This is a genomic window from Nocardia heshunensis, assembly GCF_054782115.1.
In genome coordinates, this window is record NZ_BAAGTC010000008.1 from 285,902 (window position 1) to 341,564 (window position 55,663).

Consider the following 55,663-nt stretch of genomic DNA (forward strand, 5'->3'; position numbering starts at 1 on the left):
CTCGTCGAGCAGGTCGGCGTCCGTGCGAGCCTGGGCGAGAAAGGCTTTCGTACCCCGGGTGCGCAGGCAGCCGTCGAGGTACGCGGTGATGCCGACGCGGAGCCGATCGCGACCGGGCGGGCGGTCCCCGATGGCGGCGAGGATGACGGTGGCCAGTTCCTCGTGATAGCGCCGGTGCAGCGCGACGATATAGCTGCGCCGATCCGGAAAGTGGTGGTAGAAGGTGCCTTTCGCCATCCCCGCGGCCGCCACGACGGCGTTCACCGACAAGCCGCGCAGTCCGGTCCGCACGGCGACGTCGATGCCCGCGTCGAGGAGGGCGTTGCGACCGGGCTCCGCGGGTCGGGGCATGACCGAAATCCTCTCGTGCACTGTGTCTTCCCCCGCAGGGTACACACCGGCTAGCCTATGACCGACCGGTCGGTCACGCCTGGCGCGAAGGGGGTGCCAGGGGCCGACCGGTCCACAATCCGGGAGTACCTCATGCGATTGGCCATCCGCTGCTTCGCCCTCGCCGTCCTGTCCGCCGCCGCGATCGCGGGACCGGCCACGGCCGATCAGCCCGATCCGTCCTACAGCTACCTCGGCGGGCTGGCCGCCGAACTCGCCGCACCCGGACAGGCCCCGCCCGGCGCGAACGACTGGTCGTGCAAACCCACTGCGGCGCACCCGAATCCGGTGGTGTTGCTGCACGGACTCGGCAACCAGACGGTGGGCTGGAACACCCTGTCGCCGGTCCTGGCCAACGCCGGGTACTGCGTATTCAGCACCACCTACGGCACCGGGGCGCTCGGCGATGCCATGAGCGCGATCGCGCCCATCGCCGACAGCGCGCGGCAGATCTCCGATTTCATCGATCGGGTGCGCGCCGCGACCGGCTCCGACAAGGTCGATCTGGTCGGCCATTCGATGGGTGGGGCGGTGCCGTTCTACCTGTTGAACCATCTCGGCGGCATTGCGAAGATCGATCATTATGTGGCCCTGGCCGCCCCGTTCCACGGGTCGACGGTCAGCGGTGCCGCGAACCTGCAGTTGCTGCTCGAATCCACCGGGCTCGGCACCCAACTCGTCGACCAGTGCGGTCCCTGCGAACTCTCACCCGGTTCGCAGGTCGCCATCGATCTGAACGCGAATGCGGCCATCGCGCCGGACATTCGGTTCACCACGATCGTGACCCACTACGACGAGATCGCCACCCCGTGGACCACGGGCCTGCTCGACGGGCCGAATGTCGACAATGTGGTGGTCCAGGACCTCTGCCCGACCGATTACACCGAACACAATGAGCTGCCCGAGGATCCGGTTGCCGTGCGCGTGGTGCTCGATGCCCTCGACCCCGAACACGCCGAACCCGTCTCCTGCGCAGTGGTATTACCCTTCCTCGGACCCGTTCGATAGCCGGTGACTATGTACGTGCTCCAGGTCACAGATGGAGCCGACTGGCGACAGCCAGCACCCGCAGAAACTCTCCGGTAGGGTCGCGAGCGGGACGGAGGCTGTACCGCAGAAAGGGGGGTCGGCCCCGTGAAATGGATCCTGACCCCGGACGAGTTCGCGATGATCTGGACCCGCGAAACCGATCTGGCCCGCCGTCCCTACCCGCTGGACACCTCGCCCGCGGCACTCGGGAACACCGACGGCACACCACGATTCGCCAATCCCCCGTGGGGCGCTCCGCCGCCGCGCTTCCTGCGCCGCACCGATCCGGAGCTGGCCGCGGCGCTGGCGCTGTGCGCCCGCACCGACACCACCACCGTCACCCTCTACGGCGAGCACACCACCGGCCCGCGGGCGCGGCGCATTCTCGCCTTCGCGGCGGTGGCGCAGCAGCGGGCGGGCATCCTGGTCTCGCTGCCGGACACGGTGACCGTATCCCTGTGCCCGGCCGACCAATTGGGCCGGGAGCTGGTGGAGGTGATCGGCTCGGCGCCGCCGGGGCAGCTGGAACCGCTGCGCGAACCGCAGCAGGCGGTGCTGTATCCGGACGCCACCGGCACCGGGGAGGAGGCCGACCGCTTCCGCCGCAAACTGCGCGAACCGGTGGACGGGCGCGGATTCATCACGGTCACCGTGGAACCCGCGAATCCGCTGTCCCCACCGACCCGGCATCGGACCTGGCTGGACTTCTCCGGCGACGGCCGCTACTTGCTCACCACCGCCGCGGACCTGACCCTGACGCCGGTCACCGACGAGGAACTGGCCGCGCAACTGGTCCAGCTGGCCCGCGTCTGATCTCGCTGGCGCGAGGTCCGATTCGGCCGGGTTGCCTGCGGGAAACCGCGACGCGTGCTAACCATGACGGATGGCGAAGGCGACATCCTGGTCCAAACCGGTCACCAAGGCCCTACGGGCCGATGGCGTACAGGTGAACGATCTGAATACATCCGCGACTCCGGGCTTCAAGGGCGACAAGAAGGCCGGTGAGCAGCTGCTCGCCGAGCGTGGCGCGGTGCTGTCGGATCTGCAGGAAAAGCTCTATGCCAACGGCCGTTCCGGCGATACCCGCAGTGTGCTGCTGGTGCTGCAGGGCATGGACACCGCGGGCAAGGGCGGCATCGTGCGGCACGTGATCGGCTCGGTGGACCCGCAGGGCGTGGACCACGCGGCCTTCGGGGTGCCGACCGCCGAGGAGCGGAAACACCACTACCTGTGGCGGATTCGCAAGAAGCTGCCGCGCGGCGGTCAGGTCGGCGTCTTCGACCGCTCGCACTACGAGGACGTGCTGGTGGTGCGGGTGCACGACATGGTGCCGCCGGAGGTGTGGGGCAAGCGCTACGACGAGATCAACAAGTTCGAGCGCAAGCTGGTGGACGACGGCACGGTCGTGGTGAAGGTGGCCATGTTCGTCTCCCTCGACGAGCAGAAGAAGCGGCTGCAGCAGCGCCTGGATCGGCCCGACAAGTTCTGGAAGTTCAATCCGGCCGATATCGACGAGCGCGCGTTCTGGCCGCAGTACCAGGAGGCGTACCAGGCGGTCCTGGATCGCACGAACACCGATTACGCGCCCTGGTACGTGCTGCCCTGCGATGCCAAGTGGTACGCGCGCCTGGCCGTCACCGAATTGCTCATCGACGCACTGCAGAGTCTGAAGCTGGATTGGCCGCCCGCCGACTTCGATATCGCCGAGCAGAAAAAGCGGCTCGCCCAGGCGTGATTCACACCCCCAGGGGTGAATTTTCGCCGTCGTTCACGGAAAATCGCTCGTCGTTGCGGCACCGAGCGCGACTCGGCGTACCCCGGTGCAGGAATCTCTCAGGTTCTCGGGTGAAGATGGGCGCGCACGTGTCGTGACAACGGAAGGCGTGGTGAGCTCAGGGTGAGCAAGAAACCGACGGGTCAGAATCCGCTGGCGAAGGCGGCTGCCGCCGACCGCAATCGGAAGATCCTCATCCAGGTGGGCGTGGCCGTCGTGCTGCTGGGTCTGATCGCCGGCATCGGCATCACCCTGGCCGTGCGCAAGCACAACAACGACAAGACCGAGGGCGCCAACACCTTCCACTGGGATGCCGCGCAGACCGCCCTGGTGCCGCCGAACCTCACCCCGGACGGTGCCATCCGCATCGACAACACCGGAGTCCCCGCGCCCGCGGGGAAGCAGAAGGTGTCGGTCCGCATCGTCGCCGACATGCAGTGCCCGGCCTGCGACATGTTCGAGAACGCCAATGCCGACGCCCTGAAGAAGGCCGTGACCAGCGGACAGGCGGTGGTGGACTACAACATCATCAGCTTCCTGGACCGGGCCTCCAACGGTAATCAGTTCTCCACCCGCGCCGGCGCGGCCGCCTACGTGATGTACGAGGCCGACCCGACCAAGTTCCAGGGCTGGCTGGCCGAGATGTACCAGAAGCAGCCCAAGGAGAACGGCAACGGCATGAGCGACGATCAGCTCATCCAGATCGCCAAGGACGCCGGCTACACCGATCCCGCGGTGGCCCAGGCCATCAAGGACGGCAAGTACACCGGCTGGCTCAAGACCCAGACCGACAAGGTCTTCGCCACCGGCGTGAAGTCCACGCCCACGGTCTACGTGAACGGCACCCAGGTGCAGGACCCGCAGGCGCTCATGAGCCCCGGCGGCATGACCGCGGTGATCGAGAACGCGGCCAAGTGATGATCTCGGCGGGACCCCGGTCGGCGTGGCCGCTGCTGCTGGGTGCGTTGATCGGCTGGGGTGCGTCGGTGACGCTGCTGGTCGAGAAGTTCAAGTCGCTGACCGAGCCCAACTACAAGCCGATGTGCACCATCGACGCCACCATCTCGTGCACGACGGTCATGGAGGCGAAGTCCGCGTCGATGTTCGGATTCCCGAATCCGATCATCGGCGTGATCGGGTTCTCGGTGTTCGTCACCATCGGCGTCCTGTTGGTGGTCGGAATCTCGTTGCCGCGCTGGTTCTTCGGCGGCATGTGGCTGGGCCTGCTGGTCGGCATCGCGGCCATCGGCTGGCTGGTGTGGGACGCGACGTTCGAGATCCACGCGCTGTGTCCGTGGTGCATGGTGGTGTGGGCGGTGACCCCGGCCATGTTCGCCATCGTGACCGGCCTGCTGTTCGGGCGCTCGCGCGGACTGCTGCAGATCCTGGTGGAGTGGCGTTGGACGCTGGTCGCCATCTACTACGCGATCATCATCCTGACCGTGTACATCCAGTTCCAGTCGTACTGGAACAGCAAGTTCTAATTCGGCGGACCGACGGTGAGTGTCACGCTCACCGTCCGGTGCCCGCCCTCGGCATCGCTGACCTCGAGCCGCACCACATCGTCCGGTTTATGGGCGTTGAGTGCGGCTTTCAGCATTGGTGAGTTGGTGATGGGCCGATCGTCGAGGGCCGTGATGGTCTCGCCGTCGACGATTCCCGCGGTGTAGGCGGGCAGCCCGTAGATGGCCACGTCGACGTGGGCGCCGGTGGGCTGCGCGTCCGAGGTGAGGATGCCCAGCGTGGCGGTCGGCCCGATGTGCACGCTGTCGGTCGGCGTGCCGGAACGGATCTGGCGGACCACGTTCATGGCGGTGTCGATCGGCACGGCATAACCGTTGGGGCCCTTGCCCAATGCCTTCGACATATCGCCCGAGGCGGCGGTGATGACGCCGATCACCGCGCCGAAGCGGTCCACCAGCGCACCACCGGACTGCCCGGCCGCCACCGCGGCCGCGACCTCGATCATGCCGTGCAAGGACTTTCGCGACAGGTCGGCGGCATTGCGGGCCACGATGGCCGAATCCAGATTGGTGATCGGACCGCCCACCGCGGTCGGCGAGCCGGTGCCGCCCGCATTGCCGATGGCCAGCACGTCATCGCCCAGATGCAACAGGCCGGAGCTGCCGATACGGGCGACGGGCAGGCCGTCGGCGCCATTGAGATCCAGCAGCGCGATATCGGCGCCGGAGTCGTAACCGGCGACGGTGGCGGTGTAGCTCACGCCGGTGCCGACATCCGAAACCGTCACGGTGTCAGCGCCTTTGATGACGTGATGGCTGGTGAGCACCTCACCCCCGGCGCTCAGCACGATGCCGGATCCGGCCGCGCCCAGGCCGTAGGGGCGGATGCCCGCGGTGATGTTCACCAGCGCGGGTTCGGCCACCCGGGAGACCAGATCGACGTCCAGCGGCGACTGCGACGGGCCGATCAGGCTGGCGGTGGTGGCGTCGTCCTCGAAGGGCCAGTGCGGCAATTCGCCTCGGTAGCAGAGGAATCCGGTGAAGCCGACGATCGCGGCGAGGAACAGTGCGAACAGTCGGCCGCTCCGGTGTCGAAGGCGAGCATGGCCTCGGCGTCTACCGTCGTCCACGGACCCTCCCGACTGCCGATCGCCCGCCGGCTCGAGCTGTATCTATTCGGTGTACCAGTATTTCAGTGGCTCAGGGCGGCAACGAGCAACATGAAAACCACACCGGCCAGTGTGCACAGCAGCGGTCCCTTCGAGGGTTTGCCCGCATGTGCCTCGGGCAGGATATCGGCCGTGGCGAGGTAGAGCAGGAATCCCGCGAAATAACCGAGATACAGGCCGACCAGTTCGATCGGCACCTTGACCAGGGTACCGATCACCGCACCGACCACCGGGGCGATGGCATCCAGCAACAGCATCACCATGGCCCGCTTGCGGGCATTGCCGTAGAGCGTGGTCAGGGTGAAAGTGTTGAAGCCGTCGGCGAAGTCATGACAGACGACCGCGATGGCGACCGCCGCACCCACCGCGGCCCCGGCCTGAAAACCGAAACCGATGCTGAGACCGTCCAGCACGCTGTGGAAGACCAGCCCGCTCGCGGCCAGCAGACCCAGCGAGCTGAAATCGTGTCCGTGCTGGTGAGCGACGTACTCGTCCTCGTAGCCGGTATGGATGGCCATCGACTGCTCGAGGACGTGCACGGTGAAGAAGCCGACCACCGCGGCCAGCAGCGGCACCGGCACACCGAGCACGATCCGGTGATCGGCGTCCAGGGATTCCGGCATCAGATCGAAGGCCACCACGCCGAGCATGACGCCCGCGGCCAGCCCCAGCACCAGCCGCTTGCGATCGCCGATGCGGGCCGCCAGCAGCCCGCCGATCAGGGTCGCGCACATCGAGAACAGCGAGATCAGAATCGCCACCGTGCCAGCATGCCGAGCGTTTGCCACCGGATCGGCACGCCGCGCCGAGCATGCGATATCCGACCACGGTTGGAGATCGTGGGCATGCGGGAGTAGGCATGACTGCATGAGCACTGCTGCCGCATATGCCGTTTCCGCCCCGGACGGGGCCTTCGAGAAGATCGCCATCGAACGCCGTGAGGTCGGACCCCACGATGTGCTGATCGACGTCAAATACGCGGGCATCTGCCACTCCGACATCCACACCGCCCGCAACGAATGGCACGGGACCGCCTACCCGTGCGTGCCCGGCCACGAGATCGCGGGCATCGTCGCCGCCGTGGGCGCCGAGGTGACCAAGCACCAGGTCGGCGATCGGGTCGGCGTGGGCTGCATGGTGGATTCCTGCGGCACCTGCGAACCCTGCCTGGCCGGGGAACAGCAGTACTGCACCCAGAATCTGGTCTGGACCTACAACAGCCGGGTCCCGGTCGACCAGCAGACCGGCGGGTACACCCTGGGCGGTTACTCCACGCAGGTCGTGGTGACCGAGGGCTTCGTGCTGTCCATTCCCGAAGGCATCGCGCTCGACGAGGCCGCGCCGCTGCTGTGCGCGGGCATCACGCTGTTCTCGCCGCTGCGGCACTGGAACGCCGGGCCCGGCAAGAAGGTCGCCATCGTCGGCATGGGCGGGCTCGGGCATGTCGGGGTGAAGATCGCCGCGGCCATGGGCGCGGAGGTCACCGTGCTGAGCCACTCGCTGTCCAAGCAGGAGGACGGGCTGCGCTTCGGCGCGCACCACTACTACGCCACCGGTGACCGCGCCACCTTCAAACAGCTACGCAGCTCCTTCGACCTGATCATCAACACCGTGTCGGCCGATCTGCCGATCGACGACTACCTCAAGCTGCTCAAGCTCGACGGCAGCCTGGTCGTGCTGGGCCTGCCCGACAAGCCCTATGCCGTCAAGGCTTCCACGCTGGCGGGCTTCCGCCGCTCGCTGTCCGGCTCCATGATCGGCGGCATCCCGCAGACCCAGGAGATGCTGGACTTCTGTGCCGCGCACGGCATCGGCGCCGAGATCGAGGTGATCTCCGCCGATCGCATCGACGAGGCCTACGACCGCGTGGTCGCCTCGGACGTGCGCTACCGCTTCGTCATCGACACCGCCACCATGTAATTCGCCGCGGACGTGTGTTCGCGCCGTTGTGTCGGCGCGGACACACGTCCAGCGTCTGCGGGCGGGCAGAGTATTCGGCCGCTGATCCGCACCATGGTCTTACACGGGAAACAACCACTCGAACCCGTGAAAGACCAAGGAGCAGATCACATGTCGACCATTGCCAAGCGACTGGTGACCATCACCGCCGCCGCGTTGTTCGTCCTTCCGGTGGGCGCGGGCATCGCCGCCGCCGCACCGGTCGGGACGGGCATCGCCCACACCGACCACGATGACGACTACTGGTACCACTACTACTGCGACCGCGACAATTTCGGCTTCAACTGGGACTACTGCTGGAGCCACTACCACGATCGCTACGACCGGGAGCACAATCGCGACCACAACCGCGACCACTGGTGACCGTCGCGCGACGAGAGTTCTTGTCGCGGTAGCGGATCCGGCGGCAAAGCCGCCGCCGGACGCTCGATGCCGAGCCTTCCGCTACTGCCCCGCTCCCGCTACTGCCCGGCCTGCTCGTGCAAGGCCTTCTTGGCGGCTTCCTGGACCTTGTCCACCGCGGCCTCGAACTTCCCGTCGGTCTGCTGATCGATCAGATCGCCGGCCTTGTCGATCAACGGCTCCAGCTTGTCGGCGTGCTGTCCCGCCAGCTCCGCCGCCTTGCCCGCCGCATCCTTCAACTGGTCGAACATGCCCACGATCCACACTCCTGTCATCGAAAACGCTTCGCTGACAGGCTAACCGCGCCCGCCTACAGCACCGGCGCCGCTCAGTTCGCGGGCGGCGGGCTGAAGATGCCGAAGCGGTTGCCGGAGGTGTCGAGGATCTCGGAGAAGACCAGGCCGTTCTTGGCGGTCACCGGCTGCACGAACACCTTGCCGCCGGCCTTCTCGGCCGCGGCCAGGATCTCCGGAACATCCTGCACCAGAACATAGAAGATGGCGTGGTTGTCCGCCGCGTCGTCCAGATGGGCGATACCACCCGCGGGCATTTCCTGACCCGGGTAGGTGACGATGTCGTACTTTCCGTCCTCGTCCGGATCCGGCGCGAAATTCCAGCCGAACAGTTCCTGATAGAACGCCTTGACCTGCTCGGGCTCATTGCTGCCGACCTGGAACCAGGCGACGGTGTTGAAGGGCGGAGTGCTCATGGTGTCTCCCGAAGAGTGGTGGTGGATTGTCTTGCCCCACCACGATCTCGCCGCCCGACGACAACCCCCTGTCGGTGTTTCCGACCGATTTTCGGCTAGCCGAGCGAGATCATCCGGATCTCGTGCACCGGCTCGGCCGGACGGCACATGTCGATGGACCGCTCGGGCCCGGTCCACTCCGTCAACTCGATGGCCTTCATCCGATCCAGCCGGAAATTGCGCGGTTCGTCCCGTAGCCGACACCACGCCACCAGATACCAGCCGTTGGTGCCGTGCAGTAGTGCGACCGGCTCCACTTCGCGCGCGCTGAGCACGCCCGCCGCGTCCAGATATTCGATGCGCAGCACCCTCCGGGCCACCACGGCCTGCTCGACCTCGGGCGGGATCGGCATCGGTTCGATGGCCTCGGGCACTTCCATGATGCGCACCCGTAGCGCCAATTGCTGTGCCGCGTCGGCATTCTGGCGCGACATGGCGGCCAGGATCTTGCGCAGCGCACTGCGCCCGGCCGCCGCGAACGGGCCGTCCCCGGCCCGCGCCACGGCGACCCCCAGCGCCACCACCTCGGCCGCGGTGAAATTCAACGGCGGCAACGACATGCTCTTCTCGAGCGCGTACCCACCGCGCCGCCCCACATCGGCGTAGATGGGCACCCCCGACTGCTGGAGCGCGCTGATGTCCCGCTCCACCGTCCGCACGCTCACCCCGTGCCGTGCGGCCAATTCCCGTGCGGTCTTGAGTCGCGGCGACACCGCCCGCAACTCCTCGACGATCGCGTAGAGCCGATCCGTGCGGTTCACGCCCACACGGTAGCGCCACCCACCGACAAGATCAGTTCCCCGACTTCCAGGGCGGATCCTGCTGCGCCTGGTCACCCTTCTGGTTGTAGCTGTCGTACCACTGCTTCTCGGTCTCCGGATCATCCACCGGCTGATCGCTCTTGCCCGTCGGGTCCATGGTCGAGTCCCTTCTCGAAAACCTGTGGACCACACGCTAATCCGTCCTTCGTGACCGGATCATGACGAGCGGGCCCGAATCCGCGGGGAATATCCGGGCCATCCCGATCGATGGCACTGGTCATGAGCGACTACGAGATCTCGGGGCTGAGGGACCGCACCGTACTGATCACCGGCTCCACCGACGGCCTGGGCCGCTACCTGGCGACCCGGCTCGGCGCGGCCGGTGCCCGGGTGATCGTGCACGGCCGCGACCGCGAACGGGCCGCCGCGGTGGCCGCCGAGATCACCGCGGCGGGCGGCCCGCAACCGTGGGTGATCACCGCGGACCTGTCCCGGCTCGCCGAGGTGGATCGCCTGGCCGACGAGGTCGCCGCCCGCACCCCGCGCCTGGACGTCCTGGTCAACAATGCCGGAATCGGCTTCGGCCACCCCGGCGCGCCCCGCGAGCTGACCGCCGACGGTATCGAATTGCGCTGGGCCGTCAACTATCTCGCCGCCGACCGGCTCAGCCGCCGCCTGCTGCCGCTGCTCACCGCGGCCGCCCCGGCCCGCATCGTGAACGTGGCCTCGCTGGGACAGCTGGAGCTCGATTTCGACGACCTCGCGCTCGATCGCGGCTACGACGGTGTCACCGCGTATCGCCGCAGCAAACTCGCCATGATCATGTCCACCATCGACCTGGCGGCCGAGCTGTCGGGCACCGGCGTCACGGTGAACGCGCTGCACCCCGCGACCTTCATGGCCACCACCATGGTCACCGAATCCGGCGTGGCCCCGGTGAGCACGGTCGCCGAGGGCGGCGAGGCCACCCTGCGCCTGATCGCCGACCCCGCACTGTCGGGCACCTCCGGTGCGTTCTTCAACGGCCACAGCCTGTCCCGGCCACTCCCTCAAGCCCAGGACCCGCAAGCCCGCCGACGACTGCGCGAAGCGACCGACGCCACCCTCGCCGCCGCCCTGGGCTGAGCTGCGCCGAGACAGCGAACCCCGGTCCGATCATCGGATCGAACCGGGGTTCCGGGTGTAAGTGCTACTGCCTCAGGCGGTTTCACCCGCGGCGGCTTCGGCCCGGCGGCGGACGCGGCGGGCGGCCGCGACCAGGTTGCGCAGGGACGGGTCGAGCTGCCAGTGGTGGCGGGTCTTGAGGCCGCCGTCCGGGTTGGCCCACAGGCGTTCCGGGGTCACGGCTTCGGCCGCGGCGGTGAGGAGTTCGTCCAGCTCGTCGATGTCCGGGATACGGGCGGAACGGGATTCGTAGACGCCCGGGCCGACGCCGTGGGTGAGGCCGCGGCCCTCGGCGCAGTCTTCCTTCAGCGCTTCCAGCACCCACTCGATGGAGCGGGTGGCGACGATGGCGGTGACGTCGGCGTCGAGTTCCTCGATGGCCGCCACCACGTCACCGCGGCTGGAATAGCCGATGTGCGTGTGGATCTGGGTCTCCGGCTTGACGCCGGAGGTGGCCAGCTTGAACGCGCCGACGGCCCAGCGCAGGTATTCGGCCTGGCCCTTCTTGCGCAGCGGCAGCAGTTCGCGGATGGAGGGCTCGTCCACCTGGATGATGGCGATGCCCGCCTTCTCCAGGTCCACGACCTCGTCGCGAATGGCCAGCGCCACCTGGTCGGCGGTCTCGTAGAGCGGCTGGTCCTGGCGCACGAAGGAGCGGGCCAGCATGGTGACCGGCCCGGTGACCATGCCCTTGACCGGCTTGTCGGTGAGCGACTGCGCGTACGCGGTCCACGACACCGACATGGCCTCGGGGCGAGCCACATCGCCGTACACGATCGGCGGTCGCACACACCGGGATCCGTACACCTGCACCCAGCCGAAGTGGGTGGTGGCGAAGCCGTCCAGCTGTTCGGCGAAGAACTGGATCATGTCGTTGCGCTCGTGCTCGCCGTGCACCAGCACGTCGAGGCCGATGTCCTCCTGCAGCCGGATGCTGGATTCGATCTCGGCTTCGATGCGCTTGCGGTAGTCGTCGAACGACACCCGACCCTGGCCGAGGTCGTGGCGCGCCTGCCGGGCGCCCGCGGTCTGCGGGAAGGAGCCCAGCGTGGTGGCGGGCACCAGCGGCAGCCGCAACTTGGCCTGCTGCGCCAGCTTTCGCTTCTCGTAGGGTTCGCGCACCCGCATCTGCGGGGTGACGGCGTAGACGCGCTGCCGCACCGCGTGCTTCTGCTTGAAGTGCACCGAGGTGGGCCGCTTGCGCCACTTCTCCGAGGGACCCTCGGTGAGCGCCTTGGCCAGCGAAACCACTTCCAGGACCTTCTGTTTGGCGAAGGCGAGGCGGTCGGCCACGGGTCCCTCGACCTCGTATTCGACGAGCACGTCGTAGGGCACGTGCAGCAGCGTGGACCCGGTCGACACCACCATGTCGGGGCAGACCTGGGCCAGCTTGTGCAGGTATTCCAGCGTCACGTACCGGTCGGCGCGCCACACATTGGTGCCGCTGATGACGCCCGCGTAGAGGCGCTTGCGCCGGATGCCGGGGATCTTGGCCAGTTCCTCGGGCACCACGCGGTGGCTGGACAGGTCCAGGCCGATCGCCTCCACCGCGGTGCGACACAGGATTTCGATGGCCGGACCGAAGTCGCCGTACTGTCCGGTGACCAGCATGCGCGGGCGCAGCGGGGCCTTGGACAGCTGCTGGTAGGTCTTCTCGAACAGCTCCATGGTGGACGGCGAGCGGTCGCTGGTGAAACACGGCTCGTCGAACTGCACGCAGGTAGCGCCGCGCTTGGCGAGGATCTCGAGCAGTTCCTCGTACACCGGTAGCAGCTTGTCGAGCAGCACCAGTTTGTCGAATTCGGTTTCGCCGGGGACGTGTCCGGTCTTGGACAGCAGCAGCAGCGACAGCGGGCCGAGGATCACCGGTCGCAGTTCGATGCCGACGGCCTTGGCGCGGTCGAATTCGTCCAGCAGGGCCTCGGGGTGCAGCGAGAACTCGGTGTCGGTCGCGAGTTCGGGCTGGCGGTAGTGGTACGGCGTGTTCAGCAGCTTGACCAGCTCGAGCGGCGGCAGATCCGGCCGGCCGCGAGCCATCAGGAAGTAGAAGTCCAACGGGTCCAAGCCTTCTCGATAGGGCTCGAACCGCTTGGGGACCGCGCCGAACAGCAGCGCATTGTCGAGAATGTGGTCGTAGAAGGAGAAGGTGTTGCCGGGGACCTGCGTCAACCCGGTGGCGGCCAGCTCGCGGAACTGACTCTCCTGAATGTCGCGCCCGACCGCGACCAGCTCGTCACGCGAGAGCGTGCCGTGCCAGTAGGACTCCAAAGCACGCTTGAGTTGCCGGTGCTCCCCGATGCGCGGGTAACCCAGGATGCTGGATCCGAACCCGTCGGTGACGTTGACCATCTGAACGGACACTCCTTCCGAGCTGCCGGTCCCGAACGACCTGAATGCAGCTTATGCCCGGTTGTGGTGGACGCCGCCACATGCCCGGCGACGCGCACCCATTTGAAAAAGACGCTGTGCACTAAGGGTGAAAAAGCACGATGCGCCCACGCGACCACCCGCGTGAGCGCATCGAAACGCCATGAAAAGGCTCAGATCACGCGCGGTTGTACTGGTAGAAGCCCGCACCGGCCTTCTTGCCCAGCAGCCCGGCCTCGACCATGCGCGACAGCAGCGGCGGCGCGCTGTACAGCGGCTCCTTGAACTCGTCGTACATGGAGTCGGCGATGGACTTCACGGTGTCGAGGCCGACCAGGTCGGTCAGCGCCAGCGGGCCCATCGGGTGGGCACAGCCCAGCACCATGGCCTTGTCGACGTCTTCCTTGGTGGCGAAACCGGATTCGACCATCCGGATGGCCGAGAGCAGGTACGGCACCAGCAGCGCGTTGACCACGAAGCCGGAGCGGTCGGCGGAACGCACGACCTGCTTGCCGAGGACGTCGGCGGCGAACTGCTCGGCGCGCTTGGTGACGGTCTCGGTGGTCTTGAGCGTGGTGACCAGCTCGACCAGCGGCAGCACCGGCACCGGGTTGAAGAAGTGCATGCCCACGACCCGCTCGGGGAGATTCGTGGCCACGGCGATCTTCATGATCGGGATGGAGGAAGTGTTGGAGGCCAGCACCGCGTTCGGGTCGGTGACGACCTTGTCGAGTTCGGCGAAGATCGCGGTCTTCACGTCCTCGTTCTCCACGACGGCCTCGACCACCAGCTGGCGGTCGGCGAAATCGCCGAGGTCGCTGGTGAAGCGCAGCCGCCAGGCGGCCTGCTCCCGCTCCCGCTCGGTGATCTTGCCACTGGAGACGCCGCGGTCCAGCGACCGCAGAATGCGGCTGCGACCGGCGGCGGCGAGCTCACGGGTCTGCTCGAAGACAAGGACATCGACGTGCGCCCGCGCGCAAACCTCTGCGATGCCCGCGCCCATCTGTCCTGCACCGATGATGCCGACACGCTGAATCTTCTCGTTGCTCACGTCCCGCTCCTGCTGTTCTGGCCGTCGTGGCTATGGGTGAAGGCGTCGTATAACTGAACGACCCTGCGCCTTCTTAAGGTCTCGAAAAACGGTGGTACGAAAAACGTTATAAGGAAATGCCCTCCCCGCCGGGGCTGTCGACGGGAAGGGCGGGGTGGACTCGCCGAGAGGGGCTTGCCATCCCTCTCGGCGAATCCTGAGGTCCCGCGGCGGCGGAAGGTGTGATGCGACTGCCGCCTTGGGTTTTTGTCCTCGGAACCTGAAGTGGCTCAGATCAATCCGAGCCGCTTCCGGTGGCTCAGTGGAACTGGCCCTCTTCGGTCGAGCCCTTCAGCGCAGCGGTGCTGGTGTTGGGGTCAACGGTGGTGGCGATGGTGTCGAAGTAGCCGGCGCCGACCTCACGCTGGTGCTTGACGGCGGTGAAGCCACGCTCGGCGGCGGCCTTGAACTCGCGCTCCTGCAGGTCGACGAAGGCGGTCATGCCCTCGCGGGCGTAGCCGTACGCCAGGTCGAACATGCCGTAGTTCAGCGAGTGGAAGCCGGCCAGGGTGATGAACTGGAACTTGAAGCCCATGGCGCCCAGCTCACGCTGGAACTTCGCGATGGTCGCGTCGTCCAGGTGCGCCTTCCAGTTGAACGAAGGCGAGCAGTTGTAGGCCAGCAGCTGGTCCGGGAACTCGCTGCGGACGGACTCGGCGAACTTGCGCGCGACCTCGAGGTCCGGCACGCCGGTCTCCATCCAGATCAGGTCGGCGTAGGGGGCGTAGGCCTTGGCACGCGCGATGCAGGGCTCGATGCCGTTCTTGGTGCCGAAGAAGCCCTCGGCGGTGCGGGTGCCGTCCAGGAACGGGCGGTCGCGCTCATCCACATCGGAGGTGATGAGGGTCGCGGCCTCGGCGTCGGTGCGGGCGATGATGACCGACGGCACGCCGGCGACGTCGGAAGCCAGACGCGCGGAGGTCAGGGTGCGGATGTGCTGCTGGGTGGGGATCAGCACCTTGCCACCGAGGTGGCCGCACTTCTTCTCCGAAGCCAGCTGGTCTTCCCAGTGCACGCCCGCGGCGCCGGCCACGATCATGGCCTTCTGCAGCTCGTAGGCGTTCAGGGCGCCACCGAAACCGGCCTCGGCGTCGGCGACGATCGGGGCCAGCCAGTTGGCGACCGAGGTGTCACCCTCGACCTTGGCGATCTCGTCGGCGCGCAGCAGCGCGTTGTTGATGCGACGGACCACGGCCGGAACCGAGTTGGCCGGGTACAGCGACTGGTCCGGGTAGGTGTGGCCGGACAGGTTCGCGTCACCGGCGACCTGCCAACCGGACAGGTAGATGGCCTTCAGGCCGGCACGGACCTGCTGCACGGCCTGGTTGCCGGTGAGGGCGCCCAGGGAGTTGATGTAGTCCTCGTTGTTGACGAGATCCCAGAGGATCTCGGCGCCACGACGAGCGAGGGTCGCCTCCTCGACGACGGTGCCCTGCAGCTTGACGACCTGATCGGCCGTGTAGTTGCGGGTGACGCCCTTCCAGCGGGGGTTGGTGTCCCAATCCTGCTGGAGTTCCGCAGCGGTCTTCGGGGTGCCGACGTTCGACATCTCTGACTCCACTTCTTCGTTCGGTCTCGGTAGCCCCGCCGGGCGGACTGTCGCGACGTTTCCGTCTTCGCTGTCCGACCACTGCTGGAGCGGGTATTTGCAGACTTGCTAGGCCCGCGAGGTGTACTTCCACACGATGGCACAGGACAAAAGTCCCGTCTACCTGTTGTAAGTGTGAATCCACGCTAGCTTTCACGAGCATTTTGCTAATGCTGCAAAATTTGCTTGCGAATAGCAGCGGCGGAATCTACTTGCCAGTAGCGCTGACATGCGGTTTTGCATAACGCCCGTACTGTTTGCGTGACGGGGGCCACCGGTGCGTGACGCGCCGACGGCCGTCCAGATGTGAGCACCTTCACAGTTCATTCTGATCTTGGTCCTTGTGAGGCGGGCCACCGGGGTCCGAAATCCAAACCATTCGGTCGACTGAAAGTCGAAAAACTAGCGTCGCTAGACAATCTAGCCCAGCCCTGCTATCGTTGGTGCAGTTCCTAGCGCCGCTAGATTTCAGTCGAAAGAGGCAGACCAATGCTCATCCTGACCGGCCAGATCCTCGCCGCACTCGCCGTTCTCGCCAATGCCGTCGTCTACGGCACCGACTGGTCCGTCGCCCTCATCACCCGGTCGGTCTACCGCCACCTCGACGACGCGACCGTCACCATGAGCGCCGGATGGGGCCACTACTACGGGGACAAGCGGATGCCGATCTTCGGAGCGGGCGGCGTCATCACCGCGGTCGCGGCCCTGGGCCTCGCCATCGCCGCCGGATCGACCGGCGCGGCCGTCGCCGCCGGTATCGCGCTCGCCGCCCTGCTCACCTGGCTGGCCTGCTACGTGCTGATCGCCAAGCCGATCAATACCGCCCAGACCGCCGCCGCCCAGTCCGGCGTCATCCCCGACAACGCTCGGGCGCTGCAGAACAAGTGGGACAGCATCCTCAATGCGCGGGTCGCCCTGCAGACGATCGCACTGTCCGGTCTGCTCGCCGCCCTCGTCCTGTTCTGACCTCGCCGATGGGCACCCCTCCGGCCCATCGGCGCGGCCACCCGGCCGACGACTACCGGACCGCTTCCCGGGCACGGGAATTCAGCGGTCCGGTTTCGTCGCCGGAGTATTCGATCGCGCGCAATGCCAGCAGGCACATCGCATCGGAGAGATCCATGTCGAGTTCCTCGGCATGCAAGCGCGCGACCAAGAGATCCGATTCCGAGTTCTCGCAGACGGATTCGCACAGCAGCAGCTCCGCGAGCCGCACCCCGACCAGGGCTTGTTCCCTGGTCAAACGCCTCTTCGTGGGAAGATAGGACAGCATCCATCGGCCCCGGTCCGGCTCCGGCACATCGATCCGGAAGGCGACCTCCGACACGAGGTCACTGGTGATCAGCCACTCCGAGACCACCTGAATTGCCATGCGCGAACTCCCTTCTGCGCCGTCGACCGTCGCAGTCGGTCGACCCACTTAAAGAGTGCAGAAAAAAGAACGCGAACTCCCGAAGTCTCGACGGAGAACTTCCGCAATACCGCCATGGTGCTTGACCTGGTGAAAAGGTCGCTGATACCAAGGAATATGCAATAACCGGGGGCGGATTTCTCGGCGGTGTCGCCGTCATCTCGGCGGGCCGGGCGCGGGCGGGGGCCGATCGGAGGCAGGGTGAGTACTCGTCATCCTACGACCAAGGGTCCGCATCCGACGACCAAGGCGGAGCGCCGACGCCTGCGAGATCTGTTGGCGGACACCGGATTGACCGACGAGCAGTTGCTCCCGCTGCTGGTGTGCGAACTGCGGCAGCGCGGGCTGCGGCCGCGCACGGCGTGGCGGTACGCGGCGGGGCTGGCGCGGACCAATGGCCGCCGGGAGATCGCCGAGCTCACCCTCGAGGATGTGGCGACCGAGTTCAACGAGCGGCGCGCCACCCGCAGAACCGTTCAGGCCAACCAGATTTCGTATCTGGAGCGATGGCCGACGGTGCCCAGCGGTCCGCGGCTCACCCTCGAAGTGCTGGAAACCCTGGCCGATATCTACGGCACCACCTGGGATCAGCTGGTCGACACCGAGGATCTGGCGACGCTGGGTCCCGACGAGGTGACGCGTTTCCGCGATGCGGTCGCCCGGCGCAGCACCCTGCGCTCGGGGACCCCGGCCGCGGATCTGCCGCCGCGCGAACCGAATTTCATCGGGCGGAAGGCCGCAGTGAAGGAACTGGGCGGTCGCATCGTGGCGCATCGGCGCGCCCGCAGCGAGCCGTCGGTGCATGTGATCCACGGTCATCCGGGAGTCGGCAAGACCGCTTTGGCGCGTTTCGCGGAAGCGTTGTTCGCGCCACGCTATCCGGACGGCCGGATCTGGGTGGATCTGCACGGCTACACGCCAGGCCGGGAGCCGCGCGAGTCCGCCGACGTGCTCGAACAGCTGCTGCTCGAGATCGGGATGCCGCGCGAGTTGATCGCCGCGGAACGCGGCCGTCGCGCCGAGCAGTGGCGCACGGCCATGGATCGCAAACAGATGTATCTCACCTTCGACAACGCGCCCGACAGCGAGCATGTGCGAGATCTGTTGCCGCAGACGCCCGGAACGCTGGTGGTGATCACCAGTCGCACCCGGTTGACCGGGTTGGCCGGGGCCGACCCGCTGCATCTGGCGGCCATGACCGAGGTGGAGGCCGAGCAGCTGCTGGTGCGGCTGGCGGGGCTGCCGCCCGGCTACGACCGCGCGGCCGCGCAGCAGATCGTGCGGACCGCGGCGGGATTGCCGCTGGCCATCAAGCTGATCGCCGGTCATATCGCGTATCACGGGGAGGGCATGCTGGCCGAGTGCGCCGCCGACTTCACCGAGTTGACCGAGCGCAACAAGGAGCTGTCCGAACGCAACAAGGAGCCGGCGGCCGACGAGGGCTCATCCGCCCGGTCGGACGATTCGCCCGCCCGCTACATCCTCGACCGCTTCCGGGCCGAGAAGGAGTCGGTGCGAACGGCTTTCGAGATGTCCTATCGCCGCCTCGGCGACCCCGATCTGCAGCGGCTGGTCCGGCTGCTGGGCTGGCTGCCCGGCAACGAGGTCACCGCCGAGACGCTGGGCGCGATGGCCGCCATCTCACTCGACGAGGCGAAGACGCTGATCAATCGCCTCTCGGAGGCGGGCCTGCTGGATGCGATCGTCGGCAGCCATCAGCAGTCGCGCTATCGCATGCACGATCTGAATCGGCTGTGGGCGCAGGTACAGGCGGACCTGGAGAACCAGCCCGACGATCGGCGCGCGGCGGTCGACCGCATCATCGGCCACGGCCTCATGGTGGCCCGCCAGGCCGCCACCGTGCGCCCCTTCGACGCCGCGGGCAGCCCCTACCGCGCCACCAGTTCCCTCGACGCCGCCACCCACGCCCGCGACTGGCTCAACCGCGAGCGGGAACTCCTGCTCGGCTGCCTCCCCCTGGCCGGAATCCATTCCGACACCGCGGAATTGGCCCGCCTGCTGGCCTGCCACCTGTGCAGCCTGGGCCACTGGTCCGAGGCCGACCGCCTCTACGACCGCGCCCTGCGCATCGCCCACCGCCTCGACGACCGCGTCGGCCTGGCCTGGGCCCTGCTCGGCCGCGGCCGCATCCAGCGCCTCCGCGGCCACCACGACAAGGCCGCCGCCACCTTCGACGCCGCCTACCGCATCGCCCTCGAGCTCTCCGACCGCCGCATCCAGGTGGAACTCCTCTGCGAACGCGGCCAATCCGAATGGATGACCGGCGAATACCGCTGGGCCCGTACCCATTTCCAGGAGGCCCTGCAGATCTCCCGCGAAATCGGCTACCGGCAAACGGAATGCGACGCCCTGGAAGGTCTCAGCCGAGCCGAGCGGATGTCCAGCCGCTATCGCGAGGCGGTGCGGCACTCGCAGGAGGCACAGGCGATCGCCTCCGAACTGACCGATCTGGAGCGACTCGGCACCGCCCAGTGGGGTTATGCCGAGGTGGTCCGGCTCTGGGGTCGCTTCGACATGGCGCGCCCGCTCTACCTGATGGTGCAGCGGATCGCCCGCAGCATCGAGCACCGCAAGCTCGAGGGCGACGCGCTGCTCGGTCTCGGCCATGTCGAGCGCATGGCGGGCAATCCGGAGGTGGCGCACAAGCGCTATGACGCGGCGCTGGAGATAGCTCGCCGCATCGGCGACCGCTACAGCGCGGAATGGTCGCTGTGGGGCCTGGGCAATCTGGCCCGGGCCGAAGGCGATCACGAGCACGCCCGCGACTGCTTCACCGAGGCCTACGAGATCGCCACCCTGATCGACGACCCGCTCGGCCAGATCGACACCCTGCGCGGGCTCGGCCACAGCTACCGGCCCGGCGCGCACAGTCCGGAAGCACCCGAATACCTCAGGGCACGAGAGCATTACGAGGAGTCGCTGAGTGTCGCGCGCGATATCGACGACCAATTGGGTCAGGCCGACGGTCTGCGCGCGCTGGGCAAGCTCGCGGCCCAGATCGGCGACCTGCGCACCGCGGGCGATCTGCTCGCCCGGGCGGTCAAGCTGTACGAGAACATCGAATCGCCCCGCGCCGAGATCCTGCGCGCGGAGTGTGCCGAGCTGGGCTGCTGACCGGCCACCGAGCAACCTGCAGGTCGCTTGATCAGCGAACAGCGGCGTTCGGGACTACCCTGCTCGCGTGAGCCCCGAACGCTGCGATGGAATCGTGCTCGCGGCCGGTGCCGGTCGGCGGTATGGCATGCCGAAAGTGCTGGCCGAGGACGGTCGGTGGCTGCGTGGGGCCGTGGCGGCGCTGCGGGACGGCGGGTGTGCGCGCATCATCGTGGTGCTGGGCGCCACCGGGCCCGCGTACCGCACCGCGGACGGCGGCTGGCTGGTCTCGCAAACCTCGGGCATCGCGATTCCCGAAGGGGCACAGCCGGTTTGGGCGGCCGACTGGGACATCGGCGTGAGCGCGTCGATGCGCGCCGGATTGGCCGCGGCCGCCGCGACGGGGCTCGGCCTTGCCGAGTCCGAGCAGGATCAGGCGGTGGCGGGGCCGAATCTTGCCGGGGCCGAACCGAATCAGGGCGGCGAGCTCGGCTCAATGGTGAGCGGCGGGCTCGTGGGAGGCGTGATTTCGAACGGTGCCGAGACGGCGACCGGCATTGCCGTGGCGGCGGAAAACCCGCAGCGACGTGGGGATCAAATATCTGCTGCGCGGACTTCGAAGACAGGGAATACCTCGGCGCGGAATACCCACTCGCGGAATTCTGCGACGGGAACTTCCGGGGCGGGTCGGCCCGGACCGGCCGAATTCGTGGCGATCATGCCGGTGGATACGCCGGATGTCGGGGCGGATGTGGTGGGGCGCTTGATCGCGGCGGCGCGGGCGAGTGAGAGTGGTTTGGCGCGGGCGGTTTTCGGTGGGGCGCCGGGGCATCCGGTGGTGTTGGGGCGGGGGCACTGGGCGGGGGTATGTGCCAGCGCGGAGGGAAATTCGGGGGCGGGCACTTATTTACGGCAACGAGCGGATATGGTGTGCGTCACGTGCGATGACCTCGCAACGGGGATCGATCGGGATTATCCGGCGGGACGCGCACTGTGATCGGGAGCATGTGATGCGGGAAATCGTCGAGGACCTTCTGCGGGTGTGGCACAGCGGGCGAACCGGTGGGCTGGCCACTCTCGTTCGCACCCAGGGTGGTACGCCGGTGCCGGTGGGTTCGGCCATGGTGGTGGACGCCGACGGGCGGGCCTTCGGATCGATCTCGGCGGGCTGCGCGGAGGCCGCCGCCTACGAGGCCGCGGTGGAGTCCGCGCGGTCCGGACGGCGTGGGCTGCAACGCTTCGGGCCGGGCAGCGGGCTGGACGCGCAGATGGACTGCGTCGGCACCCTGGACGTCTTCACCGAACCGTTCTCGCGCCGGCATTTCCCCGAATTCCCCGACGTGGCAGCCGATATCGCGGCGCAACGGCAGGTCACCGTGTTCACGGTGGTGTGGCATTCGGACCCGGATGTGATCGGCCAGCATCTGATCACCGACCGCAAGCACGGCACCGAACTGGTGTCGCTGCCGGATTCGGATGTGTTCGTGTCCTCGTTCGCGCGGCCGCCGCATCTGATCCTGGTGGGCGCCAACGTGTTCGCGAGCGCGCTCGCCACCCAGGCGAAGCTGCTCGGCTACCGGATCACCATCGTCGACGCCCGGCCGACCTTCGCGAACGCCGCGGCGTATCCGGGCTGCGAGGTGGTGGTCGACTGGCCGCACCGCTACCTGAACACGCTGGCCGCCAAGGGCGAGATCGATGCCAGCACCGCCATGGTGGTGCTCTCGCACGACCCGAAGTTCGAAATCCCGCTGCTCACCGTCGCTTTACGACTACCCGAGCTGGGCTACCTGGCCGCCCTGGGTACCCCGGCTTCACACGCGCATCGTTCCGAGGCCCTGCAGGCGGGTGGCTTTTCCGACGACGTCCTGGCCCGCCTGCACTCCCCCGCCGGTCTGGATGTGGGCGCACGCACCCCGGCCGAGACCGCCGTCGCGATCGCCGCCGAACTGCTGGCGGTCCGCAACGGGACCTCGGCCGAACCCCTGTCCGCCACCCCGGGGAGCGGCAAGCGGCACGTGCAACTGGTGCGCTGAACCGCTCGCCGATCCGAAAACCCCGCTACGACTTCAGTTCCGGGTGCTCGGCGAACATCTCCTTGAGCACCGACAGGTCGAACAGCTGGCTCGCCTTGATATCGATCTTGGCCTTGCCGAGCGCGGTGATGTTCTGCGCGATCAGGTCGTCGGTCATGGAGAACAGCCCGTTGACCTTGGAGTCGGCGGAGACGACCAGCCCGTTCTGGGCCGCGGCCTCCATGGTCTGCTCCTTCAACTCCAGCCGCTGATCCTTGCCGTACACCTCGACGGCCAGCCGCGCCGACTCCTCGGAGCTCGCCACGGCGTCCTTCCAGCCCTTGACCTCGGCCATCAGGAACGCCTTGAGCTTGTCGCGCTCGGAATCGATGGTCTTCTGGCTCACCGTCAGCGTCTCCGCCACCAGCGGCAGCCCGTAGTCGGCGAACAGGAAGTTCACGTTCTGAAAGCCCTTGGAGGCCAGCGTGATCGGCTCGTTGGTGGCATAGCTGACCCAGCCGTCCACCTCACCGTTGGCCAGCGGCGTCGGATCGAATTGCGCGGGCACGATGGTGACATCGTTCGGCGTCATGCCGTTGGCCGTCAGCAGCGCGTTGAAGATGAGCTGATTGGTGTCCTGCACACCGATCTTGCGCCCCTTCATGTCCTGCGGTGTCTTGATCGGCTTGGCCGCCGAGCTCACGATGCAGAACGGATTCTTCTGATACGTGGTGCCGACGATCTTGGCGGCCAGCCCCTCCAGGATCGCGGGCGCGGTGGTCTGCGGCGCGGACATGCCGATCCAGATCTTGCCGGTGCCCAAGCCTGCCTCGACCGAGGTGCTGGCCGCGCCGCCCGCGATCAGATTCACCGAACCGAATCCGGCGTCCTTGTAATAGCCCTTGGAATCGGCGAAGTACTCGCCCGCGAATTCGATGTTCTTCAACCAGGACAGCTGCACCGCGACGGTCCCGTATTTGGAGCCGTCGGCCGAACTGCCATTGCCGCCGCCGGAGGAACTGCTGCCGCAGGCGGCGAGCACCCCGGCACCGCCCACCGCCGCACCGGCCAGTCCGGCGTAGCGGAGGAAGGAGCGACGCCCCAGCGACGACGGGGACAACTGCGAGACCGAATCCGGCCGGAACAAACCACTCATCCGGAGAATGTAGGCCGTTTCGATTTCCGATATTTTGCTTTTCCGCAGGTATTTGTGTGCGGCACGTTAACTCGTGATCTCAGTCGCGGCCCTGCTCGGGCGCGAAACGCGCGAGCACCAGGTTTTCGGCCACGCCGACCACCGCGTACGCGAACACCGACACCACCGTCACCAGCGCGATCGATGCCCAGAGCCGGTTGTATTGGAAGGTGGGGATCGCACGGATCAGTCCGGCGCCCAAACCTGTTCCGCTGCCCAGCCATTCGCCGAGCAAGGCACCGATCAGCGCGCCCGGCACCGAGACACGCGCGGCGGCGAACACCGACGGCAGCGCGGCGGGGATGGCCACCATGCGCATGGCCGTCCAATTCGAACCGCCGTACGCCACAACCAGTTCCGTGGCTTGCCGGGGCGCGGACCGCAATCCGGTCATGATCATGACCAGGGCCGGGAAGAACACCACGATGGCCGCCATCACGGTGACCCCCAGCAGCCCGCGCCCGAACACCAGCACGATGATCGGGGTGATCGCCACCAGCGGCACCGACCGCAGCAGCATGGCCACCGGCATGAACGCCTGCGCCACCGCCGGGATGCCGATGAACAGCGCGGCCACCACCAGCGCCGCGCCCAGCCCGGAGCCGAAGCCGATCAGCGCGTCTTTCAAGGTGATTCGCATTTCGTCGAATATCACCCGGCGTGCGGTGTCCGAGGTCGGGCCGGTCACCAGGTACTTCCACACGTCGCCGGGACTCTTGCCGACCAGGCCGACCTGCGGGTACAGCTTCAGAAAGCCATACCAGAGCGCCACCAGCAGAATCAGCGAAACCACCAGCGGCAGCAGGAATCTGCCGATCGGACGCAGCACATTCAAGGTCTTCATCACGCCTCCGCTCGCGTCCAGGGCACCGCCACCCGCGCCACCAGCGCGACCAGGGCGTAGCCCAGGCCCGCCAGGGCGGCCGCGGCCAGCGCCATGCCCCAGGTGCGCGGCACGTTGTAGGCGGTCTGCGCGGCCGTCAGGGCCACGCCGATCCCGCTGTCCACGCCGCCCAGATACTCACCGATGATCGCGCCCAGCACCGCCGACGGCGCGGCGATCTTCAAGGCGGCCAAGGTATTCGGCAGCGCCGCGATCACCTGCACCCGCCACAGCCGCTGCCAGCGCCCGCCACCGTAGGCGCGCACCAGATCCAGGCTGGTGCGATCCGCGGACCGCAGCCCGGCCACGGTGGCGACCATCGTGGTGAAGAAGCAGTACATGGCGGCCAGGAACACCGTCGGGGTGCGCCCGCCGAACACCACCAGGATGATCGGGCCCAGCGCCAGCAGCGGCGTGCAGTAGCTGAGGATGGCCAGCTGGGTGACCAGCATTTCGATCGGGGGGATCAGGATGACCAGCAGCGCCAGCACGATCGCCAGCGCATTGCCCCACACGAAACCCTGCAGCGCGCCCCACGCCGTGACCCGGAAGTTCGGGCCGTAGAGCGCCCAGCCGTCGGAGTACATGGTGTGCACGACATTCCACGGGCTCGGCACGGTGCCGCCCGCGACCCGCAGTTCGGCCAGCACGGTCCAGCCGAGCAGCAGCACCAGGATGCCCGCCAGCCCGCCCAGTCGCGAGATCCGCAATCGTTCTCGTAGCTCGCTCATTCCGAGGCCACCCCGCCCTGCCCGCTGCGCCCGAACAGCAGTTCCTGCAGATAGTCGTGCAGCTTGTGGAACTCCGGGGTCCGCATCATCTCCGGGGTGCGCGGGCGTGGCAGATCGATGTTCACGACCTCCACCACCCGGCCCGGGCGCGGGCTCATCACGGCCACCACGTCGGAGAGGAACACCGCTTCGGCGATGCCGTGCGTGACCATCAGTGTGGTGGCGGGCTTTTCGGTCCAGATGCGCAGCAGTTCCAGGTTGAGGCGCTGCCGAGTCATATCGTCGAGCGCACCGAACGGCTCGTCCAGCAGCAGCACCGTCGGCTTCACCACCAGGGCGCGGGCGATCGAAACCCGTTGCCGCATACCGCCGGACAGCTGCGCGGGTTTGGCCTTCTCGAACCCGTCCAGGCCGACCAGGCGGATCAGATCGGCGACCAGCTCCTTGTCCGCGGGCAGTCCCGCGACCTGCAGCGGCAGTTTGATATTGGATTCCACACTGCGCCAGGGCAACAGCGCCGAATCCTGGAAGGCGATCCCGAACTCGTGGCGGCGACGCAACTCCGCCGGGGTCTCGCCATTGATCATCGCGGTGCCCGCGGACGGCGAATCCAGATCCGCGAGGATCCGCAGAATCGTCGACTTACCGCAGCCCGACGGCCCCAGCAACGACAGGAAAGCCCCTTGCGCGGTATGCAGATCCACCGCGTCCAGCGCCTGCACCACTCGCCGCCCGGAGCGGAACGTCTTGCTCAACCCGCTGATATGAATGCCGGTACCCGCGGCGACTTCCTCCGAACTCATAGCGCCAACGGTAAGTGGCCGGAATTGCACGCAGATTGCAAATGGACAGATGAAATGACGGACTTGTTACCACCACGTTGAGGGCTCGAACCAGTCACGTGCCTCGCGGCGGAACAGCAACACGATCACCGCCAGCGACACCAGCGGACCCAGCGGGCCCGGTGGCCGCCCCTCGGTGATCGACGGGACCGTCCACAGCATGTTCATGGCGGCCACCAGGATCGCCCCGATCCGCACCAGCTGCCCCTCGGAGTTGAAGGTCAGCGCCACGAGTCCGAGCAGGAACGCCGGAATGAACGGCACCGCCGTCGGAATCGCCGATCGCGCCCCGAGCAACCAGCCCTGCGACGCCACACAGATCACACCCAGCCCGGCCATCCCGAGCGCGAGCAATTGAGCCGCGCGCACCACCCGCGGCATCCGGTACCTGTCCACACCCGCCCCCCGACCAGGCTGAGTATCTAGGTCCGACACTCCCCCAACCTAACCCCGTACAACCCCCCGAACCGCGCCACCACGCCGGTTCACAGCGACTCCACACCTGCCGGAATCACGGCCGCGCACCCACCGATTCGAGTTCCCGGACCTGCACCGTGGGCAGCAATCTTTCGCGCAGCACCCGGTCGATCTCGCCCGCGACCGGAATGACCACGGCGGCAGCCGAAGTGGCGACCGCATCGGCCAGCAGCACCGGCCAATCCGGCACCCCACCGGCGGCCAGGGCGGCGATCAGCGCCGCCACCGCGGCATCACCCGCCCCGGTCGGATTGCCCGCCAGCGGTTTCGGCAGGGCCGCCGTCCAGGCCCGGGTAGGGGTGACCGCGACCATGCCCGCGCCGCCCCGGGTCACCACCACCGCCGCCACCCCGTCGGCGATCAGGGGCTCCACGGCCGCCAGGATCTCGGCAATCGTGCCCGCCGGGCGGCCGGTGAGACGTTCCAGCTCATCGGTATTGGGGGTGAGCACCACGCCGGGCACCCGGGCCGCCAATTCCAGCGCCTGACCGTCGAAATCGCAGATGGTGGGGACACCGGCGGCCAGCGCGGTGCGGGCCAGTTCGGCGGGCACGCCTGCGCTCACCCCGCCGGGCAGCGAGCCGGCGATCACCAGGCCGCTCATGTCTGAGAGAAAGCCGTTGACTCGCACCCGGAGTTGATCGACGGCGTGCGGTTCGGTGACCCGCGGCCCGGGCTCCCACAGCGCGGTGGCGGTGCCGTCGTCGGATTCGCTGATCACCACCGTGCGCCGCACCCACGGCAGCGCGTGCACGAAATCCACCGGCATCTCGAGCTCGGCGGCGGCCGCGAAGGAATGATCGGAGAATCCGGTGGCGCGCGCGTACTTGCCGAGTTGATTGAGCACCCGGGTCACATTGATGCCGCGCCCGCCCAGGCGCTGATCCACCGAACGCACCCGTTGCGCTCGACCCCGCTCGAAATGTTCGACCCGGTACGTCATGTCGTAGGCGGGGTTCATCGTCACGGTGAGGATCACCCCATCATCACTGCATGTCACGGCACCGGATGCAACCCCTGCAGCGCATTGTGGCACCGAATGTCGTGCGGTCGAATGCCGTTGCCATTCGGAGATATTCGAAGGGCAGGATGTCGGCCGTGCACTCGCTTCCGCCCAAACACCTGCTGCTGCAGGCCTGCCGCGGCCTGCCCCCCGAAGATCATCCGGTGCTGCGCTGCGCCGGATTACTCGCGGACCTGCACGAGCGGCGACTCACCACGGCGAGCGGCACCGATCGGATCGACCATGATCGAGCCCGGCTGGTGCACGACATCGACTGCTGGGTGGCGGCGGAACTCCCCAAGGCGGCACGCGACGCCCACCTGCACACCGAAACCGTGGGAACCGTGGTGGACCGGCTCGCCCAGTTCTCCGCGCTGGCCTACCTGACCCTGGCCATGTCCCCGGACGACGCGGTGCACGAGGCCGCAGAGCGACTCACCGAACTGGCGATCGCTTACGAGGATCTGGCGGGTGAACTGGCGACGGGCCGACGACGGCTACCGAATCTGACCGGCACCCACGACTACGAAGCCTGAACCTGAAGCGACCGTACGGGCCGCGAAATTGACCGCGGCCGATGGTGCCCGGCGAGGGGGCAGGGCACCATCGGCCACAAGGGTGGACCATGCGCAGTCCACCGTCGGATCGAGCGGGCGGCACGATTTCACAGGAATCCGCGTGGGAGATGCGGTGGCAGTACCTGCTCCTCGTCACCTGACAACCGTCCGGTCGATGTCGACTCCTGAATCATGGAGTCCGAAGCTCGGAGCGTGCCTTGTTCCAGCTGTGAATCCTCTGTGAGGGAGGCTCGCTTTTCGGAGCTTTCAGCCCGGTAGGAGGGCTCGGATGGTGTCGATGGTGTCGGCTTCGGCGGGTTCCTTGTCGGGGCGGTAGCGAACTACGCGGGCGAAGCGGAGGGCTACGCCGCCGGGGTAGCGAGGGCTGGTTTGGACGCCGTCGAGGGCGATTTCGACGACCAGTTCGGGGTAGAGGTAGACGGTGCCGGTGTCTCGGGTGCGTTCGTGGCGGGGGAATTCGGCTGTCTGCCATTGGAGTAGGGCGTCGGTGAGGCCCTTGAAGGTTTTGCCGACCATGATCGGGTCGCCGCCTTCGGGGTCGCGGGCGCCGAGGTGCAGGTTGGACAGGTAGCCGGTGCGGCGGCCGTAGCCCCATTCCGCGCCCAGGACGATGAGGTCGAGGGTGTGGGTGGGTTTGATCTTCTGCCAGGACTTGCCGCGGCGGCCCGCCGCGTAGGGGGCGTCCAGGGACTTGATCATGATGCCCTCGTGGCCCGCGGCCAGCGCACCGTCGAAATATTCGGCGGCCGCCTCGGCGTCCGGGGCGAGCAGGGCGGGGATGACCAAGGCGGGGGCGACCGTGGTGAGGGCGGCGCGGCGGTCGCGCAGCGGGGCGTCGAGCAGGTCGACGCCGTCGAGGTGCAGGCAGTCGAAGAAGTACGGGTGCAGCAGCAGCTCCTGGGCGGTGGTCGCGCCGAAGCGGCTCATGGTCTCCTGGAACGGACGCGGGCGACCGGAGTCGTTGAGCGCCAGCGTTTCTCCGTCGAGGACCACGCTGGTGCAGTCCAATTCCCGCACCAAATCCACCAATTCGGGCACGGAGGCGGTGATGTCGCGCAGGGTGCGGGTGAAGACCCACACCTGCTCGCCGTCGCGGTGCACTTGGATACGGGCACCGTCCATCTTGACCTCGACACTGGCGGCACCGTCGAATTCGGCCAGCGCCTCGTCCAAGGTCGCTCCCGGCGAGGCCAACATCGGCTGGATCGGCCGTCCGACCTCGAGCCGGAACGCCTGTAGGGCCTCGACACCGCCGGACCGCGCGGCGACGGCGGTGACCGGCAAGCGCCCGGACAGCATGTGGGCCCGCCGAACCGCGGCGATCGGCACTTCGAAGGCCGCGGCGACCGCTTCGGCGACGATCGCGGTCAGTGCCCCCTGCCGCATCTCCCCGGTCAGCAACCGCACCAGGAAATCGCGCTCGTCCGAGGTGGCGGCCGTGAACAGCTCGCTCAGCAACTCCTGCCGCCGCGCGGTGGACCCGCTGCCACCGACCGCCGCAAGCGTCTCGAAGAACTTGTCCACCACCGTCACGGTGAGTGTCGGCACCGTAGCGGCGTCGACCTCGAGGGTGGTGAGCGTGCGCCAGCCGGTGCCGATCCGCCCCTGCGGCAGCTCCCCCGACAACCAGGCCACGACCTGCGCCAATTCCGCCGGCGCGGCCCGGCGCAGTAACTCGGCGAAGACGCCGATCTTGTTCTTGCGCGACGATGTCGCCCGCGCACTCCCCGACGCTTCGACCACCTCGGACAAGAGCATGGTCCGACGGTAACCCGCCCCACCGACAGCGGCCTGACCCGAAACTCGACAGCGGTGTGACCCAAAGCTCAGCAGCCCTGTTAATTCCCACGTTGGCAACCATGCGAATTCGCCAATAAACTCGGTCGCATGGCCAAGACTTTTGTCGGGGCGCGGCTGCGTCAGTTGCGCACCGAGCGTGGACTGAGTCAGGTGTCCCTGGCCAAGAAGCTCGAGATCTCCGCGAGCTATCTGAATCAGATCGAACACGACGTGCGCCCGCTCACCGTACCGGTCCTGCTGCGCATCAGTGAAGTCTTCGGCGTCGACGCCGGCTTCTTCTCCTCCCAGGACGACACCCGGCTCATCGCCGAACTCCAGGAGGTCGTGATGGACCAGGAGCTCGGGGTGGAGGCCGACGCCCAGGAGATCGCCGAAATGGTGTCCGCGCACCCGGGTTTGGCGCGCGCGATGGTGAACATGCATCGCCGCTATCGCAATACCACCGCGCAGCTGGCGGCGGCCACCGAGGATCGTTTCGCCGACGGCAGCGGTTCGGGCGCCATCTCCAAACCGCACGAGGAAGTGCGCGACTACTTCTATCAGCGGCAGAACTACATTCACGAACTCGATACCGCCGCCGAGGAACTCACCCATCGCATGCGTTTCCACGGCGGCGATCTCAAGCGCGAGATTCCGCGCCGCCTGGCCGACGCGCACGGCGTGCAGATTGTGGAGCGCATCGACCTCGGTGACGGGCTGCTGCACCGCTACGACACCACACAGCGCCGCCTCGAGATCGCCCCGCATCTGTCGGGCGGACAGCGGGTGTTCAAACTCGCGGCCGAACTCGCCTATCTCGAATGCGGTGACCTGATCGAAAAGCTGGTGGCCGAGGGCAATTTCTCCAGCCACGAATCGATCGTGCTGGCGAAGCTCGGCCTGGCCAACTATTTCGCCGCCGCAACGGTGTTGCCCTACACCCATTTCCACGAGGTGGCCGAGGATTTCCGCTACGACATCGAGCGCCTGTCGGCCTTCTTCACCCAGAGCTACGAGACCATCTGCCACCGCCTCTCGACGCTGCAACGCCCCAAACTACGCGGCGTCCCCTTCTCCTTCGTCCGCGTCGACCGGGCGGGCAATATGTCGAAACGCCAGTCCGCCACCGGTTTCCACTTCTCCTCGAGCGGCGGCACCTGCCCCCTCTGGAACGTCTACGAAACCTTCGCCTACCCCGCCAAGATCATGACCCAGATCGCCCAGATGCCCGACGGCCGCAAATACCTCTGGGTCGCCCGCACCGTGGAACGCCGCGCCACCCGCTACGGCGAACCCAGCAAGACCTTCGCCATCGGCCTCGGCTGCGAACTCCGCCACGCGGGCCGCACCGTCTACGCCGACGGCCTGGATCTCAACGACCCCAAGGCAACTCCGATCGGCGCGGGCTGCCGAGTCTGCGAACGCTCGAACTGCCCGCAGCGCGCCTTCCCACCGCTCGGCAAGTCTCTCGATATCAGCGAGCACCGAAGTTCCATCTCCCCCTACGTCATTCAATGACCGATACGGTGACCTATTCACCTCGGAAACACCGGCCGGAGTTCGACCGAACTCGATAGTGTGAAAATTGAAAAGGTAATTGCCACTGCCGGTCTGACCATTGCCGCGATGGCGATCGCAGGGGGTACGTCCTACGCCGCGCCGACGCCGGATCCGACCAAGGTGCAGTCGATTACACATCCGGCCCAGGATCAGAATGATGTGGGCTATGCGATTGTTCGTTCCGATTCGGATGAGACGGTCACGACAACTCTTACCGGGGGCACGTTCCAGCTCACCGACACCGCGGTGAACATTCTCGACGGAAACGGCATCGTCACTTCCACGATGCCACTCTCGGTGACCATCGACGGCACCGATCAGGTGCTCTCGCTGAACCCCAGCATCGCTGACGGCGGCGCCGCACTGGTCGCACACCCGACCGCCACCGCCGTCGCGGCGGGCACCGCCCAAACCGGCAGCGCCAACGCGGCGACCGGCGCGCTCATCGGGGGCATCTTCGGTCTCGTGGTCACCGTCATCAGCATGGGTTTCGGATTCATGGCGATACCCGCCGGGATCCTGCTCGGCGCGATGATGGGCGGGATGAGCGGCTCCGGGACGCCGAGCACCACCAGGCCGTGCTACGTCAGCCCGAACACCTACCTGGCGTACTGCTACTGACGAACACCGTCGCGCTCGGGCCTTCATAAGGCCTGAGCTGCGCGGATATCTCCCGCAACACGATCGGATCCGGTTGCGGTGAGCAGAAATTCACGCCTACGCAACAGTAGAAATCCGACCTTCACCGAGAGTCATTCCGGCGCAACACTTCCCGTTTACCGTTCCGTCTCACGAATACAGCCGTTGTATACGCGGCGGTATTCGCAAGCGGCGCAGGCGTCGCCGAACACCGTGAAGTGAAGGATCCGCCCCATGCACGACTCTCCCCGCCGGGACAGGACCACCCGCCTGACGAAGGCGATCATCATTCCGACCGCGCTGGCGCTCTCCGCCGTCATGCTCGCCGGTTGCGGTTCGCGTGACAGCGACACCGCGTCGGGCTCCAATGCCAAGTCCTGCGTGGACACCTCGAAGGACACCATCAAGATCGGTTCGCTGCACTCGCTGACCGGCACCATGGCGATCAGTGAGGTGACCGTCGCCAATGCCACCAAGCTGGCGGTGGATCAGATCAATGCCGCGGGCGGCGTCATGGGCAAGAAGCTCGAGGTGGTGCTCGAGGACGGCGCCTCGGACCCTAAGACGTTCGCGGAGAAGGCCGAGAAGCTGGTCAGCTCCGACTGTGTGGCCGCGGTGTTCGGCGGCTGGACCTCGGCGTCCCGCAAGGCCATGAAGCCGAAGTTCGAATCCCTGAATTCGCTGCTGTACTACCCGGTTCAGTACGAGGGTCTCGAGGACTCCAAGAACATCTTCTACACCGGCGCGACCACCAACCAGCAGATCATCCCGGCGCTGGACTACCTCAAGCAGAAGGGCATCACGTCCCTCTACCTGGTGGGCTCGGACTACGTCTTCCCGCAGACCGCCAATCGCGAGATCAAGGCGTACGCCAAGGCCAACGGCATCGAGATCAAGGGCGAGGACTACGCGCCGCTGGGCTCGACCGACTTCTCCACCATCGTCAACAAGGTGCGCAGCGCCAAGGCGGGCGCGGTGTTCAACACGCTCAACGGTGACTCCAATGTCGCCTTCTTCCGCGAGTACGCCAACGCGGGCCTGAAAGCCGCCGACATGCCGGTGGTTTCGGTGTCGATCGCCGAGGAAGAGGTCGGTGGCGTCGGCGTGCAGAACGTCGCGGGCCAGCTGACCGCCTGGAACTACTACCAGACCGTCGACTCCCCGGCCAACAAGGCGTTCGTCGCCGCGTACAAGGCCGCCTACGGCGCCAACAAGCCCACCTCCGACCCGATGGAGGCCGCCTACACCTCGGTCTACCTGTGGAAGGCGACCGTCGAGAAGGCGAAGTCGTTCGCGGTGGCCGACATTCAGAAGGCCGCCGACGGCGTCAGCTTCGACGCGCCGGAGGGCACCGTCACCATCGACGGCTCCAACCACCACATCACCAAGACCGCCCGCATCGGCGAGATCCACCCCGACGGCCTCATCTACACCGTCTGGGATTCCGGCAAGCCGATCCAGCCGGACCCGTACCTGAAGAACTACACCTGGGCAGCGGGCCTCAAGTAATTCGGCGGCCGCCGATGAGGGGCGGCTGGTGCGGATCGCGTGAATCTCTCACCGTGCGAACCGCACCAGCCGTACGGCTGCCACCACCGCCCCGTCATTCCGGCGAGCTTTTGGCCGGAATCCACCACCACTGCCGGTCGATTCACGAGTGTGGATCCCGGCCACGGACACGCCGGGATGACGGGGCGCGTCTTTGACGAAGAAGGTGCTCACATGGATGTCCTTGTCGGACAACTCTTTACCGGGCTCAGCCTGGGCTCGATCCTGTTGCTCGCCGCGCTGGGCCTGTCATTGACCTTCGGTCAGATGGGCGTCATCAATATGGCGCACGGTGAATTCATCATGGCCGGGTGCTACACGACTTACGTTGTGGAGCAAACGATCTCGTCGACCGGCGTGGCACTGATCGTGTCGCTGTTCGTCGGCTTCCTGGTCGGCGGTCTGCTGGGCGCCGCCCTGGAAATGGGCCTGATCCGCTGGATGTACGACCGTCCGCTCGACACCCTGCTGGTCACCTTCGGTGTCGGCCTGGTGTTGCAGCAGGCGGTGCGGGACATCTTCGGCGCGCCCGCCAAGAACGTGGTCGCCCCGGACTGGCTGACCGGCGGCCTCACCATCGCTGGCACGGTCGTGCCCAAGACCCGCATCTTCATCATGGTGCTGGCCGTGGTGGCGGTGATCGCGCTGGCCACCGCGCTCAAGACGACCCCGCTGGGCCGCCGCATCCGGGCCGTGGTGCAGAACCGGAGCCTGGCCGAAACCTCCGGTGTCTCTTCGCGTCTCACCGATATCAGCACCTTCTTCATCGGTTCGGGCCTGGCGGCCGTGGCCGGTGTCGCGCTGACCCTGATCGGTTCCACCAGCCCCACCATCGGGCAGTCGTATCTGGTGGACGCCTTCCTGGTGGTCGTCATCGGCGGCCTCGGGCAGATCAAGGGCACCGTCATCGCGGCCTTCGGCATGGGCCTGCTGAATTCCTTCGTCGAATACTCGACCACCGCGACGGTCGCCAAGGTGATCGTCTTCATCGTGGTCGTGATCTTCCTGCAGGTGCGCCCGCAGGGCCTGTTCACCGTCCGCACCAGGAGCCTGGCATGACCACCATCCAGCGGCTGAGCGCCAACTCTTCCCTGAAAGCCCTGGGCGGCTTCGCCATTGCCGCCATCGTCCTGTTCGGGCTCGCGCCCGCCATGCTCTCCGACTTCCGGTTGAGCCTGCTGGCCAAGTTCCTCTGCTTCGCCATCGTCGCCGTCGGCATCGGCCTGGCCTGGGGCCGCGGCGGCATGCTCACCCTCGGACAGGGCGTGTTCTTCGGCATCGGCGCGTACATCATGGCCATGCACCTGCAGATGGCCGACGCCGCCAAGGCACACGAGGACGTGCCGGAGTTCATGACCATCGCGGGCGTGGACAAACTGCCTTCGTACTGGCAGCCTTTCGCGTCCGCGCCGGTGGCGATCCTCGCCATTCTGGTGCTGCCCGCCGCGATGGCCGCGGTCCTGGGTTTCGGAGTGTTCAAGCGCCGGGTCAAGGGCGCGTACTTCGCCATCCTGAGTCAGGCGCTGGCCGCGGCGCTGGCGATCCTGCTCACGGGACAGCAGACCATCGGTGGTTTCACCGGTCTGAGCGACTTCAAGTCGTTCTTCGGTTTCCGCCTGGATGATCCGGTCAACCGGCGCATGCTGTTCTTCATCGCGTCGGCCACCCTGCTGATCGTGGTCGCGGTGGCCCGCCAGCTGATGCGCAGCCGGTACGGCGAACTTCTTGTGGCCGTGCGGGATCAGGAGGAGCGGGTCCGCTTCCTCGGCTACGACCCGGCCAACATCAAGATCGTCGCCTACGTGGTGGCCGCCTTCTTCGCGGGCATCGCGGGCGCGCTGTTCACCCCGATCGTCGGCATCATCTCCCCCGCCGACATCGGCGTGGTGCCGTCCATCGCCTTCCTGATCGGCGTCGCCATCGGCGGCCGCACCACCCTGCTCGGGCCGGTGCTTGGCGCGATCGGCGTGGCCTGGGCGCAGACCACGTTCTCCGAGCACTTCCCGTCGGCGTGGACCTACTTCCAGGGTGCGCTGTTCATCGTGGTGGTCGGTTTCATTCCGGCCGGGCTCGCCGGATTCGGGCCCATGGCACGGCAATTGCTGGAGCGAGTGCGATCCGTGCCACGCGGGACGCTCGCGGTCGCGGAGAAGGTGGAAGCCTGATGGCCGAGTATCTGGAAATCAGCAAGCTGTCGGTGAGTTTCGACGGTTTCAAGGCCGTCTCCGACGTGGATCTCACTGTGCTGCAAGGTGATCTGCGCTTCCTCATCGGGCCCAACGGCGCGGGCAAGACCACCCTGATCGACGCCATCACCGGCCTCACTCCGGCCACCGGTTCGGCCCGCAAGTCCGGCACCGAGCTGATCGGCCGCAAGGTGCATCAGATCGCCCGGCTCGGCGTGGGCCGCACCTTCCAGACTGCGAGCGTGTTCGAACAGCTCACCGTGCTGCAGAATCTCGATATTGCCGCGGGTGCTGGACGTTCCGCGCTCACCCTGCTGCGGCGGCGGCGCTCGGTGCTCCCGGAAATCGAGGAGGCGCTCGAGACGATCGGGCTCACCGACCTGCGCGACAAGCCCGCGGGGGTGCTCGCGCACGGGCAGAAGCAGTGGCTCGAGATCGGCATGCTGCTGGTGCAGCACGCCTCGGTGCTGCTGCTGGACGAGCCGGTGGCGGGCATGAGCGCCGAGGAACGCGAGGAGACCGGAAACCTGTTGCGCCGCATCGGCGACGAGCGGGTGGTCATCGTCGTCGAGCACGACATGGACTTCATGCGGGCCTTCGCCAACTCGGTGACGGTGCTCGCGGGCGGTCGCGTGCTCAGCGAAGGCAGCGTGGAGCAGGTGCAGGCCGACCCGAAGGTGCAGGAGGTCTACCTCGGCACCGCTGCGGCCGGCGAGCTGCCGCCTACGGAAACAGCGCAGCAGGAATCGGACGAGGCGAAGGAGGCCGCGGATGCTGGAACTCGTTGACCTACACACCGGCTACGGCCGCACCGAGGTGATTCACGGTGTGTCCCTGACGGTTCCGGACAATGGCGTGGCCGCCATCATGGGCCACAACGGGGCCGGAAAGACCTCGCTGCTGCGCGCCGCGGTGGGCCTGCTGCCCGCCAAGTCCGGGCGCATCCGCTTCGACGGCGAGGACATCACCAAGATGTCGCCGTCGCGGCGGGTCAAGCGCGGCATCGCCTACGTTCCGCAGGGGCAGCAGAGTTTTCCACAGCTGTCCACAATGGAGAACCTGCAGGTGGTGGCCGATGGCCGCAAACGCGGCAAGGAACTCGTCGACGAATCGCTGACCCTGTTCCCCGCGCTGCGCGAGCTGCTGACCCGCAAGGCCGGGCTGCTCTCCGGCGGCCAGCGCCAACAGCTGGCCATCGCCCGCGCCCTCATCACCGAACCGAAACTGCTGATCCTCGACGAGCCGACCGAGGGCATCCAGCCGTCGGTGGTGGCCGAGATCGAGCGCACCATCATCGAACTCACCGCGCGCGGCGGCCTGAGCGTGCTGCTGGTGGAGCAGCACATCGGATTCGCGTTGCAGGCCGCCCAGCAGTTCTATGTGCTGCGCTCCGGCCGCATCACCTCGTCGGGGGCCGGTGGTGCGGGCGCGGAATCCGCGGTGCGCCTGGCCATGGCGATCTGATCGGACGCACGTGAACGCGCGCAGGGGGCGTATTCCGTTGTCCGAGCGGGTCTACCGATCACTCCAGCGCGATCTCGCGGCCGGGGTGCTGGTGCCGACCGAACGGCTCGGCGAGGAACGCCTCGCCGAGACCTACGGCGTCTCCCGCACCCCCGTCCGCGAGGCACTGGCCCGCCTCTACGCCGACGGCCTGCTGGAACGCCACGCCGACGGCCTCTACCCGTACCGCCCCCGGGTCGACGAACTCGGTGACCTCTACGAACTCCGAATCGTGCTGGAGGCCAGGGGAATCCAGCGCCTGCCCGCGGACGCCGCCCCCGACACCGCGGCCGTGCGCCGCGAGCTCGAGACCTGGCGGCGCATCCGCGAACACCCGCCCGAACCCGGCGCGGCCCTCATCGCGGCCGACGAACAGTTCCACACCACCCTGTTGCAGGCCGCGGGCAATGCCGCACTCGCCGACGCCCTTTCGGCCGTGCATGCCCGGATCCGTCCGATCCGCGCCCTCGACATGCCGACCCCCGGCCGCATCGCCGCCATGGCCGACGACCACATCGTCATCGCCGAACACGTGCTGGCCGGGGATTTCGAGACGGCCCTGCGCACCCTGCTGGCGCACCTCACCAGTTCCCGGGCGCACGTGCTGACCCGGGCCCGCCGCGCCCTGGAACTCACCAAACTCGCCCGGGCGATGCGAGAATGACCCGCCACGCGCGCCACGCCTGGCGGGTGGCCCAGACAGGGTGTTGACTAGAGGGATGGTGTCGATGGAGCCACGCATTGCCCCTGGTCGTCTGCGCGAACTGGGGCCGGTGAACTGGGTTGTCTGGCAGGCGCTTTCCCGCGCCGCAGGGACGGACGATGCCCATCTGTTCAGCACATTGGGCCGGACCGGCGGTCTGTTCCGCGGGTGGCTGCACTTCTCCGGCCGCCTCATGCCCGGCGGGAAACTGCGCCGCTACGAGTCGGAACTGGTGATCCTGCGCGTCGCCCACCTGCGCCAATGTGATTACGAGATGGACCATCACATTCGTTTGGGGCGCCGCGCGGGCGTCACCGCCGAAATCCTGGACCGCCTGCGCGAGGGCCCGGCGGCCGCGGGCTGGACCGACACGGAACGCGCGCTGCTCACGGCGGTGGACCAGCTCGTCACCAGCCGCGACCTCGACGACGCCACCTGGCGGACGCTCGCCGCGCACTACGACGAGCGCCACCTCATCGAAATCGTGCTGCTGACAAACCAGTACGAGGGCCTCGCCAGCACCATCACCGCGCTGCGCATCCAGACCGACCACTGAATTCAGCCCCGCAGGCGGTACACCGGCTGGGTGGCTACCTCCGGGATGGGTTCGGTCGGCTGGATGTGATGGGCCAGCCGGGCATGCAGGTGCATGTCGTGCCACCCATCGGCATGCAGTCCCGCACTGCGGTTGATGCCCTCGAGGATGAAGCCGGATTTGTGGGCCACGCGGCAGGATTGGGCGTTGTGGATGGAATGCCGCAGTTCGAGACGATGGAATCCGGCTACCTCGAAGGACCAGCGGACCAGTGCGTCCACCGCCCGCGGTGCGATGCCGCGCCCGCGCGCGGCGGGCACCACCCAGTACGCCACCTCGGCCTCACCGTGCCACAGCTCCATGTGATGCAGCGAGGCGCGCCCCATCAACCGTCCGCTACGACTGTCCGCCACAGCCCAATTCGCGGCGGTGCCACTGGTCCAGGAGCGCGCCCAGTTGTCCACCCAGTCACCGGCCTCCTCGAGCGTGTCCGCGGTGCGGACATGCCAACGGCGAATGGCCGGGTCCTGGAAGGCGCCGTACACCTCCGGCCCGTCGCGGCGTAGCCACGGCCGCAGCACCAGCCCGTCTCCCACCGGGAGCACCGGCTGCGCTGCCCGCGTGAAGGTTTCGGTGGCGACGATTGCCGGGGCTGCTCGCGGCATAGCTGGAATTCTGCCCGTGATCGACCGATCCGCGCGGCGAAATTGAGACCATCGTCCCGATCGGTCTGTCCCGCGCGAATTGTCCGCGCGGTCAAACAGCGCTCAGTGCCTGCGGTTTTCGATCAGTACGGCCAGTCCGTCCAACACCCGGGCCAGCCCGAACTCGTAGGCATGATCCGCACTGTAGGCGCTGTCATGGGCCTCACCGGCGACCGCGCCGACCCGGGCCGCCAGAGGATAGCGGTCGGTATCGAAGACGTGCGCCAGCAGCGGGGCCGCCCGCTCCCACCAATCCCGATCGGACTGCCCGCTCTCGGCGGCGGCACGGGCGCTGTCGATGGCCAGCTGCGCGGTCGAGGTGACGAAGCCCAGCACATAGGTGAGCGCGGCGTCCATTTCCAGATCATCGAGGCCGAGACCGTCGAAGGCCCGTAGCTCGTGGTCGTATTTCGCGGCGACGCCGGGACCCAGCGGCGGCCGCGTGGTGGGCAGGTACGCCACCCACGGATGTGCCGCCAGCAGTGCGCGATTCTCGGCGGCTATCGCGGAAACCCGGTCGCGCCAGGGCATTTCACTCAGGTCCGGACGCGGCATGCGCTGGTAGACGGTGTCGAGCATGAGATCCAGCAGTTCGGTCTTGCCGGGCACGTAGGTGTAGGTGGCCATGGGCGTGATGCCCAGCTTCGCCGCGACCGACCGCATCGTGAGCCCGGCCAGCCCTTCGGTGTCGGCGATCTCGAGCGCGGCAGCGATGACGGCGTCGAGGGTGGTGCGCTGTTTGGGTCCGCGCGTCGGGCCGCCGGATCCGGGTACGCGCCACAGCAGTTCCAGCGTGCGCACCGGGTCGCCCGCACTGCTGCGTTCCCCGCCTTTTCCGGCCATGTCGCCTCACCTCCGCCGCCGATCGTATCCGCGTGACGGTCGTCACATTGCAGCCCGTCCGGAATGTACGTACAAAGTACAGCGTACTTGGTACAGAGTTAATTCGCACCACCCAGGAGGACCCGTGAACATCACCGCATCCGCGATCTCCCTGAACGTGACCGACCCGGCCGCGTCCGCACAGTTCCTCATCGACCACTTCGGCTTCACCGAGAAGATGTCGGCCGACGGCTTCGTGAACGTGACCCGCGACGACGCCGGATTCGACATCGTCTACCTGCGCACCGGCCTGGGCAGCTTCAAGCCCGAGCGGATCGCGGGCAGCGCGGGCGAGGGCCTGCTGGTCGCCTTCGTCGTCGACGACATCGACGCCGAGTACGAGCGCGTGCGCGGCGAGGGCGTTCGGATCGTGACGCCCATCGAGACCGAGCCGTGGGGTGAGCGCTACTTCCAGGCCCTCGACCCCAACGGCATCGTCATCCAATTGGTCCAGTGGGTCTGACCGAAAACCGCTGACGAAAGTTTTCTGCCAACCGTGTCGATTCCCGTCGACCCCGATCGAGGAGTAGGCAAGGACCAATCCGGTCCCGCACCTCGACGGAAGGATCACCGATGCGCAAGGTAGTGGCTTTCTCGCACATGACCCTCGACGGCTTCGCGGCCGCACACACCGGAATGGGACTGGAATGGACGGGCCACGGCTACAGCCCGGATCTCGCCACCTTCCACGACGAGCGCATCCGCGCCGACGTCGGCACCACCGTGTACGGCCGCAAGACGTTCGAGGGCATGCGCGATCACTGGTCGACGGTCCCGGACAATCCGGAGGCCACGGCACACGATCTCGAGCACGCCGAATGGGTGACCAATATCGACAAGCTGGTCTTCTCGACCACGCTCGAGTCGCCCGGCTGGAACAACACCCGCATTATCAGCAAGAACGCGGCGGCCCGCGTCGCGGAGTTGAAGGCGGAAACCGGTGACGCCCTGGTCATCTACGGCAGCCCGACCCTGGTGCACTGGTTCGCCGCGGCCGGACTCATCGACGAGTACCGCATCGCCATCCACCCGGTGACGATCGGATCCGGCACCCCGCTGTTCCTCGACAAGACCGAACTGACCCTGAACCTGCTGGAGTCGAAAACCTTCGACGCCGGCGCCGTTTACGTCCGCTACGCGGTCGCGTAGAGAGAGGATCGAAACATGCGACACATGGTGCTGATTCGACTGGACCCCAGCCAGGCCCCGGACGGTCCGAGTGAAACGCTGATCGAGGACATGGGCGCCCTCATCGAAGAAATGACCAAGGCGGGCGTACTGCTGGACACCGCGGGCCTCGCCGTCGACGAAACCGTCCGCATCCGCCAGACCGCCAGCGCACAAACCGTCCTCGACGGCCCCTACACCGAGTCCAAGGAGATCATCGGCGGCTACTGCCTGCTGCAGACCCGATCGACCGAAGAAGCAGTCGAATGGGCCAGCCGCTTCCTGCGCGTCCACGGCCCGGAATGGAACATCGAGGTCGAGGTGCGGAAGCTCGAGGGCGGCCAGAACTGAATCCCCCACCCACGGACCACACGCCGGCCGCGCCCGGGGAAGCCCGGGCGCGGCGGGCGGTGGAGGCGGCTTGGCGGATCGAGTGGCCCAAGCTGGTTGCCGGGTTGACCAGGCTGGTCGGGGATATTGCGACGGCTGAGGAGTTGGCGCAGGACGCGCTTGTTGCGGCGTTGGAGCAGTGGCCGGGGGCGGGGGTTCCGCCCAATCCCGGCGGCTGGCTCATGCTGACCGCGAAACACCGTGCGGTGGACCGGATTCGGCGGGATGCGAACTTCGCGCGGAAGCTGGAATTGCTCGGGCGGCAGGCGATCCTGGAGGCGGAGGAGCCGAGTGCGCCGGAGCCAGGGATCGCCGACGATCTGTTGCGGATGATCTTCACGGCCTGCCATCCCGTGCTGACGCCGCCCGCGCGGGCCGCGCTCACCCTGCGCATGGTCGGCGGCCTGACCACCACCGAGATCGCCCGCGCCTACCTGGTCCCGGAATCGACCGTGGCGCAACGCATTGTGCGCGCCAAACGCACCATCGCGGCCAAAAAGGTCCCCTACGAGGTGCCCGAGGGCGCGGAGTTGACCGCGCGCCTGGACTCGGTGCTGGAGGTCATCTATCTGATCTTCAACGAGGGCTACACCGCCACCTCTGGTGAGCGCTGGCTGCGCGCCGAATTGTGCGAGGACGCCCTGCGATTGGCGCGCATCCTGGCGGGTCTGCTCCCCGAGGAGCCGGAGGTACACGCACTCGCGGCCCTGATCGAACTCCAGGCGTCACGCACCTCCGCCCGCAGCGAGTCCGGTACCGGTCTGGTGCTGCTGCCCGATCAGGATCGCTCCCGCTGGAATCGGCTCTACATTCGGCGTGGTTTCGCGGCCCTCGCCCGTGCGCACACGCTCAATCGAATCCGCACTCTCGAGCCCGGTCGCTATGCCCTGCAGGCCGCCATTGCGGCGGTGCACGCCATGGCCCCCACCGCCGAGGACACCGATTGGCGACGCATTGCCGGGCTGTACGCGATTCTGGCGCAGCGTTTTCCGTCGCCGATCGTGGAATTGAATCGCGCGGTCGCGGTGGCCATGCTGCACGGGCCCGCCGCCGGATTGGAATTGGTGGATGCGGTGGCCGCTCCACTCGACGACTATCACCTGCTGCACGCGGTGCGCGGGGATCTGTTGCTGCGCTTGGGCCGGGACTCCGAGGCGCGAGCGGCTTTTCACCGGGCGGCCGCGTTGACCGCCAATACCACCGAGCGCGAATTGTTGCTGGCCCGCGCCCGTTGAACCTGTGAATCCGCTCTGATCAGGCATTTCGGCGTGTCGCTCACCCCTTCCACGAATTGCCAGGGCGTACCGTCGATTTCGTTCGAAGACAGATAGGTCTGTTTTTTCGTGGCTTTTTGTGACCACTTGGCGTTGCGGAGAACAACACGGAAGGACCAGGCGTTGCGAGTTTTCGAGGACACCGAGAGAAGGCCGTTCCGAGCCGCCCTGCTCGGATTATTGCTGGCCGCACTCACACCGTTGACCGTCGCCATCGGCAGCGCCGACGCGCGCACCGATATCGCGAGCCCGATCGCGCAATCCGCCGAAATCCCGGCCGCCCTGCCGGTGGATCCGGCGAGCCTGCTGCAATTGATGGGCACTGCCCAGCGCTATACCAAGCCGACGCTGCAAACCGTCGCCCGATTCATCGTTCCGGACGAACAATTCGCGGCTTTCAACGAGATCATCACGCACGAGAGCAACTGGCAGGTCTTCGCCATCAACCCGACGTCGGGCGCCTACGGCCTCGCCCAGGCCCTGCCCGCGCACAAGATGTTCAGCGAGGGCCCGGACTGGATGTTCAACCCGCTCACCCAACTTCGCTGGGCCTACCGCTACATGGTCTCGCGCTACGGCAGCCCCAACGCCGCCTGGGACTTCTGGCAGGCCCACAACTGGTACTAGAGGGCCTGCCCGTCCTCGAAGCTCAGCTCAGGGCGGCGCGGAAGACCTCGGCGACCGGGGTCGACGGGCGGCCCAGCAGCTGCTGCAGGTGACCGGAGTCGACGGTCAGGATGCCGTCGGCGATGCCGGCGTCGGCGTCGGCCAGGACTGCGGCGTAGCCGGCGTCCAGACCCGCGCCCTGCAGGGCGGTGGCGTAGTCGGCCTGCGGCAGGTCCTGGTAGCTGACCGGCTTGCCGGAGACCTCGGAAATCACCTGCGCCAGTTCGGCGTACGTGAGGGTCTCGTCGCCACCCAGCTCGTAGACCTTGCCTTCGTGGCCGTCGGTGGTGAGCACGCGGGCGGCGGCCTCCGCGTAGTCGACGCGGGACGCGCCGGATACCTTGCCCTCGCGAGCCGCACCGTAGAGCGTGCCGGTCTCGACGGCGTGGGCCAGGCCGCCGGTGTAGTTCTCCCAGTACCAGCTGTTGCGCAGCACGGTGGTCGGGATGGTGGCCTCGGCCAGCACGGCCTCGGTGCCGATGTGCTCCTGGGCGAGGATCAGCGGGTTGACCTCGGCCTTCGGAATGCTGGTGTAGGCCAGCAGCTTCACACCGGCCGCCTCGGCGGCCCGCAGCACATTGGTGTGCTGTTCGACGCGCTTGCCGAACTCGTTGCCGGAGACCAGCAGCACCCGGTCGACACCCTGGAACGCCTGCTCCAGCGCGGCCTGGTCGTCGAAGCTGGCGACCCGAATCTCGGCGCCGCGCTCGGCCAGGTCGGCGACCTTGGCGGGATCGCGGACCACGGCCACCACCGGCTGCGACCCGTCCTTCAACAGCGCCTCGACGACGAGACGGCCCAGCTGACCACTTGCTCCGGTGACTGCGACGGTCATGACTTCCTCCACGGTTTCAGGGAATGAACTGCACTCTCGGACTGTACTAACTAATAGTAAGCACATCCCATTCCCAAACCGCTACCCGAATGACAGGTAATCTGAAACTCATGACCGAGCGGCCCCCCGAGCAGGCGTTCGCGGTCGACCCCACGCTCGAGGCCGACGTCTTCGCTCGCAACTGTCAGTCCCGTCCCGTCCTGCAGGACGTCGCGAGTCGTTGGGGCGTGCTCGCCCTGGCCGCCCTCCGCGAGGGACCGTACCGCTTCTCGGCGCTGCGCCGCCGGGTCGACGGCATCTCCGAGCGCATGCTCTCGCAAACCCTGCAGACCCTGGAACGCGACGGCATGGTCAATCGCGAAGTCCAGCAATCCATCCCCCCGGTCGTCGAATACACGCTCACCGATCTAGGCGCCAAGGTAGCCGACCAACTGGTCGCCCTCATCGAGGTCCTCGAATCCAACATCGACGCCATCACGGCCGCCCAAACCGCCTATCACCGCCAATAGGGAGCCACATGTCCGCCGACGATGATCTGCACTACCTCGAACGCTGCGTGGAACTGGCCGAAGAGGCCCTGAACGCGGGCGACGAGCCCTTCGGGTCACTGCTGGTCGACGCGGACGGAAAAGTACTGGCCGAGGACCGAAATCGGGTCTCGGGCGGAGACCAGACCCGCCACCCCGAATTCGACCTGGCCCGATGGGCTGGCGAAAACCTCACGCCCGAACAGCGCGCGACAGCGACCGTCTACACCTCCGGCGAACACTGCCCCATGTGTTCCGCCGCCCACGCCTGGGTCGGCCTCGGCCGCATCGTCTACGCCGCCTCCACCGAGCAACTCCTGGCCTGGCTCAATGAGTTCGGCGTTCCGGCAGGCCCGGTCCGCCCCCTGTCGATCCAGGAAGTTGCGCCGAGCATCCCGGTCTCCGGCCCCTTCCCGGAACTCACCGATCGCGTTTACGCCCTGCATCGCCGCCTGCACCTGGCGGACTGACCGTCAGTATCGACGAAAGCGGCCCGGTGCCAGCGAATTTCGCTGGCACCGGGCCGCTTTCGGGGGTTCGGGGGCGAAGCCCCTGAGAGCTCTGCGAGTTAGAAGTTGATCATGTGGCCGGCGAGGCCGTGGATCGCTTCCTGGAGAGCTTCCGACAACGTCGGGTGGGTGTGGACGTTGCGGGCCAGCTCGTTGACCGTGAGGTCCCACTTCTGGGCCAGGGTCAGCTCGGGGAGGAGCTCCGAGACATCCGGGCCGATGAGGTGGCCGCCGATGAGTTCGCCGTACTTGGCGTCGGAGATCAGCTTCACGAAGCCGTTCGGGTCGCCGAGGCCGTGGGCCTTGCCGTTGGCGGTGAACGGGAAGGTGGCGACCTTCACGTCGTAGCCTTCGGCGCGGGCCTGCTCCTCGGTGAGACCGAAGGAGGCGACCTGCGGCTGGCAGAAGGTGGCGCGCGGCATCATCCGGTAGTCGCCCAGGGACTGGGTCTCGGCCCCGGCGATGGTCTCGGCGGCCACCACGCCCTGCGCCTCGGCGACGTGCGCGAGCTGCAGCTTGGCGGTGACGTCACCGATGGCGTAGATGCCGGGGACGTTGGTGCGCATGTACTCGTCGATGGCGATGGCGCCGCGGTCGGTGAGCGCGACACCGGTGGCCTCAAGGCCGTAGCCCTGCACGCGCGGCGCGAAGCCGACGGCCTGCAGCACCTTGTCCACGGTGACGGTCTCGATCGCGCCGGACTTGTTGTCCTTGATCGCGACGGTGACCTTGGACCCGTCGTCGTCGATGGACTGCACGGCCGCACCGGTGGTGATGGTGATGCCGAGCTTCTTGTACGCCTTGGTGATCTCCTTGGAGACGTCGACGTCCTCGTTCGGCAGTGCGCGGTCGAGGAATTCGACGATGCGGACATCCACGCCGTAGTTCTTGAGGACGTAGGCGAACTCCATGCCGATGGCGCCCGCACCCACGATGAGGATGGAGCCCGGCAGGTCGCGGGTGAGGATCTGCTCCTCGTAGGTGACCACGTTGGCGGACAGCGAGGTGCCCGGCAGCAGCTTGGTCTCGGTGCCGGCGGCGATGATCACGTTGTCGTACGTGATCTCCTCGGTGCTGCCGTTGGTCAGGGCGACCGACAGCGACTTGGGACCCGTGAAGGTTCCCTTCCCGTCGAACTCGTCGATCTTGTTCTTCTTCATCAGGAAGTGAACGCCCTTGACCCGGCCGTCCGCGACCTTGCGGCTGCGATCGAACGCCGCGCCGAAGTCGAAGGTCGCGTTACCCGAGATACCGAAGGTCTTCGCTTCCTTGGTGAAGATATGGGCCAGTTCCGCGTTGCGCAGCAGTGCCTTGGACGGAATGCAGCCCACGTTCAGGCACACGCCACCCCAGTATTGCTTCTCGACAATCGCTGTTCGCAGGCCGAGTTGAGCGGCACGAATCGCGGCGACGTAACCGCCGGGACCAGCGCCGAGAACGACGACATCGTAGTGGGAAGTCACGGCTTCGAGACTAGACCTGTTGTCCGATGCTCACTTCGGCATCCCCCGCCCACGTGAGAGGTGGAACACGTGAGAGCGGTCACGATTGCCCGGATTCCGCTCAGGCCTGCCCGGTCTCGAAGCGACTGACCAGTCCATCTCGCACGGTGAACCGCCACGCCGTGCGCATGGCACCCCAGCGATCATTCGAATAGTCCGCCACGAATTCGGTCGGCCCACCGATCGATTCGACCTTCATCCGACCGTTGGTCGCGAAGATCTCCGATTCGGTCCACTGCGCGAGATTCCGTTCCTGACCGTCGTCGCTCATGCTGGCGTCGGCGGTCAGGGTTTTGAAGAAGGCTCCGGAGTCGCCCGCGTTGACCGCGTCGACGAACTTCTGGACGGCCGGGTCGAGCTCTGTCATCACTGCATCCCTCTCGATCGGCGAGCCGGATAAGGACATTCGAGCAACCTGCGGGCGAGTCTAATCCCGCCACACCTGCCGGGCCACGCGCGCGAAGTTGCCGCCGAAGACCGCGGCCCGGTCGGCTTCGGAGAAGCCGCGCGCGGCCAACTCCGCGTCCAGTCCCGGCACTTCCGACTCGCCCAGCAGGTCCTCCGGCGGCACCCACGTCAGCGGACCGTACTTGGTGAACTCCTCCGAGAAAATTTCCGGCATCGACCCGATGACCGAGTTGAACTCGTCGCCGTCGAAGGAGAAGTCGGAGGCGACACCGATGTGTTCGATACCGAGCAATTCCGCACCGTAGGCGACGTGATCGGCCATGGCCGCGACCCGCTCGGCACGGGCGTGAGCCTCGTTGCGCCCCAGGAAGATTCCGACGCCGTTGATCCCGACCACCCCGCCGGTGGCCGCGCACGCCTTGGCCTGATCGTCGGTGATATTGCGCGGATGTGCCCACAGCGCCGCGAAATTCGAGTGGCTGTAGATCATCGGCACGGTCGTGGTCTCGGAGATGTCGAGTCCGGTGCGCCGCGAGCAGTGCGACCCGTCGGCGAACACCCCGACCTCGTTGAGCTTGCGGATCAGCTCGCGCCCGTACCCGGTGAGTCCGGTGTCCTCGGTGTCGAGGCAGCCGCAGCCCGCCGCATTGGCGTAGTTGTAGCTGGGCAGCAGCGACCGCAGCCCCAATTCGTAGAACAGTTCGACATTGTCGAGATCCCCCTCGAGCGGCCCCGAGTCCTCGAGGTCGAAGGCCAGCGCCACCGTGGATTCGGTCTCCGCCGTGGGCACCTCGGGCCAGGCGTCCTCGATGCTGTGCACGAGCCGGAACCGCTCGTCGGTCAAGGCATCTCGCCGAAACTGCGTGACCAGCTCCAGCGACTCGCGCGTCGTTTGCGGCGAATACCCGATATTCACCGACAAATACGAACCGGTCGGATACCGAAGCAGCTCGGTCACATCCGCGGTCGGCAGCAGCGGCAGGCAGCAATGCTGCTCCCACAGCCGGGGCCGGCCGGCCCCCGAACTTTGTTGCGGTGACACCGAACCTCCTCGCGGACGGGCTTCGAAGCCGCAATCCTACCGATCGGTGTGAGAAGCACCATCACTACTGTGGGACCGGTGGATCCGCTCGACCGCACGGTCTCGACCCAGCTGATCCGGCTGGTCCGCGACGCCGCACTGCAAGCCGGTGCCGGGGCACACCAACTGGCGGGCATTCCCGGCATCGACGAGCAGACCCTCGCGGGCGAACTGAACCGGATTCCCCTGGATTCGCTGATTCGCCTGTGGGAGTTGATCGCCCACCTCCGCCCGGGCCCCGGCGCGGGTGTCGCCGTGGCCGCCGCCGCGCCCCTGGGCACGCTCACCACCTGGGATTATCTGGTCACCACCGGATCCACCCTGGCCGATTCGCTGACCGCCGCCCAGCCCTACCACCGGGTCGTCACCGCCGCGGGTGAGAGCTTCGAACTCGCGGGCACCGACCGTGACCAGGCGGTCCCCGACCGAGCTTCGGCAGGCACCGGCGCACTCACCGTCGGCTACCGGACCACCGCGGGCGACCCTGCGGTCTCCGCGGTGGTCAACGAATACGTGCTCGCCTACTACCTGCGCCGTGCCCGCGAGGCCACCGGACGGCCGGTACGGGCCGCCCGCGTCACCTTCGGACATCCTGCGCCGCAACGAACTTCGAGCCTGATCGAGGCCTTCGGCACCGACCGCATCGAATTCGACGCACCCGCCGACAGCATCACCTTCCACGCCGCCGACGCCACCGCGCCCTTGCTACGCGCCGATCCGATGCTCGGCGACCTGCTGCGCACTCATGCGGACCTGGTGCTGGCGAGCTCGCGCGCCATTCCCGGTCCATTGGAAGCCTTCCGGGCCGCACTCGCCGACGCACTGACCGACGGTGACCTCACCCTGGACACCGTGGCCCGGCGCCTGCTGGTGAGCCGCCGCTCGCTGCAACGGCAACTCACCGACCACGGCACCACCTGGCGGCACGAGGTCGATCTGCTGCGCTACGAGCGCGCCGAAACCCTACTCGCACAGGGCCGTTCGACGGCGTCGGTGGCCGCCGAACTCGGCTTCACCGACGATCGCGCCCTGCGCAAGGCGTTCCAGCGCTGGCGCGGCACCTCGCCGACCGGGCTGGCGCACGCGGACCGGTCGGTGGCATCGCAGGACCTGGGAGCCGGCGTACAGCGGCCATAACGTTGTCCACATCGGGTCGAATAGACGACCCGGGACAGCGAAAAGGATTGTGCACCATGACAACTCAGCTGCGTAACGGCCACGAGATCCAGCTGGCCACCCGTCCCGACGGGGCGCCGACCGCCGCGAACTTCGCCCTCGTCGAGCGGCCGCTCCCGGAATTGCTGGACGGCCAGATCCTGGTTCGCAACACCTGGATGTCGGTGGATCCGTACATGCGGGGCCGGATGGACGACAAGCCGTCCTACCTGCCGCCCTTCCAGCTCGGCGCGGCCCTGGAGGGTTCGGCGGTCGGCGAGGTGATCGAGTCCCGCTCGGACGCGATCGCGGTGGGCGCCACCGTGACCCACTTCCAGGGCTGGCGCGACCTCGCGGTGGTGGACGCCGCCACCGCCACCGTCGTCGATACCGGCCTGGCAGCTCCGCAGCACTACCTGGGCGCCTTGGGCACCACCGGCCTGACCGCCTACGCGGCGCTCACCGCGATCGCCGAGGTCCGGCCCGGCGATGTCGTGTTCATCTCGGCGGCGGCGGGCGCGGTGGGCAGTGTCGCGGGGCAGATCGCCCGCAAGCTGGGTGCGAGCCGCGTCATCGGCTCGGCGGGCGGTCCCGCGAAAACCCGGCTGCTGCTGGAGGAGTTCGGTTTCGACGCGGCCATCGACTACCGGGCGGGCGACCTGCGCGGGCAGTTGGCCGCGGCCGCGCCCGAAGGCATCGACGTGTATCTCGACAGCGTGGGGGCCGAGCATCTGACCGCCGCGATCGAGGCCATGCGGCCGGGCGGTCGCATCGCCCTGGTCGGCGCGATCAGCGGCTACAACGCGGGCGGCGGAAACGGCGGCGCGCGAGCGGAATCCACGCCCGACCTGTACCTGGCCGCCACCAAGGAGATCACGTTGCGCGGCATGCTGGTCACCAGTCATTTCGCGAGCTTCGGCGAATTCATCGGGCAGGCCGCGGGCTGGCTGGCCGACGGCAGCCTGCGCACCCGGGAGACCGTCTACGCGGGCCTCGATCAGGCCCCGGCCGCGTTTCTCGGCGTGTTGTCCGGCGCCAACACCGGGAAGATGCTGGTCCGGCTGGCCTGACGCGGCCTCCGGCGGGACGTTCGCGAACGGCGAACGGATGACTCGGCAACAATGAGCGCATGACCGGTGTTGGAGAGGGCGTGACGGATCCCTACCTGTGGCTCGAAGAGGTCGAGAGCGAGCGCGCCCTGGAGTGGGCGCAAGAGCGGAACGTGGTGGCGAAGGCCAGGTTCGCGTCCTCGGAGCGGTTCGCCGCGCTGGAGGCGCGGGTGCTGGCCATGCTCGACACCGATACCCGCATCGCGTACCCGGGCCGCCGCGGCCGGTGGCTCTACAACTACTGGCGCGACCGCGATCACCCCAAGGGCCTGTGGCGGCGCACCAGCTTCGCCGAGTACGCCAAGGACGAGCCGGACTGGGAGATCCTCATCGACCTGGACGCGCTGGCCGCGGCCGAGGGCGAGAACTGGGTGTGGGGCAGCGCCGCGGTGCTGCGGCCCGAGCAGCGCCGGGCGCTGATCAGCCTCTCGCGCGGTGGCGCGGACGCCAAGGTGGTCCGCGAATTCGATATCGAGGCAAAGGCTTTCATCGCTCCGGAGGACGGCGGCTTCTACCTCCCGGAGGCCAAGTCCGATTTCGCGTGGATCGACGACGACACCTTGTACGTGGGCACCGATTTCGGCGCGGGCTCGCTCACCGACTCCGGCTACCCCCGCGTGGTGAAGCGCTGGCATCGCGGAACCCCGTTGGAGGCGGCGGAATTCGTCTACGAGGGCGAGACCACCGATGTGGCAGTCTCGGCGGGCTACGACCGCACCCCCGGCTATGAGCGGCACTTCCTGGGCCGCGCCACCGACTTCTTCAACGAAGAGGTCTACCTGCTGGAGTCCGACGGCACCCTGCGCTTCATCGACGTGCCCAGCGACGCCAGCGAGTCCTGGTACAAGGAACTGCTGCTGGTGCGCCTGAAGTCGCCGTGGGAGGTCGACGGCACCACCTATCCGGCGGGTTCGCTGCTGGCCACCGATTTCGAGGCCTTCCTTTCCGGCGCACGCGATTTCGAGGTGCTCTTCCGTCCCGACGCGCACACCGCGCTGCACGGCTACGGCTGGACCGAGAACCATCTGCTGCTGATCACCCTCGAGGATGTGCAGACCAAGCTGCACGTGCTCACCCCCGGCCCGGACGGCTGGACCCGCGAACCCCTCGCCGACACCCCGCCCATGGCCACCACCAGCGTCATGAATCTGGACCGCCTGGAGGGCGGCGACGAATTCATGCTCTCCACCAGTGGTTTCACCCGCCCGACCACGCTCATGGCGGGTTCGGTGGGCGGCCGCATCGAGCCGCTCAAGAAGGAACCGGAGTTCTTCGACGCCGACGGCATCGAGACCGAACAGTTCTTCGCCACCTCCGACGACGGCACCCGGATCCCGTATTTCGTGATCCGCCACCGTGATCGGCGCGGCACGCCCGGCCCGACCGTCATGTCCGGCTACGGCGGTTTCGAGGTGTCGCGCACCCCCGGCTATTTCGGCGCGGTCGGCATGGGATGGCTGGAACGCGGCGGCACCTACGTGATGACCAATATCCGCGGCGGCGGCGAATACGGCCCGGAGTGGCACACCTCGGTGCTGAAGGCCAACCGGCACAAGGCATACGAGGATTTCGCGGCCGTGGCCCGGGACCTGGTTGAGCGCGGCATCACCACCCATGCACAGTTGGGCGCGGTCGGCGGCAGCAATGGCGGCCTGCTGATGGGCGTCATGCTGACCCGCTACCCGGAGTTGTTCGGGGCCATCGTGTGCCAGGTGCCGCTGCTGGACATGAAGCGCTATCACCTGCTGCTGGCGGGCGCGTCCTGGATGGCCGAGTACGGCGATCCGGACAAGCCGGAGGAGTGGGAGTTCATCTCGAAGTACTCGCCGTACCAGAACACCAGCGCCGAGCGGCAGTACCCGCCGATCCTGCTCACCACCTCCACCCGCGACGACCGCGTGCACCCCGGTCACGCGCGAAAGATGGCCGCGCTCTTGGAATCCGAGGGTCACGACGTCTGGTACTACGAGAACATCGAGGGCGGTCACGGCGGCGCGGCGGACAACAAGCAGTCGGCGTTCCAGGCCGGGCTGATCTACGAGTTCTTCACCCAGCAGCTGATGCCGGACTGATCAGCCGATGATCGCCGCGAGCCCGTAGCCGATGGCGATGGACGCGACGAGAGTGACCAGACCGGGACGCATGAACGAGTGGTTGAGCACGTACTTCCCGAAATGGGTCGTCCCGCTCTGGTCGAAATTCACCGCGGCGATGCTGGTCGGATAGACCGGCAGGATGAACAGCGCCGCCACCGCGGGCAGCATGGCCACCAGCTGCGCCGAGGGAATGCCGAGGGCGATGCCCAGCGGCATCATCGTTTTCGTGGTCGCGGCCTGACTCAGGATGAGTGCCGCGACCACGGTCACGATGATCGCGAAGGTCCAGGGCCAGTCCTTGGCGATAGTGCCGAGCTTGTCGACGATCAGCGCCTTGTTGGCCTCGACGAAAGAGTCACCCAGCCAGGCCAATCCGAACACGCCGACCAGCGCGACCAGACCCGCCTTGGCGACCGGGGTGCCGGGCACCACCGCGGCATTGACCTTGCACACCACCATGATCACCGCGGCCGTGGCGAGCATGAGCACCTCGATGGCGTACGGCATGGCGAGCGCGTCGACCTTGCCGCCAGCGCCGTGCACGTCCGGCCGCAGGCTCGGGAACGCGCCAGAGATCACGATGGCGATCACGCCCAGCAGGAAGATGCCCGCCGACCAGGAGGCGCGCGGCGGCAGCGGCGCCCGGTCGGCGTGGGTCGGGTCGATGGGCGGGATCTCCCCGGCGGCCAATCGGCGCTGATACTCCGGATCGTCGTCGAGATCCTTGCCCATCTTGATCACCGACAGCGCACCGATCATGGACCCGATCAGCGTGGACGGAATGGTGATGGCCAGGATCTTCACGATCGACCACCCGTCCGGCCCGAAGATCACCACGGACGCGGCCGTCGAGGCCGAGACCGGGCTGGCCACGATGGCGATCTGATTGGCGATGGTGGCAATGGAGATCGGCCGCTCCGGCCGGATTCCGCCCTCGCGCGCCACCTCGTGGATGACCGGCAGCAGCGGGTAGAGCAGGTGCCCGGTGCCCGCGCCGACGGTGAACGCATAGGTCACCAGGGGTGCGACGAAGGTGATCCGTTTGGGATTGCTGCGAATTATCCGTTCGGCGATTCGGACCATGTAGTCGACGCCGCCCGCGGCCTCCATGGTCGCCGCGGCCACCACCACCGACAGAATGATGAGCAGCACGTCCACCGGCGGCACCGTCGGTTCGACCCCGAAGATGGTGGCGAGCGCGAAGACGCCGATGCCACCCCAGACGCCGAGCCCGATGCCTCCGACCCGGGATCCGATCATGATGATGCCCAGCATGACCGCGAGCTCGAGCAGCATCTTGACCATCGTCGACCGCCTGTCAGGCTAGAAGTTGGTGGTGCCCGGGGCATGCTGTTACCGCGTCGCACTTGAAAGATATCCGGACCATTCGGAAAGATTGCGCTTTGTTTGCCAGTGTTGGGTATCGCTCAACAAACACTGCCCTTCCGAACGAGGAGTCGATGTGGGCCAACTGGACGAGCTGATCAAATCCACCGCCGCGGCGACCGGGCTCGATCCGGATGACGTTCGCGCCTTCACCGCCACCGCGCAGCGGCGCGAGTTCCCGGCGGGCGCGATCCTGTTCCACGAATCCACCCCGCGCGAGTGGGCGGGCGTCGTCGCCGAGGGCGAGGTGCAGATCATCTCCGGGCTCACCGGCCACGAAACGGAACTGGCCCGGCTCGGCCCCGGCAGCCTGGTCTCGGAGATCGCGCTGGTGGACGACACCCCGCACACCGCGACCGGCCGCACCACCAAGGGCGCGGTGGTGCTGATCGTCCCCCGCGCCACCCTGCGGGAAATGGCGGTGCTGCATCCGGAGCGCTACTACCGCATGGTCTCTCGCCTGGCCCAGCTCATCGCGCACCGCATGCGCAGCGTCTCCGAGCAGCTGTCGGAGGCGATCTCGGCCCAGCAACAGCTGGGTGGCATTCGCACCGAACACGATTCGCTCGGCACCCGGGAACTGCCCGCCGAGGCGTACTACGGCGTGCAGACCCTGCGCGCGGTGGAGAACTTCCCGATCTCGGGCATCAAACTGCGCAAGTTCGGGCACCTGGTGAACGCGCTGGCCTACGTGAAGAAGGCCGCGGCGCTGGCGAACGTGGAACTCGGCTCGATCACCGAGGAGAAGTCACGGGCCATCGTCGCCGCCTGCGACGAGATCCTGGAAGGCAATCTGCGCCAGGACTTCATCGTCGACATGGTGCAGGGCGGCGCGGGCACCTCGACCAATATGAACGCCAACGAGGTCATCGCCAACCGCGGCCTGGAGCTGCTGGGGCATCGCAAGGGCGAATACACCTACCTGCATCCGAACGACGACGTGAACTGCTCGCAGTCCACCAACGACGTCTACCCGACGTCGGTGAAGCTCGGTGTCTACCTGTCTCTGCAGGATGCGATCGCGGCCCTCGAGGAACTGCGGAATGCCCTGAAGGCCAAGGCCGTCGAGTTCTCCGACGTCATCAAGATGGGCCGCACCCAGTTGCAGGACGCCGTCCCCATGACGCTGGGCCAGGAGTTCGGCGCGTACGCGGTCATGATCGGTGAGGCCATCACGCATCTGTCGCGCATCTCGATCGACCTGCTCGCCATGAACATGGGCGCGACCGCCATCGGCACCGGCATCACCAGCCCGCCCGGTTACGCCGAGCTGGTCTCCGCCAAGCTGGCCGAGGTGACCGGGCTGCCCATCTGCCAGGCCGAGAATCTGGTCGAAGCCACCCAGGACTCGGGCGATTTCGTGGCC

The 55,663-nt window shown here is 67.3% G+C and carries 58 protein-coding genes and 2 pseudogenes (2 of these 60 cut by a window edge); 35 read left to right on the top strand and 25 right to left on the bottom strand.

Annotation, left to right across the window (positions count from 1 at the left end; translation table 11 throughout):
* Positions 1-351 carry the 5' portion of a TetR/AcrR family transcriptional regulator gene (locus tag ACYVN4_RS27525; protein ID WP_460724899.1) on the bottom strand. The gene continues 198 nt to the left of window position 1, outside the view, so 351 of the gene's 549 nt are visible here — the first part of the coding sequence; its start codon is at positions 349-351; the stop codon falls past the left edge of the window.
* A gap of 132 nt (positions 352-483) precedes the next feature.
* Between ACYVN4_RS27525 and ACYVN4_RS27530 the strand changes: the two genes are divergently transcribed.
* The 5 genes from ACYVN4_RS27530 (at position 484) to ACYVN4_RS27550 (ending at position 4,677) form a co-directional block, all read left to right on the top strand.
* A complete protein-coding gene (locus ACYVN4_RS27530; protein ID WP_460724900.1) occupies positions 484-1,398 on the top strand; it encodes a lipase family alpha/beta hydrolase in 915 nt (304 codons plus the stop codon).
* Between the two features lie 126 nt (positions 1,399-1,524).
* A complete protein-coding gene (locus ACYVN4_RS27535) occupies positions 1,525-2,232 on the top strand; it encodes an ESX secretion-associated protein EspG (protein WP_460724901.1) in 708 nt (235 codons plus the stop codon).
* 70 nt (positions 2,233-2,302) lie between these two features.
* Positions 2,303-3,154: a polyphosphate kinase 2 family protein gene (locus ACYVN4_RS27540; protein WP_460724902.1), complete on the top strand. Its 852-nt coding sequence runs from the start codon at positions 2,303-2,305 to the stop codon at positions 3,152-3,154.
* Positions 3,155-3,316: 162 nt separating this feature from the next.
* Entirely contained in the window at positions 3,317-4,111 is a 795-nt protein-coding gene (locus tag ACYVN4_RS27545; protein WP_460724903.1) for a DsbA family protein, read from the top strand.
* On the top strand, positions 4,111-4,677 hold the full coding sequence (locus tag ACYVN4_RS27550; RefSeq protein ID WP_460724904.1) for a vitamin K epoxide reductase family protein: 567 nt from the start codon (positions 4,111-4,113) through the stop codon (positions 4,675-4,677). Before ACYVN4_RS27545 ends, ACYVN4_RS27550 begins: the two co-directional genes overlap by 1 nt.
* On the opposite strand, the gene ACYVN4_RS27555 is transcribed toward ACYVN4_RS27550, so the two are convergent.
* Positions 4,674-5,786 carry a S1C family serine protease gene (locus tag ACYVN4_RS27555; protein WP_460724905.1) on the bottom strand — a complete coding sequence of 371 codons (1,113 nt, stop codon included), beginning with the start codon at positions 5,784-5,786 and terminating at the stop codon, positions 4,674-4,676. The two genes, ACYVN4_RS27550 and ACYVN4_RS27555, sit on opposite strands and share 4 nt — an antisense overlap.
* Before the next feature lie 62 nt (positions 5,787-5,848).
* Complete coding sequence (locus ACYVN4_RS27560) at positions 5,849-6,586, bottom strand: ZIP family metal transporter (protein ID WP_460724906.1); 738 nt, start codon at positions 6,584-6,586, stop codon at positions 5,849-5,851.
* 106 nt (positions 6,587-6,692) lie between these two features.
* Here ACYVN4_RS27560 and ACYVN4_RS27565 point away from each other — a divergent pair, with 106 nt between their 5' ends.
* Complete coding sequence (locus ACYVN4_RS27565) at positions 6,693-7,745, top strand: NAD(P)-dependent alcohol dehydrogenase (protein WP_460724907.1); 1,053 nt, start codon at positions 6,693-6,695, stop codon at positions 7,743-7,745.
* A gap of 150 nt (positions 7,746-7,895) precedes the next feature.
* A complete protein-coding gene (locus tag ACYVN4_RS27570; protein ID WP_460724908.1) occupies positions 7,896-8,147 on the top strand; it encodes a hypothetical protein in 252 nt (83 codons plus the stop codon).
* A 98-nt stretch (positions 8,148-8,245) separates the two neighbouring features.
* On the opposite strand, the gene ACYVN4_RS27575 is transcribed toward ACYVN4_RS27570, so the two are convergent.
* From ACYVN4_RS27575 to ACYVN4_RS27590, 4 genes are all read right to left on the bottom strand, one after another.
* Complete coding sequence (locus ACYVN4_RS27575; protein ID WP_379360531.1) at positions 8,246-8,461, bottom strand: antitoxin; 216 nt, start codon at positions 8,459-8,461, stop codon at positions 8,246-8,248.
* Between the two features lie 53 nt (positions 8,462-8,514).
* Positions 8,515-8,895: a VOC family protein gene (locus tag ACYVN4_RS27580; protein WP_460724909.1), complete on the bottom strand. Its 381-nt coding sequence runs from the start codon at positions 8,893-8,895 to the stop codon at positions 8,515-8,517.
* Between the two features lie 95 nt (positions 8,896-8,990).
* Positions 8,991-9,695, bottom strand: coding sequence for a helix-turn-helix transcriptional regulator (locus tag ACYVN4_RS27585; RefSeq protein ID WP_460724910.1), 705 nt, complete (start codon positions 9,693-9,695; stop codon positions 8,991-8,993).
* Between the two features lie 31 nt (positions 9,696-9,726).
* Positions 9,727-9,852 (bottom strand): hypothetical protein, encoded by a 126-nt coding sequence (locus ACYVN4_RS27590; RefSeq protein ID WP_460724911.1) that lies wholly within the window; start codon positions 9,850-9,852, stop codon positions 9,727-9,729.
* A 122-nt stretch (positions 9,853-9,974) separates the two neighbouring features.
* Here ACYVN4_RS27590 and ACYVN4_RS27595 point away from each other — a divergent pair, with 122 nt between their 5' ends.
* Entirely contained in the window at positions 9,975-10,820 is an 846-nt protein-coding gene (locus ACYVN4_RS27595; protein WP_460724912.1) for an SDR family NAD(P)-dependent oxidoreductase, read from the top strand.
* Positions 10,821-10,892: 72 nt separating this feature from the next.
* Here the strand turns inward: ACYVN4_RS27595 and metE are convergent, their stop codons facing one another.
* The 3 genes from metE to aceA all read right to left on the bottom strand — a co-directional run bounded on the left by metE (position 10,893) and on the right by aceA (position 15,865).
* Positions 10,893-13,208 (bottom strand): 5-methyltetrahydropteroyltriglutamate--homocysteine S-methyltransferase, encoded by a 2,316-nt coding sequence (metE, locus tag ACYVN4_RS27600; RefSeq protein ID WP_460724913.1) that lies wholly within the window; start codon positions 13,206-13,208, stop codon positions 10,893-10,895.
* A 196-nt stretch (positions 13,209-13,404) separates the two neighbouring features.
* Complete coding sequence (locus ACYVN4_RS27605) at positions 13,405-14,277, bottom strand: 3-hydroxybutyryl-CoA dehydrogenase (RefSeq protein WP_460724914.1); 873 nt, start codon at positions 14,275-14,277, stop codon at positions 13,405-13,407.
* Between the two features lie 298 nt (positions 14,278-14,575).
* Positions 14,576-15,865 (bottom strand): isocitrate lyase, encoded by a 1,290-nt coding sequence (gene aceA / locus ACYVN4_RS27610; RefSeq protein ID WP_460724915.1) that lies wholly within the window; start codon positions 15,863-15,865, stop codon positions 14,576-14,578.
* A gap of 528 nt (positions 15,866-16,393) precedes the next feature.
* Between aceA and ACYVN4_RS27615 the strand changes: the two genes are divergently transcribed.
* The gene (locus ACYVN4_RS27615; RefSeq protein ID WP_460724916.1) at positions 16,394-16,870 is read left to right on the top strand and encodes a DUF1772 domain-containing protein; all 477 of its coding nucleotides are present in this window, start codon (positions 16,394-16,396) and stop codon (positions 16,868-16,870) included.
* 52 nt (positions 16,871-16,922) lie between these two features.
* Here ACYVN4_RS27615 and ACYVN4_RS27620 read toward each other — a convergent pair whose 3' ends face one another.
* Positions 16,923-17,276, bottom strand: a complete 354-nt coding sequence (locus tag ACYVN4_RS27620; RefSeq protein WP_460724917.1) for a hypothetical protein — start codon at positions 17,274-17,276, stop codon at positions 16,923-16,925.
* A 240-nt stretch (positions 17,277-17,516) separates the two neighbouring features.
* Here ACYVN4_RS27620 and ACYVN4_RS27625 point away from each other — a divergent pair, with 240 nt between their 5' ends.
* The 4 genes and pseudogenes from ACYVN4_RS27625 to ACYVN4_RS27640 all read left to right on the top strand — a co-directional run bounded on the left by ACYVN4_RS27625 (position 17,517) and on the right by ACYVN4_RS27640 (position 22,465).
* The gene (locus ACYVN4_RS27625) at positions 17,517-20,450 is read left to right on the top strand and encodes a tetratricopeptide repeat protein (protein ID WP_460724918.1); all 2,934 of its coding nucleotides are present in this window, start codon (positions 17,517-17,519) and stop codon (positions 20,448-20,450) included.
* Positions 20,451-20,517: 67 nt separating this feature from the next.
* A pseudogene (locus tag ACYVN4_RS27630) lies at positions 20,518-20,820 on the top strand (NTP transferase domain-containing protein); the annotation flags it as partial.
* Between the two features lie 105 nt (positions 20,821-20,925).
* A complete protein-coding gene (locus ACYVN4_RS27635) occupies positions 20,926-21,426 on the top strand; it encodes a nucleotidyltransferase family protein (protein ID WP_460724981.1) in 501 nt (166 codons plus the stop codon).
* Between the two features lie 13 nt (positions 21,427-21,439).
* Positions 21,440-22,465, top strand: a complete 1,026-nt coding sequence (locus tag ACYVN4_RS27640; RefSeq protein ID WP_460724919.1) for an XdhC family protein — start codon at positions 21,440-21,442, stop codon at positions 22,463-22,465.
* Positions 22,466-22,490: 25 nt separating this feature from the next.
* On the opposite strand, the gene ACYVN4_RS27645 is transcribed toward ACYVN4_RS27640, so the two are convergent.
* From ACYVN4_RS27645 to ACYVN4_RS27670, 6 genes are all read right to left on the bottom strand, one after another.
* The gene (locus tag ACYVN4_RS27645; protein WP_460724920.1) at positions 22,491-23,600 is read right to left on the bottom strand and encodes an ABC transporter substrate-binding protein; all 1,110 of its coding nucleotides are present in this window, start codon (positions 23,598-23,600) and stop codon (positions 22,491-22,493) included.
* Between the two features lie 79 nt (positions 23,601-23,679).
* Positions 23,680-24,483, bottom strand: a complete 804-nt coding sequence (locus tag ACYVN4_RS27650) for an ABC transporter permease (protein WP_460724921.1) — start codon at positions 24,481-24,483, stop codon at positions 23,680-23,682.
* Positions 24,483-25,253 carry an ABC transporter permease gene (locus ACYVN4_RS27655; RefSeq protein WP_460724922.1) on the bottom strand — a complete coding sequence of 257 codons (771 nt, stop codon included), beginning with the start codon at positions 25,251-25,253 and terminating at the stop codon, positions 24,483-24,485. Before ACYVN4_RS27655 ends, ACYVN4_RS27650 begins: the two co-directional genes overlap by 1 nt.
* Positions 25,250-26,056 (bottom strand): ABC transporter ATP-binding protein, encoded by an 807-nt coding sequence (locus ACYVN4_RS27660; RefSeq protein WP_460724923.1) that lies wholly within the window; start codon positions 26,054-26,056, stop codon positions 25,250-25,252. Before ACYVN4_RS27660 ends, ACYVN4_RS27655 begins: the two co-directional genes overlap by 4 nt.
* A 66-nt stretch (positions 26,057-26,122) precedes the next feature.
* The gene (locus tag ACYVN4_RS27665; protein WP_460724924.1) at positions 26,123-26,491 is read right to left on the bottom strand and encodes a hypothetical protein; all 369 of its coding nucleotides are present in this window, start codon (positions 26,489-26,491) and stop codon (positions 26,123-26,125) included.
* Between the two features lie 115 nt (positions 26,492-26,606).
* Positions 26,607-27,572 carry a hexose kinase gene (locus tag ACYVN4_RS27670; protein ID WP_460724925.1) on the bottom strand — a complete coding sequence of 322 codons (966 nt, stop codon included), beginning with the start codon at positions 27,570-27,572 and terminating at the stop codon, positions 26,607-26,609.
* A 98-nt stretch (positions 27,573-27,670) separates the two neighbouring features.
* Between ACYVN4_RS27670 and ACYVN4_RS27675 the strand changes: the two genes are divergently transcribed.
* Positions 27,671-28,111: a DUF4254 domain-containing protein gene (locus tag ACYVN4_RS27675; RefSeq protein WP_460724926.1), complete on the top strand. Its 441-nt coding sequence runs from the start codon at positions 27,671-27,673 to the stop codon at positions 28,109-28,111.
* A gap of 288 nt (positions 28,112-28,399) precedes the next feature.
* On the opposite strand, the gene ACYVN4_RS27680 is transcribed toward ACYVN4_RS27675, so the two are convergent.
* Positions 28,400-29,911: an ATP-dependent DNA ligase gene (locus tag ACYVN4_RS27680; protein WP_460724927.1), complete on the bottom strand. Its 1,512-nt coding sequence runs from the start codon at positions 29,909-29,911 to the stop codon at positions 28,400-28,402.
* Between the two features lie 129 nt (positions 29,912-30,040).
* Between ACYVN4_RS27680 and ramB the strand changes: the two genes are divergently transcribed.
* The 9 genes from ramB to ACYVN4_RS27725 all read left to right on the top strand — a co-directional run bounded on the left by ramB (position 30,041) and on the right by ACYVN4_RS27725 (position 38,627).
* Positions 30,041-31,450, top strand: coding sequence for an acetate metabolism transcriptional regulator RamB (gene ramB, locus ACYVN4_RS27685; RefSeq protein ID WP_460724928.1), 1,410 nt, complete (start codon positions 30,041-30,043; stop codon positions 31,448-31,450).
* Between the two features lie 108 nt (positions 31,451-31,558).
* On the top strand, positions 31,559-32,113 hold the full coding sequence (locus ACYVN4_RS27690) for a hypothetical protein (protein ID WP_460724929.1): 555 nt from the start codon (positions 31,559-31,561) through the stop codon (positions 32,111-32,113).
* Between the two features lie 252 nt (positions 32,114-32,365).
* The gene (gene urtA / locus ACYVN4_RS27695) at positions 32,366-33,640 is read left to right on the top strand and encodes an urea ABC transporter substrate-binding protein (RefSeq protein WP_460724930.1); all 1,275 of its coding nucleotides are present in this window, start codon (positions 32,366-32,368) and stop codon (positions 33,638-33,640) included.
* Positions 33,641-33,853: 213 nt separating this feature from the next.
* Complete coding sequence (gene urtB / locus ACYVN4_RS27700) at positions 33,854-34,738, top strand: urea ABC transporter permease subunit UrtB (protein ID WP_460724931.1); 885 nt, start codon at positions 33,854-33,856, stop codon at positions 34,736-34,738.
* Positions 34,735-35,844, top strand: coding sequence for an urea ABC transporter permease subunit UrtC (urtC, locus tag ACYVN4_RS27705; RefSeq protein ID WP_460724932.1), 1,110 nt, complete (start codon positions 34,735-34,737; stop codon positions 35,842-35,844). The genes urtB and urtC overlap by 4 nt, the downstream gene beginning before the upstream one ends.
* Positions 35,844-36,653 carry an urea ABC transporter ATP-binding protein UrtD gene (gene urtD / locus ACYVN4_RS27710; protein ID WP_460724933.1) on the top strand — a complete coding sequence of 270 codons (810 nt, stop codon included), beginning with the start codon at positions 35,844-35,846 and terminating at the stop codon, positions 36,651-36,653. The genes urtC and urtD overlap by 1 nt, the downstream gene beginning before the upstream one ends.
* Positions 36,637-37,329 carry an urea ABC transporter ATP-binding subunit UrtE gene (gene urtE / locus ACYVN4_RS27715; protein ID WP_460724934.1) on the top strand — a complete coding sequence of 231 codons (693 nt, stop codon included), beginning with the start codon at positions 36,637-36,639 and terminating at the stop codon, positions 37,327-37,329. The genes urtD and urtE overlap by 17 nt, the downstream gene beginning before the upstream one ends.
* A 10-nt stretch (positions 37,330-37,339) precedes the next feature.
* Entirely contained in the window at positions 37,340-38,032 is a 693-nt protein-coding gene (locus ACYVN4_RS27720; protein WP_460724935.1) for a GntR family transcriptional regulator, read from the top strand.
* Positions 38,033-38,096: 64 nt separating this feature from the next.
* A complete protein-coding gene (locus ACYVN4_RS27725; RefSeq protein ID WP_460724936.1) occupies positions 38,097-38,627 on the top strand; it encodes a carboxymuconolactone decarboxylase family protein in 531 nt (176 codons plus the stop codon).
* Between the two features lie 2 nt (positions 38,628-38,629).
* On the opposite strand, the gene ACYVN4_RS27730 is transcribed toward ACYVN4_RS27725, so the two are convergent.
* Both ACYVN4_RS27730 and ACYVN4_RS27735 read right to left on the bottom strand, forming a co-directional pair.
* Complete coding sequence (locus tag ACYVN4_RS27730; protein WP_460724937.1) at positions 38,630-39,271, bottom strand: GNAT family N-acetyltransferase; 642 nt, start codon at positions 39,269-39,271, stop codon at positions 38,630-38,632.
* Between the two features lie 102 nt (positions 39,272-39,373).
* On the bottom strand, positions 39,374-40,153 hold the full coding sequence (locus tag ACYVN4_RS27735) for a TetR/AcrR family transcriptional regulator (RefSeq protein WP_460724938.1): 780 nt from the start codon (positions 40,151-40,153) through the stop codon (positions 39,374-39,376).
* A 124-nt stretch (positions 40,154-40,277) separates the two neighbouring features.
* Here ACYVN4_RS27735 and ACYVN4_RS27740 point away from each other — a divergent pair, with 124 nt between their 5' ends.
* The 5 genes from ACYVN4_RS27740 (at position 40,278) to ACYVN4_RS27760 (ending at position 43,650) form a co-directional block, all read left to right on the top strand.
* Complete coding sequence (locus tag ACYVN4_RS27740; protein WP_460724939.1) at positions 40,278-40,655, top strand: VOC family protein; 378 nt, start codon at positions 40,278-40,280, stop codon at positions 40,653-40,655.
* 110 nt (positions 40,656-40,765) lie between these two features.
* The gene (locus tag ACYVN4_RS27745) at positions 40,766-41,341 is read left to right on the top strand and encodes a dihydrofolate reductase family protein (RefSeq protein WP_460724940.1); all 576 of its coding nucleotides are present in this window, start codon (positions 40,766-40,768) and stop codon (positions 41,339-41,341) included.
* 15 nt (positions 41,342-41,356) lie between these two features.
* Positions 41,357-41,710: a YciI family protein gene (locus ACYVN4_RS27750; RefSeq protein ID WP_460724941.1), complete on the top strand. Its 354-nt coding sequence runs from the start codon at positions 41,357-41,359 to the stop codon at positions 41,708-41,710.
* Entirely contained in the window at positions 41,707-42,984 is a 1,278-nt protein-coding gene (locus tag ACYVN4_RS27755) for an RNA polymerase sigma factor (protein WP_460724982.1), read from the top strand. The genes ACYVN4_RS27750 and ACYVN4_RS27755 overlap by 4 nt, the downstream gene beginning before the upstream one ends.
* Before the next feature lie 162 nt (positions 42,985-43,146).
* Positions 43,147-43,650, top strand: a complete 504-nt coding sequence (locus ACYVN4_RS27760) for an aggregation-promoting factor C-terminal-like domain-containing protein (protein WP_460724942.1) — start codon at positions 43,147-43,149, stop codon at positions 43,648-43,650.
* 22 nt (positions 43,651-43,672) lie between these two features.
* Here the strand turns inward: ACYVN4_RS27760 and ACYVN4_RS27765 are convergent, their stop codons facing one another.
* Positions 43,673-44,524, bottom strand: coding sequence for an SDR family oxidoreductase (locus tag ACYVN4_RS27765; protein WP_460724943.1), 852 nt, complete (start codon positions 44,522-44,524; stop codon positions 43,673-43,675).
* Positions 44,525-44,634: 110 nt separating this feature from the next.
* On the opposite strand from ACYVN4_RS27765, the gene ACYVN4_RS27770 reads away from it, so the two are divergent.
* Entirely contained in the window at positions 44,635-45,033 is a 399-nt protein-coding gene (locus ACYVN4_RS27770; RefSeq protein ID WP_460724944.1) for a winged helix-turn-helix transcriptional regulator, read from the top strand.
* An 8-nt stretch (positions 45,034-45,041) separates the two neighbouring features.
* On the top strand, positions 45,042-45,521 hold the full coding sequence (locus ACYVN4_RS27775; RefSeq protein ID WP_460724945.1) for a nucleoside deaminase: 480 nt from the start codon (positions 45,042-45,044) through the stop codon (positions 45,519-45,521).
* A gap of 98 nt (positions 45,522-45,619) precedes the next feature.
* On the opposite strand, the gene lpdA is transcribed toward ACYVN4_RS27775, so the two are convergent.
* The 3 genes from lpdA to ACYVN4_RS27790 all read right to left on the bottom strand — a co-directional run bounded on the left by lpdA (position 45,620) and on the right by ACYVN4_RS27790 (position 48,512).
* Complete coding sequence (gene lpdA / locus ACYVN4_RS27780; RefSeq protein ID WP_460724946.1) at positions 45,620-47,023, bottom strand: dihydrolipoyl dehydrogenase; 1,404 nt, start codon at positions 47,021-47,023, stop codon at positions 45,620-45,622.
* Positions 47,024-47,123: 100 nt separating this feature from the next.
* Positions 47,124-47,429: a nuclear transport factor 2 family protein gene (locus tag ACYVN4_RS27785; protein ID WP_460724947.1), complete on the bottom strand. Its 306-nt coding sequence runs from the start codon at positions 47,427-47,429 to the stop codon at positions 47,124-47,126.
* Between the two features lie 60 nt (positions 47,430-47,489).
* Positions 47,490-48,512, bottom strand: coding sequence for a dipeptidase (locus ACYVN4_RS27790; RefSeq protein ID WP_460724948.1), 1,023 nt, complete (start codon positions 48,510-48,512; stop codon positions 47,490-47,492).
* A gap of 78 nt (positions 48,513-48,590) precedes the next feature.
* Between ACYVN4_RS27790 and ACYVN4_RS27795 the strand changes: the two genes are divergently transcribed.
* The 3 genes from ACYVN4_RS27795 to ACYVN4_RS27805 are packed head-to-tail and all read left to right on the top strand — an operon-like array spanning position 48,591 to position 52,887.
* The gene (locus tag ACYVN4_RS27795; protein WP_460724949.1) at positions 48,591-49,688 is read left to right on the top strand and encodes an AraC family transcriptional regulator; all 1,098 of its coding nucleotides are present in this window, start codon (positions 48,591-48,593) and stop codon (positions 49,686-49,688) included.
* A gap of 56 nt (positions 49,689-49,744) precedes the next feature.
* On the top strand, positions 49,745-50,776 hold the full coding sequence (locus ACYVN4_RS27800) for an NADP-dependent oxidoreductase (protein WP_460724950.1): 1,032 nt from the start codon (positions 49,745-49,747) through the stop codon (positions 50,774-50,776).
* 59 nt (positions 50,777-50,835) lie between these two features.
* On the top strand, positions 50,836-52,887 hold the full coding sequence (locus ACYVN4_RS27805) for a prolyl oligopeptidase family serine peptidase (protein WP_460724951.1): 2,052 nt from the start codon (positions 50,836-50,838) through the stop codon (positions 52,885-52,887).
* Here the strand turns inward: ACYVN4_RS27805 and ACYVN4_RS27810 are convergent, their stop codons facing one another.
* Positions 52,888-54,216 carry an anaerobic C4-dicarboxylate transporter family protein gene (locus ACYVN4_RS27810; protein ID WP_460724952.1) on the bottom strand — a complete coding sequence of 443 codons (1,329 nt, stop codon included), beginning with the start codon at positions 54,214-54,216 and terminating at the stop codon, positions 52,888-52,890.
* 157 nt (positions 54,217-54,373) lie between these two features.
* Here ACYVN4_RS27810 and ACYVN4_RS27815 point away from each other — a divergent pair.
* Together ACYVN4_RS27815 and aspA are read left to right on the top strand one after the other, a co-directional pair.
* Positions 54,374-54,703, top strand: a pseudogene (locus tag ACYVN4_RS27815) (cyclic nucleotide-binding domain-containing protein); the annotation flags it as partial.
* Between the two features lie 78 nt (positions 54,704-54,781).
* Positions 54,782-55,663: the 5' portion of an aspartate ammonia-lyase gene (gene aspA, locus ACYVN4_RS27820; protein ID WP_460724983.1), read on the top strand. It continues 576 nt past the right edge of the window; 882 of the gene's 1,458 nt are visible here — the first part of the coding sequence; its start codon is at positions 54,782-54,784; the stop codon falls past the right edge of the window.

What these genes read in the sequence shown, in the direction of transcription:
- ACYVN4_RS27620 (WP_460724917.1), bottom strand. Translation starts at nt 17,276, where the DNA reads ATGGCAATTCAGGTGGTCTCGGAGTGGCTGATCACCAGTGACCTCGTG.
- urtD (WP_460724933.1), top strand. Translation starts at nt 35,844, where the DNA reads ATGGCCGAGTATCTGGAAATCAGCAAGCTGTCGGTGAGTTTCGACGGT.
- ACYVN4_RS27750 (WP_460724941.1), top strand. Translation starts at nt 41,357, where the DNA reads ATGCGACACATGGTGCTGATTCGACTGGACCCCAGCCAGGCCCCGGAC.
- ACYVN4_RS27745 (WP_460724940.1), top strand. Translation starts at nt 40,766, where the DNA reads ATGCGCAAGGTAGTGGCTTTCTCGCACATGACCCTCGACGGCTTCGCG.
- ACYVN4_RS27575 (WP_379360531.1), bottom strand. Translation starts at nt 8,461, where the DNA reads ATGACAGGAGTGTGGATCGTGGGCATGTTCGACCAGTTGAAGGATGCG.
- ACYVN4_RS27595 (WP_460724912.1), top strand. Translation starts at nt 9,975, where the DNA reads ATGAGCGACTACGAGATCTCGGGGCTGAGGGACCGCACCGTACTGATC.
- ACYVN4_RS27680 (WP_460724927.1), bottom strand. Translation starts at nt 29,911, where the DNA reads ATGCTCTTGTCCGAGGTGGTCGAAGCGTCGGGGAGTGCGCGGGCGACA.
- ACYVN4_RS27540 (WP_460724902.1), top strand. Translation starts at nt 2,303, where the DNA reads ATGGCGAAGGCGACATCCTGGTCCAAACCGGTCACCAAGGCCCTACGG.
- ACYVN4_RS27530 (WP_460724900.1), top strand. Translation starts at nt 484, where the DNA reads ATGCGATTGGCCATCCGCTGCTTCGCCCTCGCCGTCCTGTCCGCCGCC.
- ACYVN4_RS27570 (WP_460724908.1), top strand. Translation starts at nt 7,896, where the DNA reads ATGTCGACCATTGCCAAGCGACTGGTGACCATCACCGCCGCCGCGTTG.
- ACYVN4_RS27655 (WP_460724922.1), bottom strand. Translation starts at nt 25,253, where the DNA reads ATGAGCGAGCTACGAGAACGATTGCGGATCTCGCGACTGGGCGGGCTG.
- urtE (WP_460724934.1), top strand. Translation starts at nt 36,637, where the DNA reads ATGCTGGAACTCGTTGACCTACACACCGGCTACGGCCGCACCGAGGTG.
- ACYVN4_RS27565 (WP_460724907.1), top strand. Translation starts at nt 6,693, where the DNA reads ATGAGCACTGCTGCCGCATATGCCGTTTCCGCCCCGGACGGGGCCTTC.
- ACYVN4_RS27650 (WP_460724921.1), bottom strand. Translation starts at nt 24,483, where the DNA reads ATGAAGACCTTGAATGTGCTGCGTCCGATCGGCAGATTCCTGCTGCCG.
- ACYVN4_RS27660 (WP_460724923.1), bottom strand. Translation starts at nt 26,056, where the DNA reads ATGAGTTCGGAGGAAGTCGCCGCGGGTACCGGCATTCATATCAGCGGG.
- urtB (WP_460724931.1), top strand. Translation starts at nt 33,854, where the DNA reads ATGGATGTCCTTGTCGGACAACTCTTTACCGGGCTCAGCCTGGGCTCG.
- ACYVN4_RS27810 (WP_460724952.1), bottom strand. Translation starts at nt 54,216, where the DNA reads ATGGTCAAGATGCTGCTCGAGCTCGCGGTCATGCTGGGCATCATCATG.
- ACYVN4_RS27635 (WP_460724981.1), top strand. Translation starts at nt 20,926, where the DNA reads ATGGTGAGCGGCGGGCTCGTGGGAGGCGTGATTTCGAACGGTGCCGAG.
- ACYVN4_RS27765 (WP_460724943.1), bottom strand. Translation starts at nt 44,524, where the DNA reads ATGACCGTCGCAGTCACCGGAGCAAGTGGTCAGCTGGGCCGTCTCGTC.
- metE (WP_460724913.1), bottom strand. Translation starts at nt 13,208, where the DNA reads ATGGTCAACGTCACCGACGGGTTCGGATCCAGCATCCTGGGTTACCCG.
- ACYVN4_RS27640 (WP_460724919.1), top strand. Translation starts at nt 21,440, where the DNA reads ATGCGGGAAATCGTCGAGGACCTTCTGCGGGTGTGGCACAGCGGGCGA.
- ACYVN4_RS27550 (WP_460724904.1), top strand. Translation starts at nt 4,111, where the DNA reads ATGATCTCGGCGGGACCCCGGTCGGCGTGGCCGCTGCTGCTGGGTGCG.
- ACYVN4_RS27805 (WP_460724951.1), top strand. Translation starts at nt 50,836, where the DNA reads ATGACCGGTGTTGGAGAGGGCGTGACGGATCCCTACCTGTGGCTCGAA.
- ACYVN4_RS27730 (WP_460724937.1), bottom strand. Translation starts at nt 39,271, where the DNA reads ATGCCGCGAGCAGCCCCGGCAATCGTCGCCACCGAAACCTTCACGCGG.
- ACYVN4_RS27590 (WP_460724911.1), bottom strand. Translation starts at nt 9,852, where the DNA reads ATGGACCCGACGGGCAAGAGCGATCAGCCGGTGGATGATCCGGAGACC.
- ACYVN4_RS27690 (WP_460724929.1), top strand. Translation starts at nt 31,559, where the DNA reads ATGGCGATCGCAGGGGGTACGTCCTACGCCGCGCCGACGCCGGATCCG.
- ACYVN4_RS27785 (WP_460724947.1), bottom strand. Translation starts at nt 47,429, where the DNA reads ATGACAGAGCTCGACCCGGCCGTCCAGAAGTTCGTCGACGCGGTCAAC.
- ACYVN4_RS27580 (WP_460724909.1), bottom strand. Translation starts at nt 8,895, where the DNA reads ATGAGCACTCCGCCCTTCAACACCGTCGCCTGGTTCCAGGTCGGCAGC.
- ACYVN4_RS27645 (WP_460724920.1), bottom strand. Translation starts at nt 23,600, where the DNA reads ATGAGTGGTTTGTTCCGGCCGGATTCGGTCTCGCAGTTGTCCCCGTCG.
- ACYVN4_RS27735 (WP_460724938.1), bottom strand. Translation starts at nt 40,153, where the DNA reads ATGGCCGGAAAAGGCGGGGAACGCAGCAGTGCGGGCGACCCGGTGCGC.
- urtC (WP_460724932.1), top strand. Translation starts at nt 34,735, where the DNA reads ATGACCACCATCCAGCGGCTGAGCGCCAACTCTTCCCTGAAAGCCCTG.
- aceA (WP_460724915.1), bottom strand. Translation starts at nt 15,865, where the DNA reads ATGTCGAACGTCGGCACCCCGAAGACCGCTGCGGAACTCCAGCAGGAT.
- ACYVN4_RS27615 (WP_460724916.1), top strand. Translation starts at nt 16,394, where the DNA reads ATGCTCATCCTGACCGGCCAGATCCTCGCCGCACTCGCCGTTCTCGCC.
- ACYVN4_RS27800 (WP_460724950.1), top strand. Translation starts at nt 49,745, where the DNA reads ATGACAACTCAGCTGCGTAACGGCCACGAGATCCAGCTGGCCACCCGT.
- urtA (WP_460724930.1), top strand. Translation starts at nt 32,366, where the DNA reads ATGCACGACTCTCCCCGCCGGGACAGGACCACCCGCCTGACGAAGGCG.
- ramB (WP_460724928.1), top strand. Translation starts at nt 30,041, where the DNA reads ATGGCCAAGACTTTTGTCGGGGCGCGGCTGCGTCAGTTGCGCACCGAG.
- ACYVN4_RS27770 (WP_460724944.1), top strand. Translation starts at nt 44,635, where the DNA reads ATGACCGAGCGGCCCCCCGAGCAGGCGTTCGCGGTCGACCCCACGCTC.
- ACYVN4_RS27775 (WP_460724945.1), top strand. Translation starts at nt 45,042, where the DNA reads ATGTCCGCCGACGATGATCTGCACTACCTCGAACGCTGCGTGGAACTG.
- ACYVN4_RS27725 (WP_460724936.1), top strand. Translation starts at nt 38,097, where the DNA reads ATGGAGCCACGCATTGCCCCTGGTCGTCTGCGCGAACTGGGGCCGGTG.